Annotated in this window: 61 protein-coding genes, 1 pseudogene and 1 other annotated feature (1 of these 63 running past the window's edge); of the genes and pseudogenes, 11 read left to right on the top strand and 51 right to left on the bottom strand. The window is 60.8% G+C overall.

All coding sequences use genetic code 11. From position 1 onward, the window contains the following. The 10 genes from IP81_RS18445 to IP81_RS18400 all read right to left on the bottom strand — a co-directional run. Positions 1–698, bottom strand: the 5' end (the start) of a protein-coding gene (locus IP81_RS18445; protein ID WP_054109464.1) for a strawberry notch-like NTP hydrolase domain-containing protein. 3649 nt of this gene lie to the left of the window's left edge; only the first 698 of its 4347 coding nucleotides appear in the window; it begins with the start codon at positions 696–698; its stop codon lies off the left edge, out of view. 151 nt (positions 699–849) lie between these two features. Continuing rightward, the gene (locus IP81_RS18440) at positions 850–1377 is read right to left on the bottom strand and encodes a DUF1643 domain-containing protein (RefSeq protein WP_054109463.1); all 528 of its coding nucleotides are present in this window, start codon (positions 1375–1377) and stop codon (positions 850–852) included. Between the two features lie 191 nt (positions 1378–1568). After that, positions 1569–2369: a hypothetical protein gene (locus tag IP81_RS18435; RefSeq protein WP_054109462.1), complete on the bottom strand. Its 801-nt coding sequence runs from the start codon at positions 2367–2369 to the stop codon at positions 1569–1571. Continuing rightward, positions 2366–2842 carry a hypothetical protein gene (locus tag IP81_RS18430; RefSeq protein WP_054109485.1) on the bottom strand — a complete coding sequence of 159 codons (477 nt, stop codon included), beginning with the start codon at positions 2840–2842 and terminating at the stop codon, positions 2366–2368. The genes IP81_RS18435 and IP81_RS18430 overlap by 4 nt, the downstream gene beginning before the upstream one ends. 71 nt (positions 2843–2913) lie before the next feature. Then, the gene (locus IP81_RS18425) at positions 2914–3420 is read right to left on the bottom strand and encodes a hypothetical protein (RefSeq protein WP_054109461.1); all 507 of its coding nucleotides are present in this window, start codon (positions 3418–3420) and stop codon (positions 2914–2916) included. 134 nt (positions 3421–3554) lie between these two features. Continuing rightward, positions 3555–5672: a ParB/RepB/Spo0J family partition protein gene (locus tag IP81_RS18420; RefSeq protein ID WP_054109460.1), complete on the bottom strand. Its 2118-nt coding sequence runs from the start codon at positions 5670–5672 to the stop codon at positions 3555–3557. A gap of 139 nt (positions 5673–5811) precedes the next feature. After that, positions 5812–6210: a DUF2958 domain-containing protein gene (locus IP81_RS18415; protein WP_054109459.1), complete on the bottom strand. Its 399-nt coding sequence runs from the start codon at positions 6208–6210 to the stop codon at positions 5812–5814. Further along, complete coding sequence (locus IP81_RS18410) at positions 6207–7172, bottom strand: ArdC family protein (RefSeq protein WP_054109458.1); 966 nt, start codon at positions 7170–7172, stop codon at positions 6207–6209. Before IP81_RS18410 ends, IP81_RS18415 begins: the two co-directional genes overlap by 4 nt. Before the next feature lie 235 nt (positions 7173–7407). Beyond that, positions 7408–7707, bottom strand: coding sequence for a DUF736 domain-containing protein (locus IP81_RS18405; RefSeq protein WP_231627126.1), 300 nt, complete (start codon positions 7705–7707; stop codon positions 7408–7410). A 595-nt stretch (positions 7708–8302) separates the two neighbouring features. Beyond that, the gene (locus IP81_RS18400) at positions 8303–9430 is read right to left on the bottom strand and encodes an aminotransferase class V-fold PLP-dependent enzyme (protein ID WP_054109483.1); all 1128 of its coding nucleotides are present in this window, start codon (positions 9428–9430) and stop codon (positions 8303–8305) included. Between the two features lie 84 nt (positions 9431–9514). On the opposite strand from IP81_RS18400, the gene dndB reads away from it, so the two are divergent. From dndB to dndE, 4 genes are read left to right on the top strand one after another with little or no spacing between them, the layout of a single operon-like run. Beyond that, positions 9515–10615, top strand: a complete 1101-nt coding sequence (gene dndB, locus IP81_RS18395) for a DNA sulfur modification protein DndB (RefSeq protein WP_054109457.1) — start codon at positions 9515–9517, stop codon at positions 10613–10615. After that, complete coding sequence (gene dndC / locus IP81_RS18390; RefSeq protein ID WP_054109482.1) at positions 10608–12077, top strand: DNA phosphorothioation system sulfurtransferase DndC; 1470 nt, start codon at positions 10608–10610, stop codon at positions 12075–12077. Before dndB ends, dndC begins: the two co-directional genes overlap by 8 nt. After that, positions 12074–14080, top strand: coding sequence for a DNA sulfur modification protein DndD (gene dndD / locus IP81_RS18385; protein WP_054109456.1), 2007 nt, complete (start codon positions 12074–12076; stop codon positions 14078–14080). Before dndC ends, dndD begins: the two co-directional genes overlap by 4 nt. After that, on the top strand, positions 14070–14453 hold the full coding sequence (dndE, locus tag IP81_RS18380) for a DNA sulfur modification protein DndE (RefSeq protein WP_054109455.1): 384 nt from the start codon (positions 14070–14072) through the stop codon (positions 14451–14453). The genes dndD and dndE overlap by 11 nt, the downstream gene beginning before the upstream one ends. A 309-nt stretch (positions 14454–14762) precedes the next feature. Here dndE and IP81_RS18375 read toward each other — a convergent pair whose 3' ends face one another. The 8 genes and pseudogenes from IP81_RS18375 to IP81_RS20620 all read right to left on the bottom strand — a co-directional run. After that, positions 14763–15239 carry a hypothetical protein gene (locus IP81_RS18375; RefSeq protein ID WP_054109454.1) on the bottom strand — a complete coding sequence of 159 codons (477 nt, stop codon included), beginning with the start codon at positions 15237–15239 and terminating at the stop codon, positions 14763–14765. Positions 15240–15242: 3 nt separating this feature from the next. Continuing rightward, positions 15243–17219, bottom strand: a complete 1977-nt coding sequence (locus IP81_RS18370; RefSeq protein ID WP_054109453.1) for a hypothetical protein — start codon at positions 17217–17219, stop codon at positions 15243–15245. Further along, positions 17209–17406, bottom strand: a complete 198-nt coding sequence (locus IP81_RS18365; RefSeq protein WP_054109452.1) for a CxC ATPase DNA modification system associated small protein — start codon at positions 17404–17406, stop codon at positions 17209–17211. Before IP81_RS18365 ends, IP81_RS18370 begins: the two co-directional genes overlap by 11 nt. Then, positions 17396–19342 (bottom strand): DEAD/DEAH box helicase family protein, encoded by a 1947-nt coding sequence (locus IP81_RS18360; protein ID WP_197274701.1) that lies wholly within the window; start codon positions 19340–19342, stop codon positions 17396–17398. Before IP81_RS18360 ends, IP81_RS18365 begins: the two co-directional genes overlap by 11 nt. 19 nt (positions 19343–19361) lie before the next feature. Next, positions 19362–20825: a hypothetical protein gene (locus IP81_RS18355; protein WP_157573341.1), complete on the bottom strand. Its 1464-nt coding sequence runs from the start codon at positions 20823–20825 to the stop codon at positions 19362–19364. Between the two features lie 135 nt (positions 20826–20960). Further along, complete coding sequence (locus tag IP81_RS21745) at positions 20961–21989, bottom strand: sigma factor-like helix-turn-helix DNA-binding protein (RefSeq protein WP_054109450.1); 1029 nt, start codon at positions 21987–21989, stop codon at positions 20961–20963. After that, complete coding sequence (locus IP81_RS18345) at positions 21989–23071, bottom strand: GTP pyrophosphokinase family protein (protein WP_082356308.1); 1083 nt, start codon at positions 23069–23071, stop codon at positions 21989–21991. Before IP81_RS18345 ends, IP81_RS21745 begins: the two co-directional genes overlap by 1 nt. A gap of 193 nt (positions 23072–23264) precedes the next feature. Continuing rightward, positions 23265–23420, bottom strand: a pseudogene (locus IP81_RS20620) (Maebl); the annotation flags it as partial. 206 nt (positions 23421–23626) lie between these two features. On the opposite strand from IP81_RS20620, the gene IP81_RS18340 reads away from it, so the two are divergent. Further along, positions 23627–24523 carry a LysR family transcriptional regulator gene (locus IP81_RS18340; RefSeq protein ID WP_054109449.1) on the top strand — a complete coding sequence of 299 codons (897 nt, stop codon included), beginning with the start codon at positions 23627–23629 and terminating at the stop codon, positions 24521–24523. Here the strand turns inward: IP81_RS18340 and IP81_RS18335 are convergent. The 17 genes from IP81_RS18335 to IP81_RS18255 all read right to left on the bottom strand — a co-directional run bounded on the left by IP81_RS18335 (position 24511) and on the right by IP81_RS18255 (position 39172). Further along, positions 24511–24738: a DUF2274 domain-containing protein gene (locus tag IP81_RS18335; RefSeq protein WP_054109448.1), complete on the bottom strand. Its 228-nt coding sequence runs from the start codon at positions 24736–24738 to the stop codon at positions 24511–24513. The two genes, IP81_RS18340 and IP81_RS18335, sit on opposite strands and share 13 nt — an antisense overlap. Beyond that, positions 24735–26060, bottom strand: coding sequence for a TrbI/VirB10 family protein (locus IP81_RS18330; RefSeq protein ID WP_054109447.1), 1326 nt, complete (start codon positions 26058–26060; stop codon positions 24735–24737). Before IP81_RS18330 ends, IP81_RS18335 begins: the two co-directional genes overlap by 4 nt. Continuing rightward, positions 26057–26974: a P-type conjugative transfer protein TrbG gene (gene trbG, locus IP81_RS18325; protein WP_054109446.1), complete on the bottom strand. Its 918-nt coding sequence runs from the start codon at positions 26972–26974 to the stop codon at positions 26057–26059. The genes IP81_RS18330 and trbG overlap by 4 nt, the downstream gene beginning before the upstream one ends. After that, positions 26971–27654: a conjugal transfer protein TrbF gene (trbF, locus tag IP81_RS18320; protein ID WP_054109445.1), complete on the bottom strand. Its 684-nt coding sequence runs from the start codon at positions 27652–27654 to the stop codon at positions 26971–26973. Before trbF ends, trbG begins: the two co-directional genes overlap by 4 nt. A gap of 21 nt (positions 27655–27675) precedes the next feature. Then, the gene (gene trbL, locus IP81_RS18315) at positions 27676–28956 is read right to left on the bottom strand and encodes a P-type conjugative transfer protein TrbL (protein ID WP_054109444.1); all 1281 of its coding nucleotides are present in this window, start codon (positions 28954–28956) and stop codon (positions 27676–27678) included. Beyond that, complete coding sequence (trbK-alt, locus tag IP81_RS18310; protein ID WP_054109443.1) at positions 28949–29206, bottom strand: putative entry exclusion protein TrbK-alt; 258 nt, start codon at positions 29204–29206, stop codon at positions 28949–28951. The genes trbL and trbK-alt overlap by 8 nt, the downstream gene beginning before the upstream one ends. Before the next feature lies 1 nt (position 29207). After that, entirely contained in the window at positions 29208–29927 is a 720-nt protein-coding gene (gene trbJ / locus IP81_RS18305) for a P-type conjugative transfer protein TrbJ (protein WP_054109442.1), read from the bottom strand. Further along, the gene (gene trbE, locus IP81_RS18300; RefSeq protein WP_054109441.1) at positions 29924–32380 is read right to left on the bottom strand and encodes a conjugal transfer protein TrbE; all 2457 of its coding nucleotides are present in this window, start codon (positions 32378–32380) and stop codon (positions 29924–29926) included. The genes trbJ and trbE overlap by 4 nt, the downstream gene beginning before the upstream one ends. Continuing rightward, the gene (locus tag IP81_RS18295) at positions 32377–32646 is read right to left on the bottom strand and encodes a VirB3 family type IV secretion system protein (RefSeq protein ID WP_006964035.1); all 270 of its coding nucleotides are present in this window, start codon (positions 32644–32646) and stop codon (positions 32377–32379) included. The genes trbE and IP81_RS18295 overlap by 4 nt, the downstream gene beginning before the upstream one ends. After that, positions 32646–32978, bottom strand: a complete 333-nt coding sequence (locus IP81_RS18290; RefSeq protein WP_019054739.1) for a TrbC/VirB2 family protein — start codon at positions 32976–32978, stop codon at positions 32646–32648. The genes IP81_RS18295 and IP81_RS18290 overlap by 1 nt, the downstream gene beginning before the upstream one ends. Continuing rightward, a complete protein-coding gene (gene trbB / locus IP81_RS18285; protein WP_054109440.1) occupies positions 32975–33958 on the bottom strand; it encodes a P-type conjugative transfer ATPase TrbB in 984 nt (327 codons plus the stop codon). The genes IP81_RS18290 and trbB overlap by 4 nt, the downstream gene beginning before the upstream one ends. Before the next feature lie 386 nt (positions 33959–34344). Then, complete coding sequence (locus tag IP81_RS18280; protein ID WP_054109439.1) at positions 34345–35841, bottom strand: SulP family inorganic anion transporter; 1497 nt, start codon at positions 35839–35841, stop codon at positions 34345–34347. A 61-nt stretch (positions 35842–35902) separates the two neighbouring features. Then, positions 35903–35958 (bottom strand) — a sequence feature (sul1 is cis-regulatory element that is thought to sense ions involved in sulfur or methionine metabolism; They are found in Alphaproteobacteria). 54 nt (positions 35959–36012) lie between these two features. Further along, complete coding sequence (gene arsH, locus IP81_RS18275) at positions 36013–36765, bottom strand: arsenical resistance protein ArsH (protein WP_054109438.1); 753 nt, start codon at positions 36763–36765, stop codon at positions 36013–36015. A 5-nt stretch (positions 36766–36770) separates the two neighbouring features. Continuing rightward, positions 36771–37847: an ACR3 family arsenite efflux transporter gene (gene arsB / locus IP81_RS18270; protein ID WP_054109479.1), complete on the bottom strand. Its 1077-nt coding sequence runs from the start codon at positions 37845–37847 to the stop codon at positions 36771–36773. A 13-nt stretch (positions 37848–37860) separates the two neighbouring features. Beyond that, on the bottom strand, positions 37861–38289 hold the full coding sequence (gene arsC / locus IP81_RS18265) for an arsenate reductase (glutaredoxin) (protein WP_054109437.1): 429 nt from the start codon (positions 38287–38289) through the stop codon (positions 37861–37863). Next, positions 38286–38801, bottom strand: coding sequence for an arsenate reductase ArsC (locus tag IP81_RS18260; protein WP_054109436.1), 516 nt, complete (start codon positions 38799–38801; stop codon positions 38286–38288). The genes arsC and IP81_RS18260 overlap by 4 nt, the downstream gene beginning before the upstream one ends. Before the next feature lie 8 nt (positions 38802–38809). Next, the gene (locus IP81_RS18255) at positions 38810–39172 is read right to left on the bottom strand and encodes a helix-turn-helix transcriptional regulator (protein ID WP_054109435.1); all 363 of its coding nucleotides are present in this window, start codon (positions 39170–39172) and stop codon (positions 38810–38812) included. A 136-nt stretch (positions 39173–39308) separates the two neighbouring features. Here IP81_RS18255 and IP81_RS18250 point away from each other — a divergent pair, with 136 nt between their 5' ends. The 6 genes from IP81_RS18250 (at position 39309) to IP81_RS18225 (ending at position 43632) form a co-directional block, all read left to right on the top strand. Continuing rightward, complete coding sequence (locus IP81_RS18250) at positions 39309–39623, top strand: helix-turn-helix transcriptional regulator (protein ID WP_054109434.1); 315 nt, start codon at positions 39309–39311, stop codon at positions 39621–39623. A 1-nt stretch (position 39624) separates the two neighbouring features. Next, positions 39625–40680, top strand: coding sequence for a permease (locus IP81_RS18245; protein WP_054109433.1), 1056 nt, complete (start codon positions 39625–39627; stop codon positions 40678–40680). 13 nt (positions 40681–40693) lie between these two features. Then, positions 40694–40930 carry a thioredoxin family protein gene (locus tag IP81_RS18240; RefSeq protein WP_054109432.1) on the top strand — a complete coding sequence of 79 codons (237 nt, stop codon included), beginning with the start codon at positions 40694–40696 and terminating at the stop codon, positions 40928–40930. A gap of 4 nt (positions 40931–40934) precedes the next feature. Then, positions 40935–41990 (top strand): ArsO family NAD(P)H-dependent flavin-containing monooxygenase, encoded by a 1056-nt coding sequence (locus IP81_RS18235; RefSeq protein ID WP_054109431.1) that lies wholly within the window; start codon positions 40935–40937, stop codon positions 41988–41990. A 111-nt stretch (positions 41991–42101) separates the two neighbouring features. Further along, positions 42102–42788: a hypothetical protein gene (locus tag IP81_RS18230; RefSeq protein WP_054109430.1), complete on the top strand. Its 687-nt coding sequence runs from the start codon at positions 42102–42104 to the stop codon at positions 42786–42788. Further along, positions 42781–43632, top strand: a complete 852-nt coding sequence (locus IP81_RS18225) for a nucleotidyl transferase AbiEii/AbiGii toxin family protein (protein WP_054109429.1) — start codon at positions 42781–42783, stop codon at positions 43630–43632. Before IP81_RS18230 ends, IP81_RS18225 begins: the two co-directional genes overlap by 8 nt. A gap of 51 nt (positions 43633–43683) precedes the next feature. Here IP81_RS18225 and IP81_RS18220 read toward each other — a convergent pair whose 3' ends face one another. The 16 genes from IP81_RS18220 to IP81_RS21075 all read right to left on the bottom strand — a co-directional run. Further along, positions 43684–44112 (bottom strand): ribbon-helix-helix protein, CopG family, encoded by a 429-nt coding sequence (locus tag IP81_RS18220; RefSeq protein ID WP_054109428.1) that lies wholly within the window; start codon positions 44110–44112, stop codon positions 43684–43686. Continuing rightward, positions 44109–46169 (bottom strand): conjugal transfer protein TraG, encoded by a 2061-nt coding sequence (locus IP81_RS18215; RefSeq protein ID WP_054109427.1) that lies wholly within the window; start codon positions 46167–46169, stop codon positions 44109–44111. The genes IP81_RS18220 and IP81_RS18215 overlap by 4 nt, the downstream gene beginning before the upstream one ends. A gap of 34 nt (positions 46170–46203) precedes the next feature. Beyond that, positions 46204–47952 carry a DUF3363 domain-containing protein gene (locus IP81_RS18210; RefSeq protein ID WP_054109426.1) on the bottom strand — a complete coding sequence of 583 codons (1749 nt, stop codon included), beginning with the start codon at positions 47950–47952 and terminating at the stop codon, positions 46204–46206. Positions 47953–48187: 235 nt separating this feature from the next. Next, entirely contained in the window at positions 48188–48820 is a 633-nt protein-coding gene (locus tag IP81_RS18205) for a lytic transglycosylase domain-containing protein (protein ID WP_054109425.1), read from the bottom strand. Positions 48821–48964: 144 nt separating this feature from the next. Continuing rightward, positions 48965–49297 (bottom strand): DUF736 domain-containing protein, encoded by a 333-nt coding sequence (locus IP81_RS18200; protein WP_054109424.1) that lies wholly within the window; start codon positions 49295–49297, stop codon positions 48965–48967. Then, positions 49294–49884: a S26 family signal peptidase gene (locus tag IP81_RS18195; protein ID WP_054109423.1), complete on the bottom strand. Its 591-nt coding sequence runs from the start codon at positions 49882–49884 to the stop codon at positions 49294–49296. Before IP81_RS18195 ends, IP81_RS18200 begins: the two co-directional genes overlap by 4 nt. After that, a complete protein-coding gene (locus IP81_RS18190) occupies positions 49881–50402 on the bottom strand; it encodes a DUF2840 domain-containing protein (protein WP_054109422.1) in 522 nt (173 codons plus the stop codon). The genes IP81_RS18195 and IP81_RS18190 overlap by 4 nt, the downstream gene beginning before the upstream one ends. A gap of 247 nt (positions 50403–50649) precedes the next feature. After that, the gene (locus IP81_RS18185; RefSeq protein ID WP_054109421.1) at positions 50650–51516 is read right to left on the bottom strand and encodes a replication initiator protein A; all 867 of its coding nucleotides are present in this window, start codon (positions 51514–51516) and stop codon (positions 50650–50652) included. Continuing rightward, on the bottom strand, positions 51516–51767 hold the full coding sequence (locus IP81_RS18180) for an AlpA family transcriptional regulator (RefSeq protein WP_006964014.1): 252 nt from the start codon (positions 51765–51767) through the stop codon (positions 51516–51518). Before IP81_RS18180 ends, IP81_RS18185 begins: the two co-directional genes overlap by 1 nt. A 118-nt stretch (positions 51768–51885) precedes the next feature. Continuing rightward, positions 51886–52341, bottom strand: coding sequence for a DUF2285 domain-containing protein (locus tag IP81_RS18175; protein WP_054109420.1), 456 nt, complete (start codon positions 52339–52341; stop codon positions 51886–51888). Positions 52342–52459: 118 nt separating this feature from the next. Then, on the bottom strand, positions 52460–52657 hold the full coding sequence (locus IP81_RS18170; protein ID WP_054109419.1) for a transcriptional regulator domain-containing protein: 198 nt from the start codon (positions 52655–52657) through the stop codon (positions 52460–52462). 137 nt (positions 52658–52794) lie between these two features. Further along, positions 52795–53058, bottom strand: coding sequence for a DNA -binding domain-containing protein (locus tag IP81_RS18165; RefSeq protein WP_054109418.1), 264 nt, complete (start codon positions 53056–53058; stop codon positions 52795–52797). A 226-nt stretch (positions 53059–53284) separates the two neighbouring features. Then, positions 53285–53464, bottom strand: coding sequence for a helix-turn-helix domain-containing protein (locus tag IP81_RS19915; RefSeq protein WP_231627125.1), 180 nt, complete (start codon positions 53462–53464; stop codon positions 53285–53287). Between the two features lie 132 nt (positions 53465–53596). Beyond that, positions 53597–53914 (bottom strand): DUF736 domain-containing protein, encoded by a 318-nt coding sequence (locus tag IP81_RS18155; RefSeq protein ID WP_006964005.1) that lies wholly within the window; start codon positions 53912–53914, stop codon positions 53597–53599. A 380-nt stretch (positions 53915–54294) separates the two neighbouring features. After that, on the bottom strand, positions 54295–54774 hold the full coding sequence (locus tag IP81_RS18150; RefSeq protein ID WP_054109478.1) for a hypothetical protein: 480 nt from the start codon (positions 54772–54774) through the stop codon (positions 54295–54297). Positions 54775–54879: 105 nt separating this feature from the next. Beyond that, on the bottom strand, positions 54880–55067 hold a 188-nt coding region (locus IP81_RS21075), incomplete at its 5' end, for a hypothetical protein (protein ID WP_054109416.1).

Genomic DNA, 55067 nt, shown 5'->3' with positions numbered 1-55067 from the left:
GCGTCCTTCATCGTCCGCTCAACATGCGCGACGGCCGAAAATGGCGGGTTCATCAGGATGACACTCGGGCGTGCCGAATTGGGCAAGCGATCATCAATCGACGCGGCGTCATGTCTGCTGACAGCCACGCCCGAGAACAAGTGCGACAGTAGCGCTGCCCTGCCTTCAGCGAGTTCATTCAGCACAAGCTTAGCACCTGCCAGTTCGGCCTGAATCGCCAACATGCCCGTGCCAGCAGAAGGTTCGAGCACAGTTTCGCCTGCGCCAATCGAAGCAGCGACAACGGCCACGAACGATAGGCCCGCAGGCGTCGAATATTGTTGCAAGGCCTGGCTGGTTTCAGAGCGCCGGGTGTGGGTCGGCATAAGGGCTGATACCCGTTCAATCAGCGCAAGGGAGCGAGATCGAGAGCCGCTGCGTGACAAGATTGCTGGGCCAAAGCGGCGGAGGAAAAGGATTTGTGCAACCTCACAGGCATCATAGGCGCTCTTCCAATCCCATGCGCCTTCAGCGTCGGTGCCGCCAAATGCTATCGTCATAGCATCGCGCAAGCAGGCGGATTCAACAAGCTGCCCGGTTTCGAGCAGGGGTAGAAGCGAGGTTACTGCGGTCAGCAGCGCACGCGCACGCGCATCAAATGCGCAATGCGGGGCGAGCGACGCTGCGCCAAGCGCTGCGTCCGTTAGAATATGGGCCATTGGTGGGATCTCCGGGAGAGCAGAAAGGGCGGACCACGCCCAGACACTCTCTCTCAACCCGGGCGGTTCGCCCGCTCCCGGCAAGGCTCTGCCTCGGAACCCTGCTGCGTATGTGCGCAGAGCAATGGACTGCCTTAGATTTCTCAGGCTTTCACTTCGGAAATTGCCATGGAGCTAGCTGTCGATCATCGGGGATTCGATGTTTACCCCTAGCCATCGGATGATAAGGCCAGCCATCCTTGGACGTCCCCAAGCACAATAGTGAGCCCCCAAAGGCGTTGACCGTGCTGAGCACATGCGCGTGATGATCTCGCCCCGCATCTACTCCAAAAGCGACTATTCGCAGCTGCGCCGTCGCGCCAATTCTTGTGATTGCCGCAAGGTTCGCACTTACCTTTTCGGGAGGTAAGCTCGAGATTGCTCGCCACATAGCGCCAGAGTCCGGGGTGATCTTCGGCCAAAGGTTTACGACAATCACACTACCGCATCCATGCTCCCGGCTGAAATGAAGCACCCGGTCGACCGTCATGTCGCTCCGATCGATGTCAGCCCACGAAGGGTTCATCATTAGCCATGCGGCAACAGGCTTTTTCGAATCCCATACGAACTGCCATGTATATCGATAGTCAGTTCCGTCGAACTCGGCTGTGGGCTTCGGGTCGGTGAAGATGGTCGGCATCGCCGAAGAGTGCCTGCTCACTTCTGAGCCTGCAAGTTCAAACGGCCGCAGCGCTCCAGTTCACCGGGATGGGTTCCGAATGGCCTGTGACTGCTAACCGCCTCTCTAGTTTTTCGACGGATGGATTTCAAATCATCCCAACACCTTGTCGTAGGCGCGGCCACTTACGTAAGTCTGAAGGTAAATTGGTTTTATCTCGGTTTATCGTAGCGGGCAGTGTCGATCACAAAGCCGTGACGTCCTGCATTGTATTCTCCGATAGGAACGAAGAAGCGTCTAGGTTTCGACTGATTGCGGTCTCCGCCAACGGTAGCTAAGGCTTCAACCATGCCAGGATGATCGGATGATCGAACAGCCGAAATCACCACCCAGTCCTTTTCGTGGCGGCGGGCAAATTGCTGGCGGTCACGGGTGAAAGATTCTGCCGCAGACAACTCTCGGCCATGGAGGGCCTCCCAAGCGTCAGGATACCAATCCCGTAACGCCCTGTCCGCCATCGCCTGTTCGCGGTAGGTGAACAGGTCCGGGTAACCTGCGGCGACGAGCGCCCATTCCGCGTCTTCTTCATACCAGCCGCCAGATAGTCGCAACGCGGGATCCATCCCAGCATTGCGCGCCCAGTCGAGCTTTAAGCCGCCATGACCGGCAGTGGAATGAAAGACGACCCCCTCAGCGTAGATGGTCGCCGATTGAGACATGCCCCAAGGTGTGGAAACGCGCAGAATTGTATCGACGCGGCCGAGGGCGTTGCGCTGGCGGACATGCAGCGCGATGTCGGCAATGTAGGCGCGGAAGGAGACTTCATCAGCCGCGGCACCTTCGGCGCAATAGACATCTGACCGGGACCATTCGCCAATCGGCCGGTTGAGCTTCCAGCCGGACACGATCGAGAAGCCTTCATTGAGCGGAATGGCGATATAGGCGAGCCCATCGACCCGTGCGGCCATAAGGCCGTCGCTCGTCGTGCCATATTCGACACTGATGTCGTTCATGCCGCCCTCCTGAGTTCAGCGGGCAGAACGGCCAGATCAGCGTCGGTCACGATCTCGGCGCGCATCCCGGAATAGGGATTGTCGCGCATCCATGCTTCCGCCGATGCCATGTCGGCTGCGAGGTGGCGCAATTCGTCCTTGTCTCGAAACGTGGTCAAGACGCGGACTTGACCAGGCTTTGGCGTGACGACGATCTCGAAGTTGAGCGGGCTTTCGACGCTGTAGGCGCGGCGCACGGTCATGATGATGACGCCCTGACTGCCGTAGGTTACCAGATGGAGCATGAAATGCGCCGGCGAACGGTAGTTGTCGGTAACCTGGCCGGGGTAGCGTTCAACGAGCCGGCCGGTACCGTTGTCGTTTTTCCAAGCGGCAAGCTTTCGGCGAGAACGCTCGGGCGGGCGCGGCTCGCCGTTCGAATAGCGGACGAGGCTGCCCAATGGGGCGGTGTCATAGATGTATTGCGCTGACATTTTCAGGTCTCCTTGAAACGCGAAAGCCCGGCTCATCGGCCGGGCTTCGTGGGATGATTGGATAGGAAATTTCAGGTGGATGGCGGTGGCTCGCCCAAACGCCCGAGCACCTCTTCGATGTAGGACGCTGTCGACATCGAATGGACCTCGTCAGCCGTTATGACGGTCGCCATCCCGCCAAAGCCGTCGGGCCGCATCTTCGTGCAGGTCCACGCTGCGATGATCTGCACATGGTCAAGGTCAGGCGATCGCCGGACAATGTCCTGGAATATCAGGTCATAGCCGATCATCGAGAAATCGAGCTCAAACTCGTCTTCGCCAAGATCCCCCTTGGCGATTTCCGCGCGCACCACGTCAGAGATGCGACTGACCATGCCGGTGTTCTGACCGAGCAATTCGACCAGCTCAGCGGTCGCGATCCAAGCCGTGTCGGCGACATTATCGCTGGCGAAAAAGTAGACCGCTTGGTCATTGCCTTCATGCTCGAACAGTTCGCACAGCAAACGGCGTTCGAGCGGGGTCATCGCCGCGACTGGGATGTCCGGTTGCACGACCGTTGGTGAATGATAGTCAGCCATGGCGTCCTCCCCAGCAGGGCACGGGAGCGCTGGTTTTCGGCATGTGAGGTCTCCTCAAAAAGAGGCGGCCCGGCGCGGTGGCCGGGCCTGAGTGAGATAAAAACAAGCGGGATGTTGAACCCGCGCGGTTCGGATCATTCGGCGGCGATCGCGTAAGCCGCCTCGTCATCATCAAGGAACGCGGGTAGCTCGAGCCCTTCACGATCAACGTCAGGCGTAGCGCCATGACCACCGTCGGCGTCGGGCGTGCGCAGCGGCTCGGGAAGCCAGTGGGCATCTTCCAACAGCCGTTCCGCTTCGCGGGCCATGTCGCCCTTTTTCAGGTGATCGATCATGCCAGCGAACTGCTCTCCGCGCGCTTCGGTCACATCGGCAAGGATGCGCGGTTTGGTCACGCTGCGGAAATAGCCATCGACTGTGGGCTTCCAGCCTGCCGCCACGACATCAAGACCAACGGCATGCGCCAGGACATGGCTGTGAGCGATGCGGCGTGCAACGCTGTGCGTCGACACCCGGCCATTGTCGTATTTGGGGACGATCTCGGCCTGCGCGTTCACCGCCAGCGATGTGCAATGGGCAAACAGACTGGCCTGCTCATCGGCGTCGAAGGCCAGAAGCGCGTCCCAAAGTTCCTTGTCGGACTCCGGTAGTCGATCCTCCCAGCGCTTCATGCGCTCGGCGATGGCCCGCGCGGGCGCACTGTCGCGCAGACCTGCAGGTGGATTGGCAAAGGACACCCGGTTGAGCGACAGTTGCAGGCAGCTCTCGCGGCTGTAGCTGTAGAAGGTGTCGAGCACGAGCGCGTGCAGCACCGTCGCGAACGCTGTGGCGGGGCTTTGGGCAAAGGCATCCTGCAACGCGAGTGTGCGCCAGGCGGTCAGGTCGGCAACCAGCCGGTCGGGCAACGGCTTGAGGATGTCATCGTCGGAATCTTCATCTTCAGTTCCGGGAGGTGCCGAACCGCTGGCGTTTGGTGTGGTCCCGCGGTGGTTTGCGCCAGGTATTGGCTCGCCCGAAACGGGATCGACCCCGGAGCCATCGTCTTCCCCGCCCACTTCCGCCACCGGTTCGTCTTCGGCTCGGACGTAGCCCCGCTCAATGCAAAGCGAACCATCCGCCTCGATCGTCACAAAGGCACCGGCGATTGCCATTTCGGCAGGATCGAAAATCATGGGCCGGTCGACCAGCTGGCCGATTTCCGTTTCAAGCCCTTCGATCCGCGCATAGACGTCCTGCGGCACGTTGGGGTCGTCGGCCCATTCGGTCTCGATCTGCTCGATTTCAGCCTGAAGCGCCGTGAGTCTTGCCTGTTCATCCTCAGTCATGGGCAATTCTGCGCCAACGATCTCACGGTGTCCGTTGGTCGCATTCCATGGCAGGTCGACGGCAGTCGCCACCCATTTCCAGCCTTCAGTGCCAATGCGGTTGCCCTCGGCGGCAAGTTTCGCGTCGACCAAGCGGTCGAGCAGTGCGGGCTCGGTGAGCCAGCCCCCGTCATCGTCCTCGAACAGATCGCGCATCACGCCGCCACCTGCCGCGACATAGGCATCGACGGTCACGAACCGCACCCGCTTGTCGGCAACCCGGACGCTGTTTTCCGTCAGGCGCTGGCGGATGTAGGCGGCCGACTTGTTGAAGCTGTGGGTGAGCATTTCCCATACCTGCTCCTGGCGCTCATGATCTTCGGACACGGTGAACGCCATCAACTGGTCCAGCGACATGCCGTCCTCGGCGTAAATGTCGTGGAGCTTGGGCGAGACCGACGCCAGTTTGAGACGCTGGCGGACGACAGCAGGCGTGGTCATGAAATGCGCGGCGATGTCTTCGGCGGCGCTACCCTTGCCGACCATGGCTTGCATTGCCCGGAACTGGTCGAGCGGATGCAACTGCTCCCGGTGCGCGTTTTCGGCATAGCTGTCTTCTTCCGCCGAGACGTCATTGTCCGCCGCCTTGACGATGCAGGGAATGGGAGCAGTGCGCGCCAGGCGCTTCTGTTTCACCAAATGCTCAAGGGCGCGATAGCGGCGACCACCGGCCGGAACTTCGAAGATGCCGGTCTCCTGACCTTCGGCATCAAGTACCGGGCGCACGTTGAGGCTCTGAAGCAAAGTCCGGCGCGCGATATCCTCAGCAAGCTCGGGGATCGACACGCCGGCCTTCACTCGGCGGACATTGGATTGTGACAGGATCAGATGGTCGAAGGGAATGTCACGCGACGGGCTGAGGGTGATTTTTGCAGGCTGTCTGGCCATGGCAGGTCTCCATGACGGGCCGCCGCGAGACACTCTCTCGGCTTCCAAGCCCGTCACGAAGGCCTTGGCCTTCCTCTTCCTCTCGGGCCGCCGCAGGCGGGCCACCCAGCGAACTGGCAGGCCGCCATGCTGCCAGACTTCAGTTATCCCCTCCTGGCATGGCGCGTTCCCTCAGCAGCTTTTCAGCGCCCGGGATCGAACCGGCCTGACGGGCGGCCGCGACGTAGGCCGATAGGGGCAACGCAGTATCGAAGAGGATATCCCGCTCGATACCGAGGCCAAAGGGCAGGCGCAGCGACTGCAATTCCCGCAACGAAAAGCTGCCGAGTTCAGGGCAACCAAGGCCGAGATCGGCAAGGCCGAACAAGATGCCGTCCTCGTCGAGTTCGGTAGCAAGCCAAGTGGCCGCGCCAAGCGGATTGAAGAAGCGGACAAGGGGAACGGGATCAGGCTCCCTTTTGCCCTGTGCCTGCGCATTGCGGCGCGCGTGCATGTTCGCGAGCAAGGCCGCGCGGATTTCGGGGGTGAGCAGGTTCATGCCGCCAACCTCCCTTCTAACGCAAAGCCGTCGGCTTCGTCCTCACCACCGACATCAGCGGTGTCACGACAGGCGAGGATATAATCTGCCGCCTTGGAGGCAGCGCTGGCGGCGCGCAGGATGGCGCGATTGTCTTCCCGGATAATCTGGAGCCACGAGCCGATGTAGTCAGCGTGGCGAACGCTTGGCACAATCCCGAGCGCGGCGCAGATGAAGGCTCCGGCCATTTCCGCGACCAATTCTTCGCGGCCATAGTCCTTGGAACCGAAGCTGCCGGTCTGATCGCGGCCAAGCCGGGTGGCATGGCCAGTCCAATGGCCAAGTTCGTGAAAAGCCGTGCGATGCCAGTTGATCGGCTCATGGAAATCGTCGGGCCGTGGCACCGCAACATAGTCATGCGCCGGGCTGTAATAGGCGGACGGGCCACCGATCCGGAAGTCGGCGCCCGTAGCCGTGATCAGCTCCTCGGCGTGTGGCAGGATCAGACTATCCGGGATGGGCGGCGGCGGGAGAAAGATATGTTCGGGCAGGTCGTCACACTGGTCGACCGAGAACACCGTGAAATGCTTGAGGAACGGAATCCCGCCACTGGTTGCGGTGCCTTCGGTATCCGCTCGGCGACGTTCGCTGCTGGACACAAGGCGGCGGGTGTAGATGATACCGACACCGCGTTCCCCGCGACGCACCGAGCCCCCCAAGGCCGCAGCCTGCCGGAACGTCAGGAAGGCATGGTTTGAAAAGCCTCGGGACACGACCGCGTGCCAAAGGGTAAGCACATTGATGCCGCTGTATCGGCGGGAACTGACAGCATTGTGCGGCATGCCGATTCCGGCATTGGCAGATCCCCAGGGCTGAACCCATGGGACGCGCCCAGCTTCGAGATCAGCAATGATCCGGTCTGTGATTTGCTGGTAAAGATTGATCCGCTCAGGGTTTGAGCGGGCAACATGACGTTGCGCCATGGCAAGTCTCCGCGACGGACCCGCAGCGAGCCTCTCTCGCCGCTCTCAGCCCGTCACGGGACAATCCTGCCCCTCTTCCTCTTGCGGGGCGTTGCGGGGCGGCAGTCCCGCACGAAGGGGTCTGATGAGACCGGCGGGCTCAGCAGCAGGGCAAGGCCTTCCCCTTAAATGCCCAAAAATGGAATTGTGCTGGCCAATTGCGTGGCGCACCGTCAACAGGTGCGCCACTTAGCCGTCACCGGCTCCAGATCAGCGCATAAGTTTCCTCGTCGGCATTCAGCACGAGCGAGGCGAATATCGGCGCTGGGAAGAGCGGGTCATCGATCTTACAGCTGAGATAATCCCGCTCTGTCGCCGATGTCCTTTGCCATGCCGCGCCTATTTCGCCGTCAGCCGAAAAAATCCGATAGTCCGGCGCCTTTTCATGATCTTTGCTGCTGGGACGGATCTCGAGCTGGACCGATAAGGACAGCGTGCAAAGCGTGCCCCGATAGCTGTCCGCATCCTTGGTGAATGTTCCGATGGTCGACATCATCTTACTCCTGAAGTTCGAGCCGCGCCAATCGCGGCCTCGATGACGGGAGAGAGGGACAAGGCGGCGGGTGCCGCACGCGCTAGCGCCGCAGCGGCAAGCGAAGGACCGGACAGACGCAACAATTTGTTTCGCGATGCAAAGCCGGCAGACTGCCGGCGGCGGAAATTGTTGTGACTGGCCGGTTGCGGCCAACCCGGCGAGGCTCAGCCGTCCTTGGCCATTCCGGCAATCGAGAGGTCGCCCGCGCGACGATAGACATAGGTTAGTGATGGTAGCCATCGGCTCTACTGATGTCTGCGTTCAGGGTCAGACGGTCAGAACTGGTCGAGCTTTGATTGAACTTGAGGCTTCAAAGCTGTCGAACAAAGGAAAAGCATGGCCACCCCAAGTTAGATGAATCAATGACGACACTTTGGACAATGCAAAGTGCTATGATCGTTTGAAAATTTGTAAAAACGGGGTTTTGCGTTTCGAACGGAACAGGACGGTCGGCGCGAGTGAATATCGAAGTGACGCCTACACGCCCAAAATGCTGCTTGGGTGCTTTGGCAACTCACTCACCCTTAAGTGTATCGAGAACCTGCTGTATGCCTGTCTAACTCAACGATCTTATCGCGTCCGTGACCATGTCCCAATCAGGTTCCTCGGTCATGTGGCACCAGGAAAAGCGCAATGCGCCATCGATGCGCGCTTCGGGCAGGCCCATCGCAACCAGAACATGGCTCGCCTCGTAGCTTGCCGAAGTGCAGGCTGAACCATTCGATAGGGCTACCAAATCCTTGAGGATCAGCATCACAGCTTCGGAATCGAGCCTTGGGAAACTGAGGTTCACGGTCGATACAAGCCCTTGGTCTAGCGAACCGTTAACTATTGCGCCGAGTGGCTCGAATGCATCTAGAAGGTGCTGGCGGATTTCGCGGCAGCGCGCCGCGCGGGCATCCGCATCCCGCGACGCCGCGGCACACGCCGCGCCAAACGCTGCAATCAATGCGACCGGTAATGTCCCTGGACGGAGCCCTCTCTCTTGCCCTCCGCCGTAGGCCAACGGCGCCAGCGGCACCTTTTTTTGACCACGTCGGACGATCAATGCCCCGATGCCCTTGGGCGCATAAAGCTTGTGACCGGAGACACTAATCAAATGAATGTTAGGATCAGCAAGCGGGAGCCGTAATTTGCCGAAACTCTGGGCGGCATCGACGTGGAAAAACGTGTTTTTACCAACCAAGCCAGACGCGATCGCCTGAATCGGCTGGAGTGAACCAGTTTCGTTGTTTGCGTGCATGACCGATACGAGCAATGTGTCGGGTCGGACTGCAGCCAGCACTGCCTCGGCGCGAATGCACCCGTCAATTCCGGGAGCGATAATGGTTTGCTCAAACCCTGCTCTGACCAACGCATCTATGGGCTCAAGTACTGCCTTGTGCTCGATCGCTGTGGTGACAATATGACGCTTAGCCGTCGCATCGCCGTGCGCGCGAAGCCCAAGAATTGCGAGATTATTGGCTTCGGTCGCACCGCTGGTAAAAATCACTTCATCCGCGCGAGCGGCGGCTAGCGCCGCAACTTGCGCGCGCGCCGTTTGCACGGCGCGTTTCGCCTGAGCGCCAAAGTCATGAGTGCGACTGCCCGCATTCCCATATTCAAGATCGGTGAAGCGCAGCAGCGCCTCCCTCGCCTCAGGATCGATAGGGGCTGTCGCCGCGCAGTCAAAATATGATGTCATTTGCCAAACAAAGTATGTTTCCCATTTGACAAACAATGCCACAAAAGCGAGTATGGGTCCAGAGGGAGCGCACGTCGAAATTTCATGGTAGCAGGATTCGAATACGCCTTTCCAGCGATCCGAGGCGTCCAAGCCAGCCGCGAATTCTACGTGTCGATGTGCCCGCTTCGGCTGTTGCCGAAACTCTTCCTCTTCAACGAGGACGAAATGATACCCGAGCTGCGCGCTCAGCGCCAGTTGAACAAGGCGCGTCTTCCAGAAATGGCGCGCTATGTGCTTGAAAACCCGGATGATTATGTATTTTCGGCGATCACCGCGTCGGTCGATGCAGACGTTAAGTTTGATCCGTTTGGTGATGATCCAGATTCGCGAAAAATGGGCGTGCTGCGGATACCGATGTCAGCACGATTTGTACTAAACGATGGTCAGCACCGTCGTGCGGCAATTGAGATGGCGATGCGTGAGAATCCATCGATCGGCGATGAAAGTATCGCAGTTGTTTTCTTCCTCGACCAAGGGCTTGCGCGCTGCCAACAAATGTTCGCTGACCTCAATCGTTATGCAATCCGGCCCGCTCGGTCCCTTGGTGTGCTTTACGATCATCGCGATGATAAGGCGTTGCTCGCCAAGCTTGTGGTCGCACGTGCGCCGGTGTTCCGCGATGTCGTGGAGATGGAGCGCACCACACTAGCTCCGCGCTCGCGTCGTTTGTTCACACTCAGTGCGATCTATACGGCAACCGCGGCGCTGCTTCAGAATGTTGAGATCGAGGATCCAGAGGAGCGCGCCAAGCTCGCTGCCGAATTCTGGGAAGTCGTCGGTGCGCAGCTGCCACAATGGGAGCAGGTTCAGCAGGCCAAGATCACTGCAGGCGATGTGCGGGAGGATTTCCTGCACAGCCATGGCGTTGTGCTGCAAGCACTCGGGAGGGTGGGTAATAGCCTACTTCACCACCAAACTGCAGATTGGAAAAATCAGGTCGAGAAAATTGGCACAATCGACTGGCGGCGCAACAATGCCACGTTGTGGGAAGGCCGCGCGATGATCGGCGGACGTGTATCGAAGGCACAGCAGAACGTCCTGCTCACTACCAATGCCATTAAGAAACATTTGGGCATCAACCTGAGTGCGGACGAAACCCGTGCCGAGGATGCGCTGCAACGAGGAGACCGCCGCGATGGCTGAGCAGCCGCGGCGCAAAAGCGCCTTTACCGAACTCGGATTCGAAGCGACAATTGAGGCGCTGATTGAAGAAATCCAGACGATGTACCGCGCCGACGGCATTCCTTGGGTTGTCGGTTATAGCGGCGGCAAGGATAGTTCGGCGGTGCTGCAGCTGATCTGGATGGCGCTGGTCGCGCTCCCGAAGGACGATCTCAGCAAGCCCGTCTATGCAATTAGCACCGATACGTTAGTTGAAAACCCAATCGTCGCGACCTGGGTTCAAAACTCCCTCGACAAGATGGGCGGCGCGGCCAGGGCTGCGGGCATACCGCTAACTCCGCACCGGCTAACGCCAGAGGTGCGCAATAGCTTTTGGGTTAATCTTATCGGTCGTGGCTACCCTGCTCCCCGGCCACGCTTCCGCTGGTGCACCGAGCGCCTCAAGATCAATCCGTCGAACAAGTTCATTGGCGATGTCGTGCGCGCCAATGGGGAAGCAATCATCGTGCTTGGCACGCGCAAGGCGGAGAGCGCGGCGCGCAACCATGTGATGACCCGGCTCGAAGGCAAGCAGGTGCGAGCGAAATTGTCTCCCAACACCACTTTGCCCAACGCCTACGTCTACAGTCCAATCGCTGACTGGTCTAACGACGATGTGTGGACGTTCCTTATGCAGCGTCGCAATCCTTGGGGGCATAACAACAAGGATCTGCTCACGCTTTATCAAGGTGCGTCTGCGGATGGGGAATGCCCGTTGGTGATCGATTCTACTACGCCGAGTTGCGGTGACAGCCGATTTGGCTGCTGGGTCTGCACACTGGTTGACCAAGACCGTTCTATGCAAGCGATGATCCAGAACGACACTGACAAGGAATGGATGCAGCCGCTGCTGGATCTGCGCAACGCACTCGATGTGCCTGACGATCGGCCCCTTCGCGATTTTCGAAGGATGAGCGGGCATGTCCAGTTGGTCAACGACAAGCTGGTGCCTGGCCCCTACACGCAATCAGCGCGCCAGAAATGGCTCGAGGACTTGCTTAGTGCGCAGCTTCATGTCCAAATTCATGGTCCGGAGGAAATGGCCGGACTCGAATTGATTACCCTGCCTGAACTCGAAGAAATTCGCCGCATATGGGTGGTCGAAAAACATGAAATCGAAGACAGCCTGCCCATGCTCTACGAGCGAATCATGGGCAAGCCTTACCCAGGCGGACGGCTCGACGATGGCATGAGTTTCAATGCCGAGGATATTGCACTGCTAAAAGAAATCAGCGGCGACACGCTGCATTTCGAGCTCACCAGACAATTGCTCTCCATCGAGCGCAAGCACCGCGTCATGGCGCGCCGCGCCGGGGTGTTCGGCGAGCTCGAACGCGCGTTTGAGCGTGGCTTTTACGAGGATGAGGCCGACGCTACGGATCGAGCAAGAGCGCGACACCAGGCCAAGCAGGATGCAGCCGAGCAGGCGGCAGACATCGCGTGATTATCGACCAACTCATTTTGCATGATTTCGGCCAATATGGCGGTCGGGTCGTCGTCGATCTGACCCCACCGTCACCCGAGCAGCCGATCATCCTGTTTGGCGGGCTCAATGGTGCAGGCAAGACTACCCTGCTCGACGCCATTCAGCTTTGCCTGTTCGGCCCGCTCGCGCGTTCCTCGCGACGTGAAGGCGTGAGCTATGAGCAATACCTCGATGGCTCCATCCACCGCGGTAATGGCGCGAACAGTGCGACGATCGAGCTGCGCTTCCGCCACATGTCTCATGGTGAGGAGCAACTTTATCATGTAAAGCGCAGTTGGCGGCGGACACCCAAGAGCTGCAAGGACCAACTCGAGGTGGTCCGCAATCATCGCTTTGACGCTATGGCGACCGAGCATTGGGCCGAGCAGGTCGAGGAGTTCTTGCCCTCGCGGATCGCGCATCTGTTCCTTTTCGATGGCGAGCAGATCGAAGCCTATGCTGACCCACGTAGTTCCAGCGGGCTTATTGAGACAGCAGTCTATAACTTACTTGGCCTTGATCTTGTCGAGAAGCTTGGCTCCGACCTATCGGTGATCGAGCGTCGACGCCGGATGGAAGCGCGCCCCCAGGAAGAGCAGGACCAACTCAAGGTGCTTGAGCTGCGGCGCGAGGAGCTACGTGATCGGATCGAGGTGGTCCATGCCGAGCACGCCAAGCGTGAAGCCGAACTTGGCCGCATCGCTAGTCTGAGAACGCGGCTTGAGGAGCGCTTCCGCAAGGAAGGCGGCCATCTCTACGAGCGGCGTGGAGAACTCGAGCGCACGCTTTCGACAGCAGACGCGCAATTCCGCGCGACCGAACGGGCGTTGCGTGATGCGGCCGCGGGTGCTTCGCCGCTGTTACTTGTTCTGCCGCTTCTTCAGAGGACTGCTAAGCAGGTGCGTGCAGAGTCAGCCTCGGCGCAGGCGCTCGCGACCGATAAGTTGCTGTCCCAACGCGATGCCGATATCGTCGAGACAATCGCAAAGCAGAAGCCAAGTTCAGATCTCCTCAAGTCTCTCACCGACTTTTTGCGCGACGATCGCGCCAAGCGCCGCGATTCGGTCGAGATCCCACGACTAGGCGTGAGCGATCTCGGGCGGGAACGGCTCCGCGAACTGACCGACGAAGAGCTCGATGCGGCGCGCGCTATGTTGCCTTCGCTGCTAGACGATCAGCATAGCGCGTGGATCGCGCTTGAGGATGCGCGCAACCAGGTCGCAGCGGTACCGACTGCGGAAGCGCTGACTGCATTGTCGGCGGAGCGCGACGAATTGATTGCCCGTGAGGCGGTAATGCAGACTGAGCAAAAGGCCGAAGGCGAACAGCTCGATCGGCTGCGCCGGGATCTCGAGCGCGCGCAAACCGAGATTTCACGGTTCACGGCAGATGACAAAGAGGCGCAGCTCGCGCAGGATGATCGTTCCCGTGTGCTTCTGCACATAAGCAAGGTGCGCGATACGCTCGACAAATTCCGCGATGCGGTCATCCGCCGCCATCTCGTGCGGATTGAAGCGTTGGTTCTCGACAGCTTCCAGCAGCTTCTTCGCAAGAAGACACTGGTCGTCAATTTGCGGATCGACCCGGAAAGCTTCCAGCTCGCGCTGACGGGGCGCGACGGTAATCCGCTGCCCCCCGATCGTTTGTCGGCGGGCGAACGCCAATTGCTAGCGACATCGGTTCTGTGGGGCTTGGCGCGCGCATCAGGTCGGCCGCTTCCGATGGTGATCGACACGCCGCTAGGTAGGCTTGATAGTTCCCATCGCCGTCGGCTCGTTACTCACTATTTCCCACTGGCTAGCCACCAAGTCATCCTGCTTTCGACCGACGAGGAAATCTCTGGCGGCTATTTCGAAGCGCTCAAGCCATTCGTCGGCCGGGTCTACCACCTTCAGTTCCACGAGGAACGTGGGACGACCAGCGTCGAACCCGGCTATTTCAGCGAGCCTGGAACTATTAGCGAGTCCGCTTATGTCGGTTAGATCAATCCGTTTTTCACAAACGGCGCGTGAGCAGCTCTCTCGGCTCAAGCGACACACCGGCATCGAGCACATGAATGTCCTGGCGCGCTGGGGCTTGTGTACTTCGCTCGCAGAGACCATTCCTCCACCGGCAGCAAAGATCCCTGCGGACAGCAATCTCGAGATGAGCTGGGAGGTTTTTGGCGGCCGCTATGCCGACATCTTACTCGCGCTGGTAAAACAGCGCTGTTTCGAAGATGGACTGGGAGACGATGACGAGTTGGTCGCGCAACAGCTGCGCCTGCATATTCATCGCGGACTGTCCTATCTCGCGGGCGACCGCAAGCTGCGCAGCATCGCTGATCTGATCAACCGAGCGGACCGCGCCGTTTGAGAAATGGAGGTCGCCCGAGACCGTTCCGATCTTACTCCATCAAGCGGCGTCTAGCCCTCCGTGCCTAGCGCTCAACAGCTGTTTGGTTAGCTCCGGTGCGTACCTTTTTTGACTATGGCTTACGCCCACCTTTCAGCGCTCGACCAATTGTTGTTCTGCGACGCGCCTTTGCTGGCTGTAGGTAACCTAGGCCAATGAAGCGGCAAGGCTCCTCGATGCAACTGGCCGGATTGGACTATGGTGCGCATGGGAAGCCGAACCCGCTGAAAAAGGCATGTCACTGATTGGCCATCGAATAGTTGACGCCACTCAGGCCGGGGTCAAAGCGTCGCCGATCAGGGCAACATAGTCGCGTAGAAATTCCTCGATCGAATAAGGCTTGGTGTCGCGCTTCTGTGATAGATATTCGAAGCCGCCGCTTGCATAGGCATTCATGCGTTTCATGCCGTGCTCGGTCAGTTGATTGTTGCCATTCCTTGCATCGACAATGTCCTTAAACAGCCCGCGGACCGACGTTTTCTCGGTAACGTCGATGCCCTTATACTTCATCTCTGCGATGACGAGTAAACCGATCAGTAGGGTGCTGGCCGACTTATAATCGTCGATGAAATAGTCGATGAATTCTTTCGAGCCCGCGCCAGTGATGTGCGTTTCGTTCGAGCGACCGCTTGCGAATCCAGCCATCAGGCAGAAATAATAGAGGTCAAATTTTGAGCGGACATGCTGAGTTTTCTCGATTTCCGAGAACCAAGCCTCAGCGTCAGTGCGCAGTCGAAACATCGCCATGGATCAGGCCTCCTTCTCGTCTTTAAGGCCAAAGCTCATGAAGTAATCGCGATCCTCCACAAGCACCGCGCTTTCAGTCTGAACGACGCCTGCGACAGGTAAGCCAGGGAGCAGGCGCGCAGTGCCGTCGGTCTTTCGGAACATCGTCAAATACTTGACTGTTCCTGCTGCCTTTTCGAGGGGAAGAACAAAGCCCGGTCGCTCGGTGTTGATCGTGAAGCCGACGAATTGCGTGCAGAGCGACGGGATCAGTGCTGCGATATTTTCGCGGACATCGCCATCAATCGGGTTAGCCGGGCTATCGACGACTAGTGGGAAGTTGTTGTTGCCACGGTTGAGCACGCTCATCAAGAATGTGTAACCAACCGACAGTGTTTGCCCGACGCTTGCGCCGTCTTGGCCAGCTAGCCTGAGCGAACGGTCGATCTTGGAAATTTCGAGCGGATCGTTGATCAGGATTTCCTTGATGCGCTGGTTGGCCTCGATCACGAGTTCGTCTCGGATCTGACCGCGCGCAATCGTAGCGGCGCGAACCAAGATATCCTTCAGGATGTCGGTCTGCTTACGCAGCGTAACGGTTTCGGTGATCTCGGCGATCTTCGCGCTCACTTCTTTAAGCTTGCGCTCAATGAGCTTCAGGGAGAAAATCGGCTTGTCGTCGGGATGGCCTTCGCCTGCAATTGAGTCGATGACTGCCCGAAATTCCGCATGCTTGCTCTTATGCTCGTCGAGCGCAGCTTCCCATGCCTTAAGCTGTTCGTCGCCCTCGTCGATGAGCTGCTGTTTCAAGGTGCGCACAAGCTGTTCGGCTTTGTGCTGGGCACGGCGGGCTACACCGAGCGAGCGCAGTTGCGCAGCAAGCTTCTCGTCGGGCGAATCCTCGCCCTGGCTCGCAGTGAACTTGTCGATGTCGGATTTCAGTGCGTTAATCGTCCCGGACTCGTCGGCGTCAAGATACCGCTTGGAACGAGTGGTGATTTCATGCCGGGCACCGGAGGTCATTTCGCGGCCGCAAATACATTCAGCTTCGTTGATCAGCTCCTCGAAGAACTGCGCGGAGGTGTTCTCCGGCAGCCGCAGCAAGTCGAGATTTTCCTTGAGCTCGACGAGCGAAGCGCCGAACGCTGCATTCATTGCAAGTGGCATGCGGATCGCGGTCATCGCGGCACTGGTAGCGGCGAGCAAGTCGCGCTCGGCTTCGCCGAGCGCATTGAGCGCGGTCGCGTGTTCGGCTTGGGTAGATTTCATGCTGGCGAGGCGCTGATTGATCTTTGCCTCAAGGTCGGCAATCTCCTTGGAGTGGATGCCAATCTCGCGCGAGGCGTGAGAGTCCATCTTTTGAAGTTCGTCGCGGCGCTTGATTAAAGCAGTCTGCTCGTTGAGATACCGTTGCAAGCCGCTGTCGGTCTTTGGGCCGCTGGCTTTCGAGCGCCGTTCCCATTCCTCCTCGGCGAACTGCGATACTTCGCCGAGTAGATACAGTTGGCAAAGGGCATCGATTGCCCGGTCCGCCTCGGCCTTCTTGGGATCGAACAATTCATCCGCAAATTCGCCATCGAAGATGAACAGGCGCAGGAATTCTGGCGAGAGAAATTGATGCACTTCGGGGGACGGAGCCCAGCCCGTAACAATGCCGCCGCTACCGACGTTGGTGGTGCGATAGCGCGCGACGCCATTCTCAAAATCAAGCGTCAGCTCGAATGTCAGCGGCCGACCATTGACGAGCAACTTTACGATGAACTGGCCCTCGGCTCGGGTGTCGTGGCGGCGGCGTAGTCGGCGAACCTGGTCGGGCGTCCAGCTGGCTGCTTCATTGCTGAGCGTCGCTTTGATAAGCTCAAGGGTGGTCGTTTTACCTGTGCCGTTGGGCATCTGAATGAGCGCGACCTTCGCTGGCTCGCCATTGCTATCGAGTAAATCGATTTCGATATCAGGCGTCCGAAGGCCACTGCTTGACCAGCCGGCGAGATCAATCCGCATCGTCAGCCCCCGGCAGCAAGACGGCCTGGCGCACATCGTCGTAGAATTGGCCGCGAGCATCTCGGCTCAGCTCACTGTCACTCATATTGGTCAGCCAGGCGAGCAGGCGATTGGCGACCGCGTCGGGTTGCCCAGCCTCCTTGGCTGCAGCTTTGAGCGCGCCGGCAAGCGCAGTGTCAAGCGCCATCGTTCGGATCCCTTCTGGTCATGGCAAGGTCGGTCAGCCAGGTGCTACGCTCCTGGTCGGCATTTAGGAAGGTTTCGCCGGGCGCGGCTGGACGAACAAAGTCGATCACGAGTGCCCGCTTGCCGGGATCGTCGGGATCGGTTCGCAGCACCCGGCCGATCCGTTGGATCGTCTCGAGCTTGGCGCGGGCCGAAGCAAACAGAACCACGGTCGACAATGAGCGGATGTCAATGCCCTGGCTGATGCGGTGGCAAGTGATCAGACTGTCAATTTCGCCATTGGCGAAGCTGACCAAATGGGCACGGTCATCATCGGCATAATAGGTCCGATAGCGATGCGTATAGCGGTCGATGATCGTCAGGATCTGCGCGCCGTATTCCTTGGTCTCGACAAACAGAATCGCGCGGGTCAGCCAGTCTGAATGATCGCGCAAATGATCGGCGAATACCGACGGCTTCATTTCAGCAGTTTTGTAGACCTTGGCGATTTCGGTCCACAATTCTTCATCGCGCATGGGATTGCCCTCATGCGCACGCGCAGCCTTCTTGGCATAGACGGCCGACAAGCGATCGCGGTCGCCATCGGTCAGGTCATAAGGAAGCGGCAGATAGTCGAATTCGCTCAAGACGCCGCGGCGAATTGCAGCTTCGAGCGGAAACTCAAACAGGGTCGGTCCCAACGCGGACTGGATGAATGCGTTACCTACTGAGTCGTAAGCGCGGTCTGGCGTGGCGCTCAGGCCTAGCTTCCAAGTGAATGCGTTGTGGGCGCTGTCGAGATTGCGCACGAGCGACGGTGTTCCAAGACCGTGCACTTCGTCGTGGACGATGAGCATCTTCGCCTTCGCCTTGTCGGGCAGCCGTGAGAGGATTTTGTGGAGCTGCTCGCGCGAGATGACGAGAAGCGCATGATCCGGGTCGAGCGCGAATTCACCGAGCTCATGGTGACGTTCGAAATGCTTGTACACCAGCCAGGCCGGCTTTTGCCGTAGTGCCCAGCCATCGAGCTCGGCGGCCCATTGGTCGAGCAGGTCGGTCCCATCCATGGTGATGATCGCGCTGTCGATCTGTCCCTCGGCGATGAGCCGGTCGAGGATCTTAATCGCCGTGCGGGTCTTCCCCGTGCCAGTTGCCATTTCGAGAATGCCGGCGCGCGCTTCCATGAAGGCATCCACAGCATCATCTTGGTGCCGCCAGCGCGGATCCGGCGCGCTCGGAGCTAGTGTCGACTGATTGCGCAGGCCCCGCGGTGCCCGAGCACGGAGCCGTTCCAATACCTCGCCTTTGGGCGCAAGCACGCTCAGGCCTTCCGCCAGACCGTTCCAAGCTTCCTCGAATTGCTCGCATTTGACCGCGACCCGCTCGGTCTCACCCGCGAGCCAGCTACGATAGACATCGATCGATTCATAGTTGCGGCGGTGCCCGCCTAACGTCTCATTGGCCGAACCGGTAAAGGCCACCGTTCGATTCTCGGAAAAGTCGAAAATGCCGATCTTCTCGTGGAAGATCCCTGGATCATCGACATGTTCGGCGAACGCGAAGCGCAGCTCGAGCCGTTCATTCGCGACGAGCCAAGCGAAAATTTGCGCGCGCAGGCCGATGTCGGACGGGGTCTCGATAAGAGCGACGATCGTTTCGAGCACCTTTTCGACGACTATCGCACGGTAGGCATCGCGCTGCTCGGCCGACCCAAGACCGCGCAGCGTATCGCGGTCCTGCTCGGACAGTTCGGGCGACGCGATCAGCTGGATCTTCAAGCCATCCTCGAGAGCTAGCCGTGGCAAGGCGTCAGTCCAACTGAGCAATGCCGAGGTCGAGAAATAGCCGACGGCACGCCGATAACGGCTCGCCTCGCGCATACATGGCTGAAAGAATGCCGCGGAAAGATCGTCACGGCCACTACGATAATGGCCTTTGAGCTGGTCGATTGCGGTCATGATACGAGGTGACCCTGTCTCATTCATCGAGCAGCCATTCCGCTGTTGCGTCGCGGCGGGCCACTTCTGTCGTGCGGCGATGTTCGCGCATCAATCGTGCGAACAGATCATCCTCGTCCTCATCCTCATCTTCGGCTTTGCTCACCGCATCCGCCGAATGTGCGGAGGCTTCTCCAAATAGGGAGGCGATGTGATCCGGGGTCGCCCAACCAAGTACGGACGATGCCGCTGCCATAGCCTCCGACCGCAATGCCTGGCCCAACGCGCTCTCCCAATCGAGATTGCCGGTTTGCATGCGCGCCAGCGCAAGTTCGTCGGCTAGGGTATTGGCCCGTTCGGTCGCCGGGTGCGCCATCAGCAGCAATTCACCGTCCTGACCCTCCGGGAGCGAGACGCAGTCTAGTGCGAGCATGAGCGCCAGCAACCCTTGGCCGCCTGCCGCATCGAGCCGGCGACCCATCATTCGATTGACCGCGAGCCAGTTGAGATTGCCGCGCTCGCGGGCAATTCGGCACGCGGCCAAAACTCGGTCCAATTCTGGTCTCGGCTCGGGATCTGGAATCTTGCCTGACACAGTAATCTCGAAGCGGCCTTCGAGCGCCCGATGGCGGCGCCAGTCCGCCTGAACCGTCTCGGCCACTGGCCAGTGGTTAATCGACGCAACCGCCAGTAGCGAGTGATAGAGCTGCGGAGGCGCATCGAACCGCGCCCAGCTGCACAAGCGATATTCCGCCGCTGGTGTCCACAGGCGGTAGGTCCCCCATGGCTCGCCGGCCTTGCGGCCGAAGGCATAGGCCCGCGCCTGGGGCTCGTTGAGCAAATAAGGCAAATCCCCCGACAATAGCGCCTCTTCGTCAAGCCGATGCTCGTTGAGGGCGAACACACTGGGGAGGACGCGGAGGAACAGGTCGGGTCGGCTCACCATCACCGGGGCGACACTGTTGCGCGACCGGCCTGGCTCGAGGATGGCATCCGCATCCCGGTAGAGCTCGACTACCGCTGTCGGCCCTCTGCTGCGAAGTGCACCCATCAAGGAGCCGGCGATCGTAAGCGGGTCGATTGGCTCTGGAGATCGCAGCTCAGCGAGCGCTTGCGGCAATGGGTTGTCTTGCGGGCCGCTACCTACCGCCAGCCACAGGCCGTCTTCAACCTCCAGAAAAAGATGCGGAGCGATGTCCATGACGATGTCGAAGTCGCGCAGCGAACACGGATCATCGTCGAACGCTGCAGTATAGGCATCTTCCAGTTCATACAACGACATCGACCCACGATGCGCGCACAGCAGTCGATGTAGGCGGGTCATCCGACGCAAGCGGGCACGGGGGCGCTGGAAGAACAGGTAGCCGTCAGCCATCGCGAGTTCAGTCTCGACGCAGACTGCGGCTGCGATCACGGCCGCTTCGTGACCAAGGGCGAGATCGTCAATCGCGATTGGCAACGAGCGTTCGTCAGCAATGCGGCGAAGTTCGGTGCCGAGGGCCATGACCGCTCCGGAATCACAAGAATTGGCAACGAAACCGAACCGCATTGCGACGCTAGTCTGCGAAAGCCATTGGCCTAGGCTTAACCCCGCAATATCGAGCGCCAGCGACAACTGCGCCGGCAGTTCGCGACGGATCTAATAGCTGTCATGCGCTGGAAGGAACGGCACGGCACGCTCTTCCCAGAAATGTTCGGACGCCGTGGCGAGCAAGGCCCGGAGCGGCGTGCCATCCAGCTTGGCCGAAAGCTTTCGTAGCGCCTTTGCTTCGATCTGCCGGATACGCTCACGCGTGACCGCATAGGTCGCACTGATTTCCTCAAGCGTTTCGACATCACCGTCATCGAAACCATAGCGGCGACGCAGTACCGATACTTCGCGGTCATTAAGCTCCGGCATGGCCCAATCGAGCAGTCCGGCAAGATCGGCATCGCGTGGGGGGCAAGCCGCGACCACCTCAAGGATGCGATTGGCGAGTTCGCGCCGCCGTGGTTCGGGAGTTCCAAACAGGAAAGCGCAATCGTCGAGCAGGATCGCTGGGTCTGAGCAAGTCTTCACCAACGTGCGCACGATCTGAGCCTGGACGAGCGCCTCAAGTTCGACCAGCGACTTGCGTCCGAAATTTTGCTTACTCAGCAGTTCACCGCGGGTTGCTGCCCCACCGGTTAGCAGTTCAGTTAGCGGATTGTTGACCAGTGCTGTGCCTTTGAGCGCGTTGCTAAGTCGTACCGAGATGACCTGACCGCGCATTGCATCAGCATAGGTCAGCCCAGCCAGCTTTCCGAGCAACATGTCCAGGCGTATCGAATTACTGTCGTCGGACTGAACAGTGCCAGACACTTGTCGGCAGTTCTGCGGTTCGAGCGAGGCGCCAGCGAGAAAGGCGGAGATGAGCGCTTCCAGTTCGGTGGCAGTTCCTTTGCCGAACGCCCACAGCGCCGTCATGAACTTCGCTCGGGCGCTGGGTCCGGCGTCGATATAATCGCCCACCGTTATACAAGGCATAGCCCCTTCGAGAACGCCGCGCTCTATCGTATTGCGCAGTCGTACCGAGACATCGTTTTGCGCCACCAACTGTTCGATGGGCATAGCGCGTGCCGCCGCGACCGCCTCTGCATCCGAGTCAGCTGCGTCGACATACTCAATTTCGGCTGCGCGCTGCTCCATCAAACCACTTGATCCGTCGCCGGTTGTTTCCCGGCAAACTCCTTGTAGGCGCGGGCGAGATAGAAGATGCGCGGGGGCCGACCTTTGCCACGCCCGCCGGCATGATTGGCGACGATCGCATCGACGTCCGCTTCGAGCATGGCGATCGTAAACAAATCTGCCGAGGCTGGATTGAGAGCAAGATCCGAAAGGCCTTGCTCGTCGAGATAGGCGTTGAATGCCTGAATTTTGGGTGCTGCTATGGCCGGGCTAAGCGCATCATCGCCCAGTCGCGCACGGATCTTGTCTATCGACACCAGATCGAGCGCAAGTGCTTCGTCAAATGCTAGCCCAGCGTTGACCGATAAGTCGGCATCCGGGAAATAGGGCCGCATCCGAGCAACGAAATCATGCACGTCAGCGAAATCACCGGTTTGCACTGCCATGCGGGCTATATTCGCGGCAAGCAGTCTCGTGATCGCAGCATCACCGGCACGGGTCAGATGGCCAAGCGCCTCAAGCAGTCCACGTTCAGCGTCGCTTGGTCCCTCGCCCTCTGGTTTGTAGCCAATGTCGTGTTCGATCTCGTTCCAGACATGCGCCATCATAGAGCAAATCTGTATCTCGCAGCTCGCGCCACGCAAATTCTCGTAGTTCCCGACCAGATCATTCTCAGGCAAATGCACCTGGCAGTGCGTCGCGCGGTAAAATTGTCCGGCAGCGGGCTTCAGCTTATCCTTGAGGTCGATATCGATTGCGCCGCCATCAGAGCCGCAAAATAGCATCTCGACGGCCTCCGCGACGCGCGCCTCGTCCTCGGGCCGATAGGTTGCGATGCGGACCCCGGCAAAATCGCCGATTTGCGCAAATACATCATCAACGGTGGCAAAATTTTTGTCAGCCCGACGCGAGAACCGGCGAAGTTTTCCTTCGAAACTCTTGACCGTCTTTGTCCGCGACGTGACTTGAGCGCGGACGGCGTTATCTTCGACAATGGCGCCGCGGCAAAGGTCGGCGACCCTGCTGGCGAGCTTGATATAGCGGTCTCGCTCCCGGTCGTAGCGCGCAACGGCTTCTGAGATTACGGATTCGCTAATCGGCACGCTGCCCCCCATGAGTACAAAGCGGAGATTCTTCGCCACCCTGTCGACAGCATTTTCCTCTATACCAAGATGAACAGCGAAGCGACTTTTTCAACAAATTAAAGCGAATAGCGCACCTCTGCTTTCACACACTGCTCGAAGCCGTGGATAGGGATCGCGACGGTATCGTAAGCCTGAAAAGGCCTGGCTAGCATTTGAGGCGGGTTCCGGAAAAGTCGCCATATATCCGGCGCACGCTGGCTTCACCGATCTTGGCGATCTCTTCGAACAGACGGGTAGCGATACGGGAGGAGGCATTGTCAGCGTCGATGAGGACAGCAAGACGTGGAGCACGGGGTTCATTCGACATGTCGAATCCCTACCACGCCGCCGTTAAAATTTGTCTCCAAAATAGATCAAACAGATTTGAAGTTAAATTCCGGCATCCGCCTGACTGGGAAAGTAAATTTACGGATCGATCTCTGACCTCATTCCGTTATCGCGAATTTATATTGCGATTTCAGTCCGATTGCGCCTCAATGTCGGCAAGAAAGAGAACGGGGGAGCACTAGCAGCATGACGATCGAGGTTCGGCAACTCCGCTACGCCGTTCTGACCGCAGACACCCGCAGCTTTTCCCGTGCTGCCACGGCGCTCAACATGAAGCAGGCAACGCTGAGCATGCGAGTCACGCAACTTGAGGACAAACTCGGCATCAAGTTGTTTACGCGCTCGACGCGGGGAGCTGAGCCAACCGAGATGGGCCAAGTCTTTTTGGAGTCTGCGCGGCGCATCATCACCGACATCGACAATCTGCAGACCACCGCGCGAGCGGTCAGCTATGGCGAGCAGGGACGTCTCGCCGTCGGTTACAGCTCGTCACTGACGGCGGGCAATCTGAAGCAGACCTTCTCCGAGTATCTGACCCGATTTCCGGACGTCCAGTTCGATGGCGAGGAAGCCGCTCCGGAAAAGCTGCTGAATGGCTTGCAATCGCGGACCATCGATGTCGCGGTGGCACCGGCCGGGATGGAAGAGAGCGGCATTCTGGCGCGTTCGGTCTGGTCTGACAGGCTGATGGTCGCCTTGCAGTCGGGCCATCGACTTCTCGAAAGCGACCGGATCTACTGGAGTGATCTGCGCCGCGAAGTGTTCGTGGTGCCGGGCGGCGGCATTGGTCCGACTCTAGCCAATCTGCTTGCTGCGCGGCTGACCGGGCAAGGCGGGCGGCCCAACATCATCGTGCAGAATACAAGCCTCGAGAGCGTGCTGAGCATTGTGTCGGTCGGCCGATTTATATCAATCGCAACCGAAGCCTCGCAGGGCGTGACATGGCCGGATCTCCATTTCCGCGATATCCACGATCAGAACGGCACGACGCGCCTCGAATTCTCGGTTTACTGGCGCGAAGACAATGACAATCCCGCGCTGCAACGCTTCTTCACGCTGCTCAACGAACGCTACCCCGCCTGAGGCGACTTACGCACTTTGGCAAAAGCCCGGTCGGTCGCGATAAAGCGCTCAAGCATGGGCGGGATGAGCCGCTCGGCGGTCGGCGCACCTTTGGCATCCCCGCCGTTTACGGCGAGAGCATAAGCCACCAGATCGCGGTGAAGCCGTGCAGAGAGCTCCAAGGTCAGCCGCACCGGTTTTTCATCGGCCAGATCAGCCAGTTTGAGACGGGTCATCGCGTTCCTCCTGCAGGCACAGGTTCGAGCACCAGATCGCGGGTCACTATGATGCGCAGTGAAAATCCGGGGCGCACCGTCAATGTCGGCGGCACATTCAATTGCCGCTGCACGACCTGCCTGCCGGTCTGGCTTATGGTGTCCTGCGTGCCGAAACGCAGCGCCCGAATGAGATCGCTATCACCGTTCGAGATGAGCTCTGTACCAGCGCCCAGCAATGTCGAGATGAGCGCGGCCTTGAGCATGTTGCCCCAATGATAGTTCGTCTGGTCTTCAAGGCCGGCCATACCGGCAGCATCAGCGCCGGGCAGGCGATCAAGCAGGATCGATTGACCACCGGGAAGGATGAGGCGGTCCCACGCCAGCAACACGCGGTTCTGTCCGGCGGCTACGTCGCTGTCATATTCACCAATCAGCCTAGAGCCTTGGGGGATCAGAAGTACGCGACCGGTAGGGCTGTCATAGACATTTTGCGTAACCTGCGCCGTGATCTGGCCTGGAAGGTCCGACCGGATGCCGGTTATGAGTGCCGCGGGTATGACGCTGCCGGCCTGCACAACGTAAGGCGATGTAAGGCGCATGATGCGCTCAGGGCTTTCCGTGCTGCGGTTGCCGCGCTGATCGAGAAAGGCGCGGCGACTTGACGTGGCTGTTGGTGCAGACGCTTGAGCCGGATCGCCACCTGGTATCGACGCTGATGGCGCTGGCGCTACTGCGGCAGCAGACCGATTGTCGGTCGTTCCGGTCTCTCCGGCCAGAAACAGGCGACTGGTCCGGGCGCTGTCACGTTCCTGCGCCGCACGTTCGCGCGCTTGCTCGGCGGCGGCGATCCGTGGATCGGGCTGTCCTGCAGCCGGGGCGGTGCCAATGCTCGGGATCGGGACATTTTGCCCGCGCTGCTGCGCGGCAACGATCGGGCCGCCGAGATCACCGGGAAGTGCAGGCCCCAACTTGGGCACGTCGCCATAGTTGGCAGGCGCACCGTTGACCGAGTCCGCGCGGCTGCGGCTGTTCGTGTCGTAGAGATTCTCGGCTGGCGCGTGGTTCTTGGGCTGAAGTGCGTAGATCAGCGCACCGCCAATCCCGACGCTGGCGATGACGCCAAGAATTGCCAGTGCCTTGCGCGACAAGCGCATGACGCGCGGCGGTTCCCCGCCAAGGCGAAACCCCTCCGGGCTGGCCGGTGCAACCGGGCGCTCGTCGTCAGGCTCATCGCCTTCGGCATCGACCTCAACGTCAGTTTCAACGTCGGTCTCGACGTCAGCTTCGACAATCCGGTTGGTGACCGGTGGCACGCCATCATCCTGCGGTCGCATGTTCATGAGCGGCTCCGGCGGCGTGCGCGTTCACGCTCAATGCGAACCTGCTTGGCGCTGTTGCCTGCGCCAAGCCGCAATTCCGCACGCTCAAACAGCCGGTCGACAACCATGTAGCGGCCCTGCACGCGGTAGTTCACCAGCTCAGCTGCCTGATCCGCGCCGATCACGAACAGCGGCGGCATATCGCCGCTGGCAATGTCGCCCGGAAACTCGATGAAGACCTGCCGGCCGTCATCGAACACACGCACTGGCCGCCATTCGGGGCGATCGCCCGCGATGCGGTACCGAAAATTCAAAGCAGAAAAATCGATACCCGTCGCCACCGGAGCCGTGCGTTCACGCTCGGCCTCGGCAGTACGCAGGGCGATCAAGGCGTCTTGCGGATATGTCCAGGAGACTGCGGCCATATAGGTCGAGTTCGTCGCGCTGAGTTCAAGATGATAGGTGCGCCGATTGGTATTGATAATGAGGTTGGTGCGAATGTCGGCCCGCGTCGGCTTGACGAGGATGTGAACCCGGCGCGCTGCTCCGGCACCGCTCACCGTGTCGCCGATGATCCAGCGGACCGTATCGCCCGATGCGACCGGCCCCGGTCCAACGAGTTCTTCGCCTTCCTGGAGCATGATGTCGGTGATCTGCCCCGGTGCGGTGTAAATCTGGAACAGGGCTCCATCGGTATAGGCATATTGCTGGATGGCATTGAAATAGCTGGTGCGCTCCGGTTCCACGCGCGCTGCGGCGTTGGCTCTACCAACACGGGTGCGCGGGTCGGCAGGCTCAACGGTCTGCGCCGATGTAGCAGGAATTGGATGGGGCTGAGCGCGCTGTTCGCGCGCCATGGCTTGGGCAGGTATGCAGATCAGTGTTACCGCTGAGAGCATAATCGATGTGCGCAGGGCGCGCGTCGGGCGGATCATTGGCTAAGCTCCTTTGACCAGTTGATGGCGTTGATGAACAGGCCGAGCGGATTCTTGCGCAGGGCATCGGGAGTGCGAGGTGGCTGCACGACGGTGGTCAGGATCGCTGACCACCGCGAGGTTTCGAGGAGTGCACCATCCTGGTAACGCCGCTCGGTCCAGCCGACGCGAAAGCTGTCGTTCGACGCACGAACGACACTCGACACATCGACCGCGACCTGTACCTTGCCGACTTGGGCAAAGGGATCGTTGTTGCGCGCATAGTCGTTGAGCGCCTGCGCGCCGCGGTCGGTGGTGAAGTCGTAAGCCCTGAGCCAGTCTTGCCGCAGCACGATCGGATCGGCGGGAATGGCGCGCACCTGTTCGATGAAGCGAGCAAGGTGGAACGCCATCTGCGGGTCGGTCGGGCGATAATCGACATCAGCAGGCGCGATGGCCTGTGCCTGGCCGAGCTTGTCGACCTCGACCACCCAGGGCGTGATCGTGCCGCGCGCCGATTGCCAGACGAGACCGCCTGCCAGCCCTCCCGAAAGCGCAAGGCAGCCGAAGAAGGCGAGCCGCCAGTTCTTCGCCTGCACCCGGGCTGAACCGATGCGGTCGTCCCAGACCTGTGCGGCGCGTTGATAGGGCGTGACGGGCTCGGGACTGGTCCCGTAGCGGATAGAGGGGCGTCGAAACATGTCGGATCCTTTTCGGAAGTTTCAGCTTTTGTCGGAGATGTCGGGGCCAGAGCCGCCGCCGTGGCTGTCGCCGCCCTTGAGGGTATGCGAGGCCATGTTGGCACCCTGCGTCATTGCCTGACGCCGCTTCATCGCGGTGGCCCATGCAGGAGGGCCATCGGCGCCGCCGGTCGCTGCCGCATTGGCGGGCGTCCCGGTCTTGCCAGCGGCATAGTTCGCTTTGAGGCTGTCCGCGGCCCGGCGAAGCGGTGACGCCGCGCTGCTTGCGGCTGATTTTGCGACGTTGGCGAGACCCGAAGCAGCTGCAGCCCGTCCGGTTTTGCCAGCGGCTCCGGCTGCATAGGCACCCGACGCGCCGCCTGCCGCGCGGGCACCGCCCGTGGCCGTGCCCGCTATGGCAGAGCCGGCGGCACCTGCGGCGAGTTTGGCACCTGCGATACCGCCCGCAATCGTTGCGCCAGCGGCGATCGCCGTACCTGCTGCCGCGCCTGCGCCAAGCTGCGGTCCGCCCGACACAATGCCGTTGGCGATGCTGGGACCAAAGATACCGAGGCCGAGCAAAGTCAGGGCAGCGAGCGCAATCGCCATAACCTGCTGAATGTCTGGCTCAACCCCGAGTCCGGCATTGATGAACTGCGTGAAGAGTGTCGTGCCAATGCCGGTGATGACGGCAAGCACGAGCACTTTGATGCCGGAGGAAATGATGTGGCCAAGGACGCGCTCGGCCATGAAGGCGGTGCGCCCGAAAAAGGCGAACGGCAGCAGCACGAAGCCTGCAAGCGTCACCAGCTTGAACTCAATGATGGTGACGAAGACCTGGATCGCCAGCACGAAGAAGGCGATGACGACGATGAGCCAGGAAATCAGCAGGATCAGGATCTGCACAAAATTAGTGAAAAGGCCCACTGGCCCGACAAGGTCGGCGGTGGCATCGAGCAGTGGCTGCCCGGCATCAAGACCGGTTGCGGCCACAACGCCGGGGCGCATGAAATCGCCGATGGCCATGCCGCTGCCACTGGCCTGCAGGCCAAGCCCGGCAAAGCTCTGGAGCATAATGCCAGCGAGATTCGAGAAGTTGCCAATGATGAAGGCGAAAGTGCCGATGTAGAGCGTCTTCTTTATCAGGCGCTGCAGCACATCCTCATCGGTGCCCCAGGCCCAGAACAAGGCAGCTATGGTGACGTCGATGACGATGAGAGTGGTCGACAGGAAGCCGACCTCACCGCCGAGCAGGCCGAAGCCGCTGTCGATATACTGGGTGAAGACCGTCAGAAACTGGTCGATGACGCCGGTATCATTCATGGCTGCCGCTCCTTCCATGGAAAAATCGGCGGCGCTCAGCTTCCCAGACCGCATCGCATCCCGATTCCGGCATGGTGATCGTACTGCAGCGCTTGAGTTCTGCGGCGTGAGGGTTCGGAGATCCCGTCTCGTCCGCGACATAGGTCGTTGTGTCGTGCCGAGCTGGCGGCTGCGTAGCCGACACAACCGCGACCGCGATCAGCAATCCGCCAAAAGCAGCGGCTGCCGCCAGCTTGACCGACCGGCTCATGTCAGTTCCGGGTCCGGAAGCGGCGGAAGCGCTCGCGGCCCTCGGCCTCGGTCGCGACATTGCGCGCGGCCTCGATCGACTGCGCGCGGCCCTGCGCCGCAACGGCGGCGGTCAGATCGGCCAGTTGCTGGGTTTGCAAGGCCAGTAGCTGATTGCCGGCCTGTGCTGCCTGCAAAGCCCCGGTTGCTGACTGGCTAGCGCCGACCAATGTCGTGATCGAGCTGCGGGTCGCACCCAGATTACCGACGATCCCGGCCTGAACCTTCATGGCGTCTTCGAAGGCGCCGACGCTGTCCTGCCATCGCGCATTGGCGTTAGCGACCATCTGGGCCTGCCCGCCGGTCAGTGCAGCCCCCTTGTAACGGCCGTTGAACACCTCCTGCACGTCCGTCACATCATAGGCGATGCGCTGGGCCTGGTTCAGCAACTGGCGGGTCTGGTCGACCTGTTGCTGCAGCGTCTGGATCGTCGAGACCGGCAGACTGGCAAGATTGCGGGCCTCGTTAATGAGGCTGGTCGCCTGGTTCTGGATCTGCTGGATCTGGTTGTTGATCTGCTGAAGCGTCCGGGCGGCGGTCAGCACGTTCTGCGCATAGTTGCTGGGGTCATAGACGATCCCGCCAAACTGGGCCTGCGCTGGCGCGGCGATCATGGTGCCTGATACCAGCGAAGTGGCGATTGCCGTCGCCATGAGAGCGCGGCGGAGGACGGGTATTTTCATGGGCGGTTTTCCTTGTCCGTTAGTGCGGGCGACGGGGGAGGAAGCAGCTCGGCCGCCCATGCGAGGCTGCGGTTCTGGAGCCAGGCCGCTGCAAAGCCTTCGCGGCCATGGGCCGCGACAAGCTCGGCGATACGGATCTGATCGGTTTTGGAAGATGCGGCGCTGAAGGCGAGTGCGACATCGCCGAGCCCGAGCTCGAACAACCGGTTGCCGCGCCGCGATTGACAATAATAATCGCGTTTCGGGGTAGCCCGACTCAGGATTTCGATCTGGCGATCATTGAGGCCGAACCGCTCATAGACCCGTGCGATCTGCGGTTCGGCCGCGCGCTCGTTGGGCAGAAAGATGCGCGTCGGGCAGCTTTCGATGATGGCAGGCGCGATGGCCGACGTCTCGATGTCGGCAAGGCTCTGGGTCGCGAAGATGACGCTCGCATTCTTCTTGCGCAGCGTCTTCAGCCATTCGCGCAGCTGCGCGGCGAAGGCCGGGCTGTCGAGCACGAGCCAGCCTTCATCGATGATGATCATGGTCGGCGAGCCGTCGAGCCGCCCCTCGATCCGATGGAAAAAATAGGCGAGCACAGCTGCGGCCGATGACGCGCCGATCAGACCTTCGGTTTCGAAAGCCTGCACAGACGCCTCACCCAGACGTTCCTGTTCGGCATCGAGCAGCCGCCCCCATGGACCGCCGATGAGATACGGGGCGAGTGCCTGCTTCAATTCCTGGGATTGCAGGAGGACCGCGAGACCGGTGAGTGTGCGTTCGGCAGGCGGTGCGGACGCAAGCGATGTCAGGGCCGACCAGAGATGCTCTTTGGCGGCAGGGTCAATCACCATGCCTTCACCAGCCAGCATCGCCGCCAGCCATTCGGCGGCCCAGGCGCGTTCGCCGGCGTTGTCGATCCGTGCAAGCGGCTGCAGGGCGACGGCAGCGCTGTCGCCTTCCTCGGCATGCAGCGCGCCTCCGAGATCCTGCCAGTCGCCGCCCATGCCGAGCGCGGCAGCCCGGATCGATCCACCAAAATCGAAGGCGAAGATCTGGCTGCCTTTGTAGCGCCGGAACTGCAGCGCCATTAGCGCCAGCAGCACGGATTTGCCCGCCCCTGTCGGACCGACGACCAGACTGTGGCCGACATCGCCGACATGAAGGGAAAGGCGGAACGGGGTCGAGCCTTCGGTCTTGCCGTAAAGCAAGGGGGCGTCACCGAAATGCTCGTCCCGTTCCGCTCCCGCCCATACCGCTGACAGGGGGATCAGGTGGGCGAGATTGAGTGTGGAAATGGGCGGCTGCCGGACATTGGCGTAGACATGGCCGGGGAGCGATCCGAGCCATGCCTCGAGCGCATTCATGCCTTCGATCGTGCAGGTGAAGTCGCGGCCCTGGATGACCTTTTCGACCAGCCTCAGCTTCTCCGCCGCCAGCGCCGGGTCGCGGTCCCAGACCGTGACCGTCGCAGTGACATACGCAATGCCGGCATGATCTGCGCCAAGCTCCTGCAGTGCCATGTCGGCATCAGCCGCCTTGTTCGAGGCGTCCGAATCCAGCAGCACTGACTGCTCGTTGGTCATCACCTCCTTGAGGATGGCGGCAACCGATTTGCGCTTGGCGAACCATTGCCGCCGAATCTTCGAGAGCAACTTGGTGGCGTCGGTCTTGTCGAGCATGATTGCCCGCGTCGACCAGCGGTACGGGAAGGCCTGCCGGTTGAGCTCATCAAGCAGCCCGGGAAAGGTCGCCGTCGGAAAACCGGTGATGGTGAGCGTGCGCAAATGATGGGCGCCGAGCATGGGCTCAAGCCCGCCAGTCAGCGGCTCATCGGCCAGCAGCGCGTCGAGATAGACCGGCGTTTCGGGCACGCGGACGCGCTGCGTCTTGGTCGATACCGTGCTGTGGAGATAAGTCAGCGTGGCGGCGTCATCGAGCCACGCTGCCTCGGGCATAAATCCCTCAACCAGATGCAGCACGCGGTCGGTACGATCGCCGAAGGATTTGACGAGCTCCTTGGGATCGACCCCGGTCGATGCCTTGCCTTCGTAGAGCCAGCCTTCGGCGCGCGCGGCTTCCTCGGGCGGGGGCATCCACAGGAGCGTCAGATAGTAGCCGCTTTCGAAATGCGCGCCTTCCTCACGAAACTGTTCGCGGCGTTCCCTGTCGACCAGTGCCGACACAGGATCGGGAAAGCGGGATTGCGGATAGGCTTGCGCCGCAGTGCGCTGCGCTTCGACGAAAACCGCCCATCCCGAGCCCAACCGCCGCAGGGCATTATTGAGCCGGGAGGTGACGGCCACGAGTTCAGCGGGCGTAGCACTGTCGAGATCGGGACCGCGAAAGCGCGCCGTGCGCTGGAACGATCCGTCCTTGTTGAGCACCACGCCCGGCCCCACCAGTGCGACCCAGGGGAGGAAGTCTGCGAGACTGGCGGATTTGGTCCGATATTCCTGAAGCGACATCATGGCCGCACCCAGGTCGGATATTTGAGATGGCGGCGCGCGACATCGACAAACTGGGGATCGCGGCGTGCAGCCCAGACCGAAAGCACATGACCGATTGCCCAGATTGCAAGGCCAGCGAGCCAGAGCCGCAAGCCGAGGCCAATCGCGCCCGCCAGCGTGCCATTGACGATGGCGAGTGCACGCGGTGCACCGCCGAGCAGGATCGGCTCGGCCAGTGCGCGGTGGACCGGGGCATAGAAGCCGGGGATGTCGTCTGCCGATGTCATCAGATCAGCGCTCCGCCGCCGAAGCTGAAGAAGCTCAGGAAGAAGCTCGATGCGGCAAAGGCGATGGAGAGGCCGAACACGATCTGGATCAGCCGGCGAAAGCCGCCCGACGTGTCGCCGAAGGCCAGGCTGAGGCCGGTGACGATGATGATGATCACCGCAACGATCTTGGCGACCGGCCCCTCGATGCTTTCGAGGATCGACTGCAGCGGGGCTTCCCACGGCATCGACGAACCACCGGCATGCGCCGGGGTGGCAGTGGTCACCATCACGAAAGCAGCAGTCGCAGCGAGCGCAGCGCGATTGGTGCCGCGCCGGAGGGCATGGATCATAGAGAGTCTCCTTGGGTTTGGTTGGCGGGAATCAGGCGATAGTCGCCGGTGACCGCGTCGAGCCCGTCGACGCGGGCCAGTTCGGCAAGGCGCCGCCCGGTGCCGTCGCGCACCAGTACGGCGACGAGGTTGATGGTCTCGGCGATCAGAGCGCGCGGAACGGTGACGACCGCTTCCTGGATCAGCTGTTCCATCCGCCTCAGGGCACCGATCGCGCTTCCGGCGTGGATCGTCCCGATCCCGCCGGGGTGGCCGGTGCCCCAGGCCTTGAGGAGATCAAGCGCCTCGGCGCCGCGCACTTCGCCAATCGGAATCCGGTCAGGGCGAAGGCGAAGGCTGGAACGGACCAGATCGGATAGCGAGGCAACGCCATCCTTGGTCCGCATCGCCACAAGGTTTGGCGCGCGGCATTGGAGCTCGCGGGTGTCTTCGATCAGAACGACCCGGTCGGTGGTCTTGGCGACCTCGGCGAGCAGTGCGTTCGTGAGCGTCGTTTTTCCGGTGCCAGTGCCCCCCGCGACAAGGATGTTCAGCCGCTGTGCAACGCCCGAACGAAGCCTGTCCGCTGCAGAGGCGCACATGATTCCTGCGCCGACATAGTCCTCGAGCAGAAACACCGCGACGGCGGGCTTGCGGATGGCAAAGGTGGGAGCCGCCACCACCGGTGGCAGGAGGCCTTCGAACCGTTCCCCGCTTTCCGGCAGCTCTGCTGACACGCGTGGTGCATCGCCATGAACTTCGGCACCCACATGATGGGCAACCAATCGGATGATGCGCTCACCATCGGCTGCTGTCAGGCGTTCACCGCTATCGGACAGTCCCATGCCCAACCGGTCGACCCAGAGGCGTCCGTCAGGATTGAGCATGATTTCGATGACCTGCGGGTCAGCCAGCCAGGTCGCGATCGATGCGCCCATCGCCGTGCGCAGCATGCGTGCGCCACGTGAACGTGCTTCAATTCGGACTGGCTCAGCGCCCATCGGATACCCCGCTTCAGGAGCGGGACAGGATCGTCCGGCTCGACGGGGACGAGTAAGAGACGCAGAAAAGGGGCTAGTTCAACAAGGATTTAGCGTCGTAGCAGTGGGGGATAGAAAAACAGGGAAGAGCGTAGTTCGAAGAGCTTGGACTAGGGCTTTTGCGCCGACGACGTCGTCATCCAAGCGGCAGCCTCTGACCTAATTCATGCCATTAAGCAGGGCTCGTTCAAATGTCTGGTTGCGCCAAAATTTACCGCTAACAGATGCCTCGGCGTCTGGCCAATAGCGTGTTGAATCAGGACATTCATCCCTTAGGCCCCGCCTATCCGTTGTGGTCGGCCTTCAAGAGGCGCGCAGGCGTGACGCATCATTCGGCACGTGCGAGGTCAGTGCGGCACCGCGCCCAGTTCGAAACCGGTCTTGTCGTGTAGCGCAAACCGGTCGACGATGTCCGCACTGGCTTCATTGTAGCCGAGCACTTCGACCTCGCGGCCATCACGGCGCAGGCGGGCCACGATCTTGTCGAGTGCTCCCACAGCCGAGATATCCCAGAAATGGCCGCGTGACACATCGATCGTTACGGCATCCGCACGATCCTCAACGTGGAAGGCTCGGGTAAACCGATCGACCGAAGCGAAGAAGATTTCGCCGCGTACACGGTAGGTTGCGGTGCGGCCATCGGGAGAGACCTCGCGCTCGACCGCGAAAATGCGCTGGACCTTGCCCGCAAAGAAGATGCCCGACAGCAGCACGCCCGCGAGCACGCCCAGCGAGAGGTCCTGCGTGGACACCACGACGGCCACGGTCACCAGCATGACGACCGAGGACGTCGGCGGATGGCGTCGCAGATTAGGGATCGAGTTCCACGAGAAGGTGCCGATCGAGACCATAATCATCACCGCGACCAGCGCGGGCATCGGCACACGGCCGACCCACGGCCCCAGCACGGCCAGCAGAAACAGCAGGAACGCGCCCGCAACGAAGGTCGACAGGCGGCGTCGTCCGCCAGAGGTCACGTTGATTACCGACTGTCCGATCATCGCGCAGCCGCCCATGCCGCCGAACAGCGCGGCAACGATGTTGGCGCCGCCCTGGCCCATGCACTCGCGGCGCTTGTCGCTGTCGGTATGGGTCATGTCGTCGACGATCTGGGCCGTCAGCAGCGATTCGAGCAGACCAACCGCAGCCATGGTCAGCGAATAGGGCGCGATGATCCGCAGGGTTTCCCAGTTGAGGGGCACATCCGGCAGAACGAGGCTTGGCAGCCCCTCAGGCAGCTTGCCCATGTCGCCCACGGTGTTCACCGAAAGCCCCATGCCGATGCTTATGGCGGTCAGCACGAGAATGGCCACCAACGGCGATGGCACGGCAGTGGTTAATCGCGGGAACAGGTAGATGATGGCAAGGCCGCCCGCCACCATGGCATAGGTCTCCCACCCAACGCCGGTGAGCTGCGGCAGTTGCGCGATGAAAATCAGGATGGCCAGCGCGTTGACGAACCCGGTGATGACCGAGCGGGAAACGAACTGCATGAGCAGGTCGAGCCGCAGCAGACCGGCGACAGCCTGGATCACGCCCATCAGGATGGTCGCTACAAAGAGATATTCGACACCGTGATCGCGCACGAGGGGTATGACCACCACGGCAACCGCTGCGGTTGCGGCGGAGATCATGCCGGGCCGGCCGCCAACTAGCGAGATGACGATGGCGATTGCGACCGAGGCATAAAGCCCGACGCGCGGATCGACACCGGCGATGATCGAGAAGCCGATGGCTTCGGGAATGAGCGCAACGGCCACGACAATGCCCGCCAGCACATCGGCCCGCAAACCTGCTCCGCCCGCGAACCACTCGCGGCGATAGTTTTCAAAACGGTCAGTCATTGCAAATCCACAAAAGCACGACGCGCCGCAAAGCGCGGTTGTGATGTCCGTTCGTGCATGATGTTGTCCGGCGGATCGGCGGCCGGAATAGCCACCCGGTCTTTCACCGAGTCCTTGCGGTTGACGGCCTGTTAGCTGGGAACAGGCCAATGTTCAACCGCGCCGCTCCGTTCAGGCAGCAGGGCCAATCGAGGCGAGGATGCCGCTCGCCGCTGGCACTGGTTTGTTTCCGTCCACTCGCTCGGAATAGCGGTCCACGAGTTGCTCGGCATGGGGGCGCAGGAGGATGGTGAAGCGCACCAGTTCCTCGACCACGTCCACGATCCGATCATAGTAGCTTGACGGCTTCATCCGCCCCGCCTCGTCGAACTCCTCATATGCCTTGGCGACGGAGGACTGGTTGGGAATGGTGAACATCCGCATCCAGCGCCCAAGAATGCGCAACGTGTTGACGCTGTTGAAGCTTTGCGATCCCGCACTGACCTGCATCACCGCGAGCGTGCGGCCTTGGGTGGGACGCAGCCCCTTGTAGGCCAGCGGTAAATGATCGATCTGCGTCTTCATGATCCCGGTGATCTGGCCATGCCGTTCCGGGCTGCACCAGATCTGCCCTTCCGACCACAGTGAGTGTTCGCGCAGTTCATGCACAGCCGGATGATCGTCGCCGCCCACCTGATCCGGCAAGGGTAGGTCGGAAGGATCGAAGATCCGCGTTTCGCAGCCGAAAAACTGCAACAGCCGCGCGGATTCTTCAACCACGAGGCGTGAATAGGAGCGTTCGCGCAAAGAACCGTAGAGCAGCAAGATGCGCGGCGGCGGGGCGAACGCGCCCAATCCCTCGGCTGGCGAGCGATGGGTATATTCCGGTTTGAGTGCGGGCAGATACTCGGGATCAGTCAGCGTGCGGAGCCGTTCGAAAGTCATGTCGCTCACGCCTTCTTGCCATGTGCTGGAACACTCTCCGGGAACCAGCGCCGCCCGAACCAGAAGGCAACGTTGACCAGCAGGATCAGCACCGGCACTTCCACCAGCGGACCGATGACGGCCGCAAACGCGACCGGCGAGGCGAGCCCGAACGCGGCAATGGCGACGGCAATCGCGAGCTCGAAGTTATTGCCAGCTGCGGTGAACGCCACTGCCGTCGTGCGCGGATAATCGCTGGCGATCAGCTTGCCCATGAAGAAGCTGATGCTGAACTGGACCACAAAGTAGATCGTCAGCGGGATGGCGATGCGGATCGTATCGCGGGGGAGCGTGAGGATTTCGCTGCCTTTCAGGCTGAACATCGCGGTGATGGTGAACAGCAGCGCGATCAGCGTGATGGGGCCGATTTTCGGCAAGAAGGTGCGCTCATACCATTCATCGCCTTTGGCCTTCGCCAGCCATTTGCGAGTCAGGTATCCGGCAAGGAACGGGATGCCGAGATAGATCAGAACAGCTTCGGCAATCGTCCAGAAGCTGACGTTGATCACGCTGCCTTCCAGCCCGAACAGCGGTGGAAGGAAGGCGAGGAAGAACCACGCGTAAACACTGAAAAACAGGATCTGGAAGATCGAGTTGAACGCCACCAGTGCGGCGACATATTGGTTGTCTCCCTTGGCCAACTGATTCCAGACGATGACCATGGCGATGCACCGCGCAAGGCCGATGAGGATCAGCCCGGTCATGTATTCCGGCTTGTCCGAGAGGAATATAACCGCCAGCGCAAACATCAGCACAGGCCCGATGATCCAGTTCTGGATCAGCGAGATCGCAAGCACCCGCTTGTCCTCAAACACGCGCGGCAATTCCTCATACCGCACACGCGCGAGCGGAGGATACATCATCAGGATCAGGCCGATGGCGATGGGAATGTTGGTACTGCCCCACGAAAGGCTATCGATGGCATTCGGCAGGCCCTCGAACATCGACCCCAACCCGACGCCCAGCGCCATGGCGAGGAAGATCCACAAGGTCAGATAGCGATCAAGGAACGACAGGCGTTCGCGCTTGGGCTGGGCGGTCATTGTCGTTCCTGCTTCAGCCGGCGACGCGATTGCCGGCGGCGTCGATGACCTGCTCGCCATCTTCCTTGGCGAAAGCAGCGCGCTGGGCGGCAGGAATGAGGTCGAGGACCTCTTCCGACGGGCGGCACAGCTTCACGCCGAGCGGCGAGACCACCAGCGGGCGGTTGATCAGGATGGGATGCTCCATCATTGCGTCGATCAACTGCGCATCGGTGAGATCGGGGTTGTCCAAGCCGAGATCTGCATAGGGCGTGCCCTTTTCGCGCAGCAGCGCGCGCGTGGCGATGCCGGCCCGTTCGATCAGGCTTTCGAGCAAGGCGCGCGAAGGCGGTGTCTTGAGATATTCGACAACGTGCGGCTCGATCCCTGCATTGCGGATCATGGCCAGCGTGTTGCGCGAGGTCCCGCATTCGGGGTTATGGTAGATGACGATATCGGTCATGCGCTCGCTCCGCTGCTGGCACCTTCGGCCTTGCCGATTTCCTTGAGCTTCTGCTTCATCGCCATCTCGTCGATGCTGGCATGCGGCAATGTCAGGAACAGCGAGATGCGGTTAGTGAGGTAGCGCAAGGCCTGCAGAAAGGCGTCGCGCTGGCCTTCGCCCTCAACAGCTGCCGGGTCCTCGATGCCCCAGTGCGCGGTCATCGGATGCCCGATCCACACGGGGCAGGTCTCGCCAGCGGCGCTGTCGCAAACGGTGAAGATGAAATCGAATTCCGGCGAACCGGGCTTGGAGAACTCGCTCCAGCTTTTCGAATACATACCGGTGGTGTCATAGCCCATGCCGCTGAGCACCGAGAGCGCCATGGGATGAACCTCACCCTTGGGCTGGCTGCCAGCGCTCCAGGCCTTGAACCGGCCTGCGCCAAGCTTGTTCATCACCGCTTCGCCCAGGATAGAGCGCGCGCTGTTGCCGGTGCACAGGAACAGGACGTTGTAGATCTTGTCAGCCATTTGAAGCCTCAGGCGTCTTGGGGTTGGGATGGATTACAGGCCAGATCGGCCATCAGATCGCCGCACATTTCCGGTGCGCCCTGGCAGCAGTCCTGCATCAGGAACAGGAGCAGACGACGCATACCCGGATAGTCGGCGCGGTAATGGATCAAGCGGCTTTCGCGCTCCGACTGGACCAGTCCGGCGCGCTCCAGCGTGGCAAGATGATGCGACATGGTGGATGGCGGCACGCCCTGATGTTCGGCGATGGCGCCTGCGATCATGCCTTCGGGGCCAGCCTTGACCAGCATCCGGAACACCGCGAGCCGGGTTTCGTGCGCCAGGGCACCAAGCGCATCGACAGCCCAGACCTGTGCGTTGAGATCGTCCATCCAATCCACCTTTCGAGAATGATGGAAATAGCTTTAGCACTGGCCGAGTCAATCGACATTTCCAGAATCGTCAAATGATGCGTCCGCGTTGATCTGCGTCAAAGCGCATATGCGACTTACGGCATATGCAGGTCTTATGAATTTGCGCATCAATGACCTGCTGACTGCTCTGTCAGAACCAACGCGCCTGCGTGCCCTGCAAATCATCTGGGACGGCGATGAGCATTGTGTTTGCGAGTTGATGGACCGCTTGGGCGCTACCCAGTCACGAATGTCGCGGCATATGGCACGGCTCAAAGTGGCGGGCCTGCTGACCGACCGGCGCGACGCGCAATGGGTGCGTTATCGCCGCAATCCCGAACTCCCGGCGGCAACGGTGGCCATTGTTGATGCCATCCTTTCCGCACTGCCCGTGCCTGCTCCTGCACAATGCCAGAAAAAGGCTGCCTGATATGAACACCATTGCCGCAAGCTTGGGTCAGGCCCGCAAGTCGCAAGGGATTTGGTTTGCCGGGATCGCCATCTTCGTGACCGCCTGGTTTGTCCTCTACAACCAGTTGCTACCCTTCGCGCGGTGGTTGGTCACGCAACTGCCGATTACCCCCGGTAGTCATCTTGCTTCGTCGGTCGAGTTCTTCTTCTACGATACGCCCAAAGTGCTGATGCTGCTAACCTTGGTGGTGTTCGCGATGGGCGTGGTGCGCACTTTCTTCTCGCCCGAGCGCACCCGCGCCCTGCTGGCGGGCAAGCGCGAAGGGCTGGGCAACATTGCCGCCGCGCACCTCGGCATTGTCACGCCATTCTGCTCCTGCTCGGCCGTGCCGCTGTTTGTCGGATTCGTGTCTGCTGGCGTGCCGCTCGGCGTCACCTTCTCGTTCCTGATCGCCGCACCGATGGTGAACGAGATCGCGCTGGGACTTCTGTTCGCGCTGGTGGGCTGGAAAGTGGCGCTGACCTATCTCGCCTTCGGGCTGTCCATTGCCATCGTGTCGGGTTGGGTCATTGGCCGCCTGCATCTGGAAGGCTGGCTCGAACCCTGGGTGCGTGAAGTCCGCGCTGGCGAAGTTGACCTTGAGGATGAGCATCTCACCTGGGTCGACCGCTTTGAGGCGGGCTGGGATGCGGTCAAGGAGATCGTCGGCAAGGTCTGGCACTGGATCATCGCGGGGATCGCTGCCGGTGCCTTCATCCACGGCTATGTGCCCGCCGAATTGCTTTCCAGCATCATGGGCGCGGATAGCTGGTGGTCGGTGCCTGCCGCAGTTCTTCTCGGCATCCCGATGTATTCCAACGCCGCCGGGATCATCCCAGTGATCGAGGCGCTGCTGGGCAAAGGCGCGGCGCTTGGCACTGTCCTCGCCTTCATGATGTCGGTCATCGCGCTGTCGCTCCCCGAAATGATCATCCTGCGCAAGGTGCTCAGCCTCAAACTGATCGCGGTGTTTGTTGCCGTGGTTGGCACCGGCATCCTTGGCGTTGGTTACCTGTTCAACGCATTGTTCTCCTGAAAGGCCCATTCCCATGAAAGACATCAAGGTGCTCGGCCCCGGCTGCAAGCGGTGCCAGACAACAGAAGATATGGTGAAGGCCGCCGCTGCCGCGCTTGGCATCGAGGCGTCGATCGAAAAGATCACCGACTACGCCGAGATGGCCAAGTACGGCATTCCCTCAACGCCGGGCATCGTGATCGATGGCAAGGTCGTTCATGCTGGCGGACTGCCGAAGGAAGACGACCTCAAGCGTTGGCTTCAGGCCTAAGGGCGTGGAGACCCACGACATTGTCATTATCGGTGGCGGCCAGTTGGGGCTGTCCCTGGGCTACTATCTCCACCGCGCCAAGGCCGATTTCCTGATCCTCGATGCCGAGGATGGTCCCGGCGGTGCCTGGCGGCATGGCTGGGAATCGTTGCGGCTGTTTTCGCCCGCGGGATACAGTTCACTGCCCGGATGGCTGATGCCACCGCCCAATCATGACGGCTATCCAACCCGTGATGATGTTCTGAGCTATCTGACCCGGTACGAGGAACGCTATCACCTGCCTGTTCGGCGACCGGCCAGAGTGACGAGAGTTCAGCGGGGCAGTGATCATCTGGAAATCGAGACCGCCTCAGAGCGATTGGCTGCACGGCATGTGGTCAGCGCAACGGGCACATGGTCGCAACCCTATATTCCCGACATGCCGGGCCGTGACCTGTTTCAGGGCGCGCAGGTCCATTCGGCCCGATATGTGCGGCCTGAGGACTTTGCCGGTCAGACGGTGCTGGTGGTCGGCGGCGGGAACAGCGGCGCGCAGATCATGGCCGAGGTCGCACCGATCGCCCGCGCGCTCTGGGTTACGACCCAAGACCCTGTATTCCTGCCAGATGATGTCGATGGCCGCGTTCTGTTCGAACGTGCGGTCGCGCGGATGAAAGCAGGGCCGAGCGAGACACCGGTCGGAGGCATTGGCGATATCGTGATGGTGCCGCCGGTCAGGGAGGCACGCGGCCGAGGCGATCTCAGCTCCGTGCGCCCCTTCAAACGAATTAGTGCGATAGGCGTCGTCTGGGACGACGGCTCTGAATTGGCAGTCGATGCCATCATCTGGTGCACCGGCTTCCGCGCCGCGCTCAATTATCTGACGTCGCTCGACGTAATCGAGCCTGACGGGCGGGTAGAGGTCGATGGGCAACGATCTATCAAGGAACCGCGCCTGTGGCTTGCCGGCTATGGTGACTGGACTGGGGCAGGCTCCGCGACGCTGATGGGCGCGGCCCGGACCTCCCGGGATCTCGCGTCGCAACTGGTCGCCGCAAGCGCACTCAGCAGCCAACCCTGAGGTTGGCGAAGCGGAGTATACTGAGGGTGTCAATTGCAGCTCGAACGGTGCGCATAGGCGGAGATGTAGAAATTCTTGAAACTTTCATAATTAGGAAGTATTGAGAATTTTATGTCCAGCCTAGCGCAACAGGTATCCGCAAGCGCGCTGCGCGACCGGGTCTTCAATGAACGCCAGCTCAGCGAACTGCTGGGGGGAGGCGATGCCCGGCGTTATGGCCTCGTCAACCGCGCCCTCAAGGACGGGTCACTCATTCGCCTGAAGCGCGGGGTTTATACGCTTGCCAAGGCGCATCGAAGCGCTCCTGTGCATCCCTTCGCGGTGGCGCAGGCTTTGCTTCCCGGGAGCTATATTTCCTTTGAAAGCGCGCTGGCTTACCATGGCTGGATTCCTGAGGCGGTGCTTGTCACTGCCAACGTGACGCCGGGGCGTAAAACGCTGGAGATCCCGGCCACCGAATTCGGCTCCTTCAAATATCATCCGCTCGCCATTGCTGATTATTGCTTCCTTGGCGGCGTCGAACGGGTGACCTTCGACAAGCTCACCGCCTTTGTCGCTAGGCCGCTGCGCGCCCTTATGGATCTTGTCGCCCTGCGCAAAGTGGAATGGTCTGGCCTCGATTGGCTGACCAGTGGCATGCGGATCGATGACGAGGCGCTTCTGGCATTGACGGAAAGGGACTTTGCCGCAGTGAAGTCGGTTTACAAGCACAAGGCAGTCAATGCCTTCCTTTCCGAGCTTGAAGATGTGGTTCTGACGACAAAACGGGCTCAAGGCAGGGGATCGCTGCATGATTGACATCATCAAGGAAAAGCTCGGCCGCTATGGCGCCACCAATGCGCTTGAAGAGGAAAACGCGCTCAAGGAGATCCTCCAGGAGATTGCGTTATACGCGCTGTGGCGCGCCGATTTCTTCGATTGTGCCTTGTTCCAGGGCGGCACCAGCCTGCGCATTCTGCACGGCCTGCCACGCTTTTCCGAGGACTTGGACTTTCTCCTGCGCGTGCCGAACATGGACTTCGACTGGTCCCCTTACCTCGAGGGGATGACCGAGGTGTTCGGCCAGTTCGGGCTGGCACTGGAAGCTCAGCCCAAGCCGCGTATGGATACGGCCATTCGCCAAGCGCTGCTCAAGGACGATTCCATCGCCAGCCAGCTCGACTTGTCATTCGCAGGCACCGGCCATCGCAAGGCGATCAAGATCAAGCTGGAAATTGATGTGAACCCGCCCGCAGGATCGGACGAGGCAACTACCTACCTTGATTTTCCAGCTGATTATGAGGTGCGCCACCAAGATCTGGCATCCAATTTCGCGCTGAAGATCCATGCCTTGCTATGCCGAGGCTTCCTCAAAGGTCGCGACTGGTTCGACTTCTCCTGGTATGTTTCGCGCGGGCTCGAACCCAATTTCGTCCTTTTGCAAAACGCGCTCGTTCAGGCAGGGCCATGGGCCGGTGACGGGTCGCTCCACGTCGACATGGCATGGTTGAAGGCTGCGCTTTCTGGCACAATCACTCGGATCGAGTGGAAGGAAGCGGCAAAGGATGTCGAGCGCTTCCTGCGTCCTGCCGATCTCAAATCGGTTGATCTGTGGAGTGAGCGCTTTTTCCTCGCCAAGGTCGATAAGCTCGCCGGGGGATAAGCGGATGGATGATTGTCCGCCTGCCGCGCTAGCTTTGAGCGCATTGCGAGATCAGGCGTCAGTCGCGCTCGGTATCTCTCGCCCCACTTCATCCCGCAGCTTCGGCCCCGCCTCCATCCGCCGGGAAAGTGATTCCACAAATCCGTGCCACCTCTTCTTGCCCATCGCCTGCGCCGCCTTCATTGCCGTGTCGGGTAGCGGCGGATTGCTAGTGAGCCAGAAGCGCACGAACAGGCCAATCGCTTCATTCGTCAATTCCACATGCCATTCGAGCCGATCCAGTTGCCGCGACAGGCGATCGAGCCGCCTCGCCAGAGCGGCTTCCATCCGCTCATCCTGATCGGATTGCAGCAGGGACATCAACGCCGCTTCCACCACTTCGGTGCGCGAGACGCCGCGGGCATGAGCGCGTTCCTCCAGCAATTTGGCCAGTTCGATATCGAGCCGGAAGGTTTGTTTGCTGTGGGGCTTCTTCCTCACAGGTCGATGCCGTCATCGGGGTCGAGCGATGCATTTCGGGCATTGCGATGCATTGTGCGATCAGCTTCCCGTTTGGCCCTGGCTGCGTCATCCTCGGGCGCATCGCGATCAAGATCGAACTCATTGACCGGTGGCTTGGGGACGGGAACGACATCCTCATGTTCACCCAGTTCGGGTTCTCGCCTGATGCCGGAGTTCGCCGTATCATTTTCAGATTCGGCCCCATCGGCATCTGACGGCACATCCGGTTTTGGCTGATCAACCGGCGGCTGTTCGGAGCTTTTCGCTTCGGCCTGGGCTGGTTTGGTCGGCAGCGGTGCCACAATGGGTGCGAGCGCAGACCAGTCGTCCTTTGGCCGTTTTTTCGGGTGCAGCGGTTTGGGGGTGGGTGCCGGTAGAAGGCGCGCGCGGAACCTCGGGTCGAGAAAGTATTTTGCCTTTTCCGCGCGGATCGGCGGCGTGCTGGCCACCAGAACAATCTCCTCGTGCTCAGAAAACTGCTGAACTTCGCCGGGGGTCAGCAACGGCCTCGCGGTCTCAGTACGTGAGACCATGATATGGCCGAGCCATGGCGAGAGGCGATGCCCGGCATAATTCTTCATTGCCCGCATCTGGGTGGCGGTGCCGAGCGCATTGGAAACGCGGCTGGCGGTATTGTCATCATTGGCCGCGAAAGCGACGCGGACATGGCAATTGTCGAGAATGGCGTTGTTCGACCCGTAGGCTTTTTCAATCTGGTTCAGCGACTGCGCGATCAGGAATGCCTTGATCCCGTAGCCTGCAACAAAGGCCAGGGCGCTTTCGAAGAAATCGAGCCGCCCCAAAGCCGGGAATTCGTCGAGCATGAACATCACGCGCTGCCGGCGACCCTTGGCTTTCAGCTCTTCGGTCAAGCGGCGACCGATCTGATTGAGCATCAGGCGGACGAGTGGCTTGGTTCGGCTGATATCGGAAGGAGGAATGACCAGATAGAGCGACACAGGTGCCGCTGAATCGACAAGATCGGTGATGCGCCAGTCCGAGGCGCCGGTGACCTGCGCAATCACCGGGTCGCGGTAGAGGCCGAGGAACGACATGGCCGTCGACAGGACGCCAGACCGCTCATTGTCAGACTTGTTCAGCAGTTCCTGTGCTGCGGCTGCTACAACGGGGTGGATACCGTCCTTACCGAGGTGCGGGGTCGTCTTCATGCGGTGCAGCGTGGTTTCGATCGAACGGCGCGGATCAGAAAGGAAGCCAGCGACCCCGGCCAGCGACTTGTCCTTCTCGGCATAGAGGACGTGCAGGATGGTGCCGACGAGTAGCGAGTGGCTGGTCTTCTCCCAATGCGTGCGCTTTTCCAATGACCCTTCGGGGTCGATCAATATGTCTGCGATGTTCTGGGCGTCACGTACCTCCCCATCGCCCTTCCGGACTTCGAGCAGCGGATTGTAGGGATTGGATGCGGGGTTGGTCGGATCGAACAGCAGGACGCGGCCGTGTCGGGCGCGAAAGCCCGCCGTCAGATCCCAGTTCTCGCCCTTGATATCATGGACGATGCAGCTGCCCGGCCAAGCGAGCAGCGACGGGATGACGAGACCCACGCCTTTGCCGGAACGGGTCGGCGCAAAGCAGAGAATATGTTCGGGACCATTGTGCCGCAGATACCGGTTCTTGTGCGAGCCGATCACCACGCCGTCCTGCTTCAGGAGGCCAGCCTTGCGGATTTCCTTGTCGGTCGCCCAGCGCGCGGAACCGTAGGTCTCTGACTGCTTCTCCTCCCGCGCGCGCCACACCGACATTGCAATCGCGATAACTATGGCGGCCATGGCACCCGAGACCGCGATGAATGCGCCGGTCTGGAAGATCTGCGGTGCATAGGCGTCGAACGCAAACCACCACCAGAAGAAGGCGTAGGGCGGGTAGATTGGCCAAGGTCCAAGCCAGAACCAAGGCTGGCCGAGCTCGGGTTGGTACGCAAGGGCGTGGGCCGTCCATTGGGTGGCACACCAGATGCCAAGCAAGGTGACGCTTATGACGGCGATGACCTGACCCCAGAGAATACGGGTGGCGTTCATTGAAAGCTACTCCTGATGAGGGGGTAAATGAGGGTCACAGGCTGATCCCGCGGCCCAAGGCCCAGTCGACAGTACCGCCCGGCGACATGGTGCCGGTGATGTGCTGGCCGAGGTGCTGATCGAGCGCCGGGCGCCAGGGCACGAGCTGAAAGCCCAGCCCTTCGTCGATCATCGCGAAGCGGCCCGTCGAAAGCGTCACCCGCTCCCGATAGATGCCGCTGACATAGTCGCCTGCGCCCGACGGTTTGTGCTCAAGTCCCGTGCGCGCGGCGATGGCCTGCGTGGCGGCCGTCAGTTCCTGATTCTTCAGCGTCCCGACGAGATCCTTAGCAAGGATGACCCGCTGGCCCTGCCGGCGGGCAAGCCCCTGCGTTTCGAGATGGCTGGCGCGGGCATCCAACGCATCGCGCACCTCGCGCCCGAAACCATTGCCCGTTGCGACGGGATCGCGGGCCACAAGCTGGCGATCAAGCCACGTCGCGCCAGGTGCTTTGATCTGTGCCTCGAGGGGTATGTCTGATCGTGTGGCGAGCGACAGCCGGTCATCCCCTTTGGCATCCTCCCATGAGCGCAGTTCGACGATCGATCCGGCTTTGGCATCGCCGGTCATCTCCATGTCATTGAACCGCAGATGGTGCGTGCGACCATCGACACCGTCGACGATGGCATAGGCACTGCCCGTCAGCTCGTCGTGGAGGCCACGTTCGACCAGGCGCCCGATGACCGGCTCGCTTGGGACGTCCTGATGCAGGGCCAATGCCGATACATCAAACCGCCCGCCGTCGCGGCTCATGGCATTGTGCATCGTCTTGATGATGTCGTTACGCACCGAAAGATCGCGCAATGTGTTTTCGGCACCGGGCTCCAGCGCCCACACCGCAGGCCCTTCGCGTGCCGCCAGTCCCAGCTGTTCCAGTTTGGCGGCGCGGCCCAGAAGCAGCCGGCGCATTTCGGGATCGGCGTCGCCGCCTGGACGCAGATCGACAAGGCCTGCAGTATCCTGCCCCAAGCGTTCAAGCTGCCGGTCAAGACTGGTCCAGCGCTCGGCATCGACCTCGCGTTCGAGCGCGGTGCGGATGTCCAGCTCTGTGCGCGGCCCCAGTTCGAGCGTCACCCGCTCTTCCGCCCGGAACCGCAGCCCTTCGCTGATATAGCCCCGGTCAATGACAAGATCGGCGCCGTCGCTGGCAACGCCGCGCACCAGCACATGGATGTGCGGATTGTCGGTGTTCCAATGGTCAACGGCTACCCAGTCCAGTTCGGTGCCCAGATCCTTGGCCGCGTCAGCCATCAATTCGCGGGTGAAGCTGCGCAGGTCTTCCATGTCCCCGGCGTCTTCGGGCGAGACGATGAAGCGAAAGTGGTGCCGGTCATCTTCGCAACGCCCTGCAAAGGCATCCCGATCAGCCCTGTCGGTCTGGGCATCGAACATCGAGGCGTCGCGCCCGTCGCGGGACACGCCGTCACGCTCAAGATACTTGATGTGCTTTGCCAGCGGTGCGGCGCGGTAATGCGCACCTTTATGGCGAGCGATGCGCGCCATAACAGTAACGCGGCGTTGGCCAGGTGTGCGGCGCATCGCGGCAACCGTCCGACGCCCGCGCGCGGCTTTGCCGCTGCCACTCCCGCGTTTCAGACCCGCTCGCCGTGAACCCGCATGGCCCGCCTTGTTGGCGGCACGCTGGACCTGAGCCGCCAGCTTCTGGCTTCGCCGTCCAGAGGCTGCACCGCTGTCCCTGCTTCTTCCCGGCCGCACCCGAAATTCATTGTCGTCGCGGCTCATTTTGAAGGTGCCAGACGATTGCGCGGCAGATTTCCGGGCGCGTGGGAAACATCGTATGGCAGGCCTTGCCCGGTGCCATACGAAATTATCGCGCTACAACAACCACATGAGGGCCAGGTGCTGGCACTCCTTTTATCTTGCCCTCCAAAAATGCCCTCTCGCTCAAACACGAGCTTCCCCGCCGTCCCTTTCCGACACGACGCCCGAACCGTCGGAGATGCGCTGGCGTAACCCATCACGGATTTCGCGGTGAAAGCGACACAAACAGGGGGTGCGGCGCAGGGCTCGATAACGGCAAAGAGGCCGACGGCGACGCAAGCTGGGTGCGCTGTGGCTGCACATCGGCAGCACCGTCATTGCTGCTCGCTTCTACATCGCCGCGCGGTGTGAACAATGTAGCCTGACGCCAGGGATGAGCATTGGCAGGTGGCATGGCAGCAGGCGAAGCGATGCTGGCCATTCCAAGACCTGGCGCGATCTGGGCGACGTAGTTGACGGTTTCTGCCGGAAGACTGCGACGACCGGCAACATAGTCATCGGCACGGCCTGGTCCCGCATTGTAGGCCGCCAGCATCAAGCTGACATTGCGATACCGATCCCACATGGCGCGCAGATAGGCCGCACCTCCAAGGATGTTCGCACGCTCATCGAACGGGTCAGAGCCAAGGCCATGCCGCGCGCTCAGCATAGACCAAGTGCCGGGCATGATCTGCATCAGCCCTATGGCTCCTGCAGACGAAACCGCGCGCGAATTGCCGCGACTTTCCGCCCGCATCACAGCCCATATCCACAGCTCGGGAATGCCGAAGCGCTGCGATGCCTCTGCGACATGCGGCGCATAAGGATGCGCTGCAAACTGGTCAGGCACCGTCGCAACTGCGGCAACCGGAGAAGTCGCCGCTGCCAGGCCGAGAGCGAAACAAGTGCCGGGAAGGAGAAGGTGAAGGCGCAGCCGAACGGCAATCCGAACTACGGAACACCTGCGACGGCGAAGCGAAGCAACGGTCATGGCCTATTTCCGATCGCGATTGGTCGGACGCGACCAGAGCAGGTGATGCTCGTCGTCACGGGACATGGACCGAAGCAGGTTGGCGCGCAGGGGATGGGCAAAGGACGGGTCGTCGATCTGCACCGCGACAAAGGCACCGGCGCGCTCGCCTGTGCGGTTCCAGCCAGCACCAATTTCAGTGCCGGTTTCGGCATCGCCGAGCAGCACGCGCCAGTCGGGTGCATTGTCGCTGTCGTTCGATGGAGCCGGGACGAGCGTCACGACAGCATCGAGCATGAGAGTCCGGATTTGCCCCGTGAAACTGTCTTGCGCGGAATGAAAGACACCGATCATCATGGTCTGTGCTCCTGGTTGGTGGTTGGGGAAGCGGCGGATGCACCAAAGCCACGCCAGCGCAGGGGCTGGTCAGGTGCATCACGGGTAAGGATGGGGTGTGCCGTGCCGATAAGACCGGCTGCGGGCAGAGCGCCGAAATAGCGCCCATCAAGGCTGTCGGGTGCCGGGTTCAACAGGAACAATTCGTCTGTCCGAACGCGGTGACAGCCCTGCCAGCTTGGCAAAGGCCGACCCATTCTGTCGTGCGATTTGGCTATGGCGACACGCTTGCCGTCCACCGAGACGACAGCGCCGGCGCGGCACACCCATTGCCCGGGCAAAGCCGCGACATGTTTCATGAGCGGTACGCCGATCGGCAGATAATGGCGCTCGGCCATCATCCGCGTGGTCGCAGTCGGCGGCACAATGGCGACCAGTTCGCCGGGCCTTGCGCGTGTATCGCCCTCGAGGCGATAGAGGCCGATGGGCGCACTGGCGCTCGCGTTCCACATCAGTCGCGGTCGCGGCGACAGCATGGCGACTGCTGAGAACCCGGCGCTGAACAAGCCTGCCCACAGTATCGTGGCGCGAACATAGCGGCGGCTCATGCTTCGAGCGCCTTGCGCCGGAGCCAGGCCGCGTGCCGCTCCGCTGTGTAAGCCCTGAACGGCATTCTGGCATTCAGCCGGTTGCCGACGTGGCGCCAGTGATCTGGCGATGCGTCGCACGGATCAACACCGGCGGCTTCGACCGCATCGACGGCCTGCAACACCTGTGCGACCTTGGGCCAGCCCTCGATGTGCAGCAGGATGTCAGCGCCGGGACGGACAAACGGCAACGTCGTGTAGGCCTCGCCCGGTGCCACTGCCGTCACGATGTCGATGCACGAATGGATGGTGCCATAGTCGTTCGACGACCAGCGCACGAAGGCGAAGACCGCGCCGGGACGGAAGGCGATGACGCGCGTGCGGCGGTTGATGATCGTGTCAGCCGCAATGCGACCGAAGCGGATCCATTGTTCGTAGCGCTTCTCGATCCAGGTCACTTCGACCTCGGTCAAGGCGCTGGCTGTTGCTGACCTGATGGCGTGCGAGGAGCTGTGCCGCTGCGCAGTTGGCTCGCTCATGGCCGCGCTCCTGCCACCGCGAACCCGACAAGCTTGACGCGGGCGTTGAGCAGGCCCGTTGCACCGAGATTATCCACAGGCTGAAAAAGGGTTAGCAAGAATCCGAAGGATTCTTTTCTATTAGCATCGTTAGAGGAGCGCCGATTTACCGCAGATTTCTGCGGGTTTCCGCATGGTCCCGGTTTTCGATAGGCCGAGGATCGGGTTTCCGATGGGCCGAGTCCGACGGTTTTTAATAGGCCGAATGTCATGCCAACTTCTCCACAGGGAAACCGACGCGCCGGGCAGCGGCAACGAACGGGTCGACGGGGATGGGTTTGAAGATCAGCCGCTCGCGGCCGAAGCTGTGCTCAAGGCTCAGATGGTAGCCCGGGAGAGACTGCCGCCGGACGATGGTCCGCAGCTCGAATGCGAATTGCTTGAGCGGCGAAAGCGCACCTGATTTGAGATGAAGGTGCGGAACGTCGAAGCTCCAGCCACCGCGCTGATGTCCACCATGCTTGCGCACGATACGGTAGAGCCAGCGCTCAACGCCCCCTGTCAGCTTGAAATAGGCGCGGTCGATCGTCAGGATCAGGCCGCGATCGAGCACACCCGCATAGAACCAGTCGGGCAGGATAAGCTCGATGCCAACGGCGCGGCCACGGTCGTCGAGTGTTTCCCGCCATTCGTTGATCCAGGAGAAGCGGTGGCGTCGGCGCTGGTGTTGCTGGCGGATCGACGTGGCAACGGTCGTCGATTGCAAGCGGTCGAGCGCTGCGCGCAGCCGCTCATAATGGTCCTTGCCCGTCCCGCGCCCGATGAAGGTCAGAATCTCGTGCGGACGGGCGGCGATGTGCCGAGATGTCGGGCGGCCTGCGTCGCGCGCTTCGACGAGCTGACTCGCCGCCCAAATCAGAATGTCGGCATCCCAGATGGTCGCCATGCCGTGTTCGGCTACAGCTTCGACCGAGATCCACGTGGCCCCCATCGCAAAGTCGATCGGTGCGGAGCGCCGCGACTTGGCAAGGCTGAAGAAGGGCCAGGACATCAGATCCTGAGCATCGCGCGCGGCAATGTCACCGGGCATCGAGTAGAACAGGTCGAGCTGTTGCTGGGGGCTCACCGAACGCATCAACGGCGCACCGGTCGTGCTGACAGGCAAATGCCTTGTCCGGGATCGGATGTTGAATTGCGGCGACCATTTTGCGCCCAGGCATCGAGATCGACTATGGCATAGACAATCCGCCGACCGAGTTTGTGAAAGGCCGGCCCCGTCCCATAGCAACGATGCTTTTCAAGCGTGCGGGCTGACAGACCCAAATGCACGGCAGCATCTGGCGTCCTGACATAACGCGGGAATACCGGGACGAAATCTCCATCCATGAAATGTCTCCTGTGAAGTGCCGGACACAAGGGGTTGGCCCGGCGAGCAGGAGGCGAGATTTGAGATTTTCAGGGACTTGGGTGAACGGACATAAGGCGTGGCTTCCGAATGTCCCGATCAGTGGCCGCTCAACAGGGCTAGATAGCCGCCGTCGCGCATGGCGAGCGCCTGTCGCTGCCAGCGAGCAATTCGTTTGCGCTCGCTCGACGTATCCCATTCGGCGGCCGAATATCGTCCGGCATCGCGGGCGATAAGTTCGATGGCCAATTCGCGCGTGGTTGCACCGCCGGACAGCGCATCGAGCAACCGAAGCCATTGGACCAGACGCCAGTGCTCTGACGGACCGGGCGCAAGGCAGAACGGGAGCTTCTTCACATGTCCGAGATGGCAATGTTCATGAAAGTCGCAAACAGCGGCCTGCCGTGTTTCCCAAAATGCGTCGCCCGGAAGAACATAGGCGAGCGGTTCGGTCTCTGTTGTCTCGCCGCAAATATTCAGGCGGTAGCGGCGCTTAGCCGTCGATAGGACGAGATGCCGCCCTTCCTCATCGCGGTGCTGGGCCGCGATATTCATGCTCCCGACAATTTCGACTTGGCTGCAGCCGTCACAAGGGAATGGTGCCGGGCGCAAAAGGATGACGCTGGCCGCTGTAGATGGGTGCCAGATGATCGGGAGATGGTGGGCCGGGAGGTCAGGGTCCGCAGCGAAAGACCAACCCCCAGCGCCGGGCCAGACGCCTCAGCGCGAGTGGCGCAGCGTCAACGGCTTCAGCATATTGGTCGCGGTATTCAGGATTGCGGCGCAGGAATTCCTGCGCGAAATCCGTGCGGTCATAGGTTTCATACGCTTTGGCGTAATTCTCCGAACGCCAGTCGGGCGGCTTCTCCATCGCACCTCTCCTATGAGGTTTTTTTGGAGTCGAACGATCACGTCGGAGCCGTGAAGAGTGAAGTGCTCGAGTCAGTTCCGGGCTCCCCCGCGGCAGGGCACAATCGATTGCGCCATATTGGTGTTAACTGCTGGGTTTTATTGGGTTCGTGGGACCAGAAGGTGTTTGTAGCCGTGTTGCGTCATCCACTTGGCGCGGGCGAGATGGGTATCATAGACCCTTCGCGCACGCTCCGGCTCACTGGCAGGATCGATGGCGAAGATGATTGAAACCACCTCTTCCCATGAAGCCTCGTCCTTTTCGGCATCCAGCAGGCGAAGATACGTGACGAGGTGGCGCTCATCATACTCGCTCAATCGGCCTGACTGCGGTGGTTCATCGGCAAACTCAGGAGCCGACATGGGTCTCTCCTTGTAGCAAAACCTGTTTAGTGACTGCGCCCCTGCAACGCGCGCAGAGAAGCAGGGTGAACTTATCCCCAATCGGGCAGTGCGCTATCCCCAGCACGGGATAATGCCGAGCCCAGATTGCCGGGACAAAACATTCCCAGAGGCAATGATCTGCCTGTTGTAGTTCAGAAATTGTAAAATTGCTGCTGAGATTCGGTGAATGGCGGTGGGTTTGCGTTCAACGACCGCCAGGTTTCTCGAAAAATCGCACGGGATCGACGGCAAGTTCTTCTGCGAGTCGCTCGATAGTGTCGAGCGTCGGCGAATTGGCTGCGCGTTCGAGAAGGCCAACATAGTTGCGGTTGATTCCGGCACGATGCGCCAATTCCTCCTGCGAAAGCCCACTGGCGTGTCGCAATCGCCTTAAATTCGTCCCAAAAATCTCCCGAAGCCTCATGCTTCGTGGGTCGGCGTAACCCTAATATACTGCCACCCAATATACTAGGGATTCGTCATCGCCCGGTGTGACCCGGGCGATGACTTGGCCGATTCAATGGTCGTTGCGGCGGCTCGGGCGGTTCCAGACCAGATCGTGACTGCCGTCCTCGGCTTCGAAGAGCTGGGCGAAAATGGGCGCCATGAAGCTGGGGTCGTCGAGCTTCACCGAGAGGTACGGCCGGTCGTCCTGGGTGTGCTTTTTCCAGGCTGCGCCGATTTCGACTTCGCCGATGAGGACGCGGTGGGTGGGGGCATTGCCGCTGGTGTTTTCTTCCGCGACGATCCTGACTGATTTAGCCTGAAGTGCGAGAGTGACGATCTGGCCCCGGAGTTCGCCCGAAACCATCTTGAAGTTGCCGATCTTTGCCATGGATATTTCCTTTCCGTTGGACGGGACCGCGCCAGTGCGGCCTCGATGCGCGGATAAGGGTCAGCCAGTGGCAGGCGCCGCAGCGTCAGCCCGCAGCGTTAGCGAAGGACGGTGTGGTCGGGCTTTCTTGTCTCGCGAGGAACGGCGGAACGCCGGGGGAAGAAAGTTTGGCAAGCACCGTTGCGGCAAGCCTGCCAAGCGAAGCGTCTGGCTGACATGGGCGCGGATCGAAAGAGGCCGTACTGGTCGGTTCTGCCCGGAAGGCCGCCAGATGCTGATCGCATGCACTGGCTCGGGTGAACGCTGGCCCTGAACCCTCGGTTCAAAATCGGCCAAGCGGAGGACGCGACTGGAACACCGGTATTGCCCCCTCACGGCTATCACTCGGCGAACATTGATTGGCCTGTAGAGGCTTGCCCAGCCACGGGATCGGCAAACTGTGAGGTGACGCGCGTATCACGCTCCGACATCGTCACGCTTCGCCATGCCGAGAGGGATGTCGCCATAGCAGCGATGGATCCAAGGATCGCCAGCAGCATGCTGTTGTCCGTTGCCAGTGATCCAAGCGCGTGCGCGGCCTGAAAACCGGCGAATCCCGCAGGTATGGCAAAGAGGAGCGCGATCCCGGCACGGAGCATGGGGGAGCGGACAAAGGCGATAAGGCACTGTCCAATCAGAAGCGTAGCAATGCCTGCCGACAGTCCGCCCAAGATTGCTCCGAGATGGCCGACATCATGGCGGAGCAGCAGGAAAGCACAAGTGAGCCCGGCATAGACAGGCAGCGCGTAGCTGGCGAGGCGGAAGAGCAGCGCGAGCACATAAAGGCCAGCCACGGCCCCGAGGATGAGAAAAATGGTCATAAGCGTCCCTTGTCTGGACGCGCTCGCCACCACCTCCTCAGCGCAATCTGCGGTGCAAGAATAGCACGGCAGGGCACAGGCCGAAAAGGCGAAATGTGCCTGAGGCTAGCGGCTGAAGGGGTCATATTCGCGAACCACCTGTTCCGGGTCACCGTCAAATTCGTCAGCGGGGATGACGAAGTAGCCCTGATTGGTTTCGATGAGGACGATGACCGTCATCAGCGTCCGGGAGAGGTTCCAGCCAAGCGATTGTGCGGTTGCCAGTGGCATGTTGCGGCTCCTGCCTAGGAGCG

The sequence above is a fragment of the Novosphingobium sp. AAP83 genome, from assembly GCF_001295795.1.
Lineage (GTDB): Bacteria > Pseudomonadota > Alphaproteobacteria > Sphingomonadales > Sphingomonadaceae > Novosphingobium.
The sequence above is the reverse complement of the archived record's forward strand: the minus strand, read 5'-3'. Positions and strand labels throughout refer to the sequence as shown.

What these genes read in the sequence shown, in the direction of transcription:
- arsC (WP_054109437.1), bottom strand. Translation starts at nt 38,289, where the DNA reads ATGACCGATATCGTCATCTACCATAACCCCGAATGCGGGACCTCGCGC.
- arsH (WP_054109438.1), bottom strand. Translation starts at nt 36,765, where the DNA reads ATGACTTTCGAACGGCTCCGCACGCTGACTGATCCCGAGTATCTGCCC.
- IP81_RS18405 (WP_231627126.1), bottom strand. Translation starts at nt 7,707, where the DNA reads ATGATGTCGACCATCGGAACATTCACCAAGGATGCGGACAGCTATCGG.
- IP81_RS18410 (WP_054109458.1), bottom strand. Translation starts at nt 7,172, where the DNA reads ATGGCGCAACGTCATGTTGCCCGCTCAAACCCTGAGCGGATCAATCTT.
- IP81_RS18180 (WP_006964014.1), bottom strand. Translation starts at nt 51,767, where the DNA reads ATGGATGGAGATTTCGTCCCGGTATTCCCGCGTTATGTCAGGACGCCA.
- IP81_RS18215 (WP_054109427.1), bottom strand. Translation starts at nt 46,169, where the DNA reads ATGAACGCCACCCGTATTCTCTGGGGTCAGGTCATCGCCGTCATAAGC.
- IP81_RS18400 (WP_054109483.1), bottom strand. Translation starts at nt 9,430, where the DNA reads ATGACATCATATTTTGACTGCGCGGCGACAGCCCCTATCGATCCTGAG.
- IP81_RS18230 (WP_054109430.1), top strand. Translation starts at nt 42,102, where the DNA reads ATGTCCAGCCTAGCGCAACAGGTATCCGCAAGCGCGCTGCGCGACCGG.
- IP81_RS18170 (WP_054109419.1), bottom strand. Translation starts at nt 52,657, where the DNA reads ATGGAGAAGCCGCCCGACTGGCGTTCGGAGAATTACGCCAAAGCGTAT.
- IP81_RS18440 (WP_054109463.1), bottom strand. Translation starts at nt 1,377, where the DNA reads ATGCCGACCATCTTCACCGACCCGAAGCCCACAGCCGAGTTCGACGGA.
- trbG (WP_054109446.1), bottom strand. Translation starts at nt 26,974, where the DNA reads ATGATCCGCCCGACGCGCGCCCTGCGCACATCGATTATGCTCTCAGCG.
- trbK-alt (WP_054109443.1), bottom strand. Translation starts at nt 29,206, where the DNA reads ATGAGCCGGTCGGTCAAGCTGGCGGCAGCCGCTGCTTTTGGCGGATTG.
- IP81_RS18335 (WP_054109448.1), bottom strand. Translation starts at nt 24,738, where the DNA reads ATGACCCGTCTCAAACTGGCTGATCTGGCCGATGAAAAACCGGTGCGG.
- IP81_RS18375 (WP_054109454.1), bottom strand. Translation starts at nt 15,239, where the DNA reads ATGGCGATGTTTCGACTGCGCACTGACGCTGAGGCTTGGTTCTCGGAA.
- IP81_RS18435 (WP_054109462.1), bottom strand. Translation starts at nt 2,369, where the DNA reads ATGAACGACATCAGTGTCGAATATGGCACGACGAGCGACGGCCTTATG.
- arsB (WP_054109479.1), bottom strand. Translation starts at nt 37,847, where the DNA reads ATGACCGCCCAGCCCAAGCGCGAACGCCTGTCGTTCCTTGATCGCTAT.
- IP81_RS18225 (WP_054109429.1), top strand. Translation starts at nt 42,781, where the DNA reads ATGATTGACATCATCAAGGAAAAGCTCGGCCGCTATGGCGCCACCAAT.
- IP81_RS18295 (WP_006964035.1), bottom strand. Translation starts at nt 32,646, where the DNA reads ATGACATCGGCAGACGACATCCCCGGCTTCTATGCCCCGGTCCACCGC.
- IP81_RS18360 (WP_197274701.1), bottom strand. Translation starts at nt 19,342, where the DNA reads ATGACCGCAATCGACCAGCTCAAAGGCCATTATCGTAGTGGCCGTGAC.
- IP81_RS18185 (WP_054109421.1), bottom strand. Translation starts at nt 51,516, where the DNA reads ATGCGTTCGGTGAGCCCCCAGCAACAGCTCGACCTGTTCTACTCGATG.
- trbF (WP_054109445.1), bottom strand. Translation starts at nt 27,654, where the DNA reads ATGTTTCGACGCCCCTCTATCCGCTACGGGACCAGTCCCGAGCCCGTC.
- IP81_RS18425 (WP_054109461.1), bottom strand. Translation starts at nt 3,420, where the DNA reads ATGGCTGACTATCATTCACCAACGGTCGTGCAACCGGACATCCCAGTC.
- IP81_RS18250 (WP_054109434.1), top strand. Translation starts at nt 39,309, where the DNA reads ATGAATTTGCGCATCAATGACCTGCTGACTGCTCTGTCAGAACCAACG.
- IP81_RS18165 (WP_054109418.1), bottom strand. Translation starts at nt 53,058, where the DNA reads ATGTCGGCTCCTGAGTTTGCCGATGAACCACCGCAGTCAGGCCGATTG.
- dndB (WP_054109457.1), top strand. Translation starts at nt 9,515, where the DNA reads ATGGTAGCAGGATTCGAATACGCCTTTCCAGCGATCCGAGGCGTCCAA.
- IP81_RS18190 (WP_054109422.1), bottom strand. Translation starts at nt 50,402, where the DNA reads ATGAGCGAGCCAACTGCGCAGCGGCACAGCTCCTCGCACGCCATCAGG.
- IP81_RS18200 (WP_054109424.1), bottom strand. Translation starts at nt 49,297, where the DNA reads ATGATGATCGGTGTCTTTCATTCCGCGCAAGACAGTTTCACGGGGCAA.
- trbL (WP_054109444.1), bottom strand. Translation starts at nt 28,956, where the DNA reads ATGAATGATACCGGCGTCATCGACCAGTTTCTGACGGTCTTCACCCAG.
- IP81_RS18150 (WP_054109478.1), bottom strand. Translation starts at nt 54,774, where the DNA reads ATGACCATTTTTCTCATCCTCGGGGCCGTGGCTGGCCTTTATGTGCTC.
- IP81_RS18210 (WP_054109426.1), bottom strand. Translation starts at nt 47,952, where the DNA reads ATGAGCCGCGACGACAATGAATTTCGGGTGCGGCCGGGAAGAAGCAGG.
- IP81_RS18175 (WP_054109420.1), bottom strand. Translation starts at nt 52,341, where the DNA reads ATGAATATCGCGGCCCAGCACCGCGATGAGGAAGGGCGGCATCTCGTC.
- IP81_RS18155 (WP_006964005.1), bottom strand. Translation starts at nt 53,914, where the DNA reads ATGGCAAAGATCGGCAACTTCAAGATGGTTTCGGGCGAACTCCGGGGC.
- trbJ (WP_054109442.1), bottom strand. Translation starts at nt 29,927, where the DNA reads ATGAAAATACCCGTCCTCCGCCGCGCTCTCATGGCGACGGCAATCGCC.
- IP81_RS18355 (WP_157573341.1), bottom strand. Translation starts at nt 20,825, where the DNA reads ATGGCCCTCGGCACCGAACTTCGCCGCATTGCTGACGAACGCTCGTTG.
- IP81_RS18290 (WP_019054739.1), bottom strand. Translation starts at nt 32,978, where the DNA reads ATGATCCATGCCCTCCGGCGCGGCACCAATCGCGCTGCGCTCGCTGCG.
- IP81_RS18280 (WP_054109439.1), bottom strand. Translation starts at nt 35,841, where the DNA reads ATGACTGACCGTTTTGAAAACTATCGCCGCGAGTGGTTCGCGGGCGGA.
- IP81_RS18370 (WP_054109453.1), bottom strand. Translation starts at nt 17,219, where the DNA reads ATGCGGATTGATCTCGCCGGCTGGTCAAGCAGTGGCCTTCGGACGCCT.
- IP81_RS18415 (WP_054109459.1), bottom strand. Translation starts at nt 6,210, where the DNA reads ATGAACCTGCTCACCCCCGAAATCCGCGCGGCCTTGCTCGCGAACATG.
- trbB (WP_054109440.1), bottom strand. Translation starts at nt 33,958, where the DNA reads ATGGGCGCTGAGCCAGTCCGAATTGAAGCACGTTCACGTGGCGCACGC.
- dndE (WP_054109455.1), top strand. Translation starts at nt 14,070, where the DNA reads ATGTCGGTTAGATCAATCCGTTTTTCACAAACGGCGCGTGAGCAGCTC.
- IP81_RS18245 (WP_054109433.1), top strand. Translation starts at nt 39,625, where the DNA reads ATGAACACCATTGCCGCAAGCTTGGGTCAGGCCCGCAAGTCGCAAGGG.
- IP81_RS18330 (WP_054109447.1), bottom strand. Translation starts at nt 26,060, where the DNA reads ATGAACATGCGACCGCAGGATGATGGCGTGCCACCGGTCACCAACCGG.
- IP81_RS18255 (WP_054109435.1), bottom strand. Translation starts at nt 39,172, where the DNA reads ATGGACGATCTCAACGCACAGGTCTGGGCTGTCGATGCGCTTGGTGCC.
- IP81_RS18420 (WP_054109460.1), bottom strand. Translation starts at nt 5,672, where the DNA reads ATGGCCAGACAGCCTGCAAAAATCACCCTCAGCCCGTCGCGTGACATT.
- IP81_RS21745 (WP_054109450.1), bottom strand. Translation starts at nt 21,989, where the DNA reads ATGGAGCAGCGCGCAGCCGAAATTGAGTATGTCGACGCAGCTGACTCG.
- IP81_RS18260 (WP_054109436.1), bottom strand. Translation starts at nt 38,801, where the DNA reads ATGGCTGACAAGATCTACAACGTCCTGTTCCTGTGCACCGGCAACAGC.
- IP81_RS18240 (WP_054109432.1), top strand. Translation starts at nt 40,694, where the DNA reads ATGAAAGACATCAAGGTGCTCGGCCCCGGCTGCAAGCGGTGCCAGACA.
- IP81_RS18365 (WP_054109452.1), bottom strand. Translation starts at nt 17,406, where the DNA reads ATGGCGCTTGACACTGCGCTTGCCGGCGCGCTCAAAGCTGCAGCCAAG.
- trbE (WP_054109441.1), bottom strand. Translation starts at nt 32,380, where the DNA reads ATGATGTCGCTTCAGGAATATCGGACCAAATCCGCCAGTCTCGCAGAC.
- IP81_RS18340 (WP_054109449.1), top strand. Translation starts at nt 23,627, where the DNA reads ATGACGATCGAGGTTCGGCAACTCCGCTACGCCGTTCTGACCGCAGAC.
- dndC (WP_054109482.1), top strand. Translation starts at nt 10,608, where the DNA reads ATGGCTGAGCAGCCGCGGCGCAAAAGCGCCTTTACCGAACTCGGATTC.
- IP81_RS18195 (WP_054109423.1), bottom strand. Translation starts at nt 49,884, where the DNA reads ATGAGCCGCCGCTATGTTCGCGCCACGATACTGTGGGCAGGCTTGTTC.
- IP81_RS18430 (WP_054109485.1), bottom strand. Translation starts at nt 2,842, where the DNA reads ATGTCAGCGCAATACATCTATGACACCGCCCCATTGGGCAGCCTCGTC.